The following is a 57671-nucleotide window of genomic DNA, read 5'->3' as shown; positions in this document are numbered from 1 at the left end:
CGCGCGGCGTTTGGGCGTGCCCATCATGCTGGGTTCGGCCACACCGTCGCTCGAATCACTGCGCAATGTTTCCTTGGGACGCTATCACCTGCTGACCCTGCCGGAACGGGCGGGTGGAGCGGCCATGCCGGATATCCTTCTACTGGACGTGCGACAGCAACGGATGCGCGGCGGGTTGTCGGATGAGCTGGCTGCTGCCATCGAAACGCATCTGCTCGCGGGCGGACAGGTGATGCTATACCTCAACCGGCGAGGTTATGCCTCGAATCTGTTGTGTCATGCCTGTGGCTGGGTGGCCGAGTGCCCGCATTGCGATTCGTTCATGACCTGGCACCGGGGAGCAAACCGACTGCGTTGTCATCACTGCGGATTCGAGCGTCAGCCGCCATCGGTTTGCCCGAGTTGTTCCACGCAGCTCTCACCACGCGGCCTGGGTACGGAACAGCTCGAAGATGTGTTGACGGGGCTATTTCCCGGATTCGGTATCGAACGGCTCGATCGGGATGCCCTAAGCCGGGTGGGAGAATTGGATCGTCGGCTGGCACGCATTCAATCCGGCGAGGCGCGCTTGATCGTCGGTACGCAAATTCTGGTCAAAGGGCATGATTTTCCCCACGTTTCGCTGGTTGCCGTTGTGGATGCGGATCAGGCATTGTTCGCCAATGATTTTCGTGGTGCCGAGCGGTTTGCGCAGCAACTGATTCAGGTGGCGGGGCGGGCAGGGCGGGCCAGCCGCGCCGGAACGGTTCTGGTGCAGACGCATCAGCCAGAACACGTCGGCCTGAATCGACTGATCCATGCCGGTTACGCCAGCTTTGCGCAAACTCTGCTTGCGGAGCGGGCCGAAGCCGGATTGCCGCCCGTGCGTGCGGCGGCACTGATCCGAGCGGATGCCCGGGATGTCGATGCCCCAAGGGATCTTTTGACCCACATGGCCGACTGGTTGCATGAACACCTTGCCGATCCTGCCGATAGCCCATTGGATGTATGGGGGCCGGTACCTGCGCCTCTGGCGCGACGCGCGGGCCGTTATCGTTACCAATTACTAATTCTGGCGGACGATCGCCCAAGGCTGCACGCGGCACTGGGTCAACTCGAATCCTGGCAGGGCAGTCGCCGCACAAAAGGAATTCGCTGGTCGATTGATGTTGATCCGGTGGATATGGCTTAATATCCTGTCATTACAGCAACCACTAAACCGAAGGACAATTGCATGAAAAAGATCGAAGCCATCATTAAACCCTTCCGTCTCGATGACGTGCGCACCGCACTGATGGAGCTGGGTATCAATGGCATGACAGCAACGGAAGTCAAGGGTTTCGGCCGGCAGAAAGGCCATACAGAGCTCTATCGTGGTGCTGAGTATGTGGTCGATTTCCTGCCGAAAATCAAACTGGAAATCGTGGTTGCCGATGGCTTGGTCGATGCCGTTCTGGACGCCATCATCAAGGCGGCGCATTCCGGCAAGATCGGTGATGGCAAGATTTTCGTGTTCCCGGTCGAGCGCGCCGTGCGGATTCGTACGGGTGAAGAGAACGAGGATGCGCTTTAATTCAGCCGCTTGCGCAGCAGGTTGTCTCTGGCAGAGCATCTGTTAATTGGTGAGGGCAAACAGAGCCCTCGTTTGAAACAGGAAAAGCCTGAGGACATCCATGTCGGACGACTCAGGCTTTTCTGTTTTCGGTCTTCTTTGCTCGACTCTTACGGGCGATCGATCCGGTAATCGCCGAGATCGATTTGTGTCGCTCGGCCCAGCATCACATCGGTAATGAGTTCGGCCACGGCAGGCGCCATCGCCAGCCCGTTGCGGTAGAACCCCGTGCTGACGAACAAACCCGCGATCTCTGGATGCGCGCCGATGTAGGGGATTTCGTCGCGGGTGCCGGGACGCAGGCCGGACCATTGCTGTGCAATCGGGGCGTGGGCCAGATTCGGCCAGAGCTCAACTGCCTTGCGGTGCAGGCGGGTCATGGCTTCATCCGTCGTATGCTTGTCGAAACCGACGTGCTCGACCGTGGAGCCAACAACCACAGAACCATCCTTGCGTGGAATCAGGTAAATGCCTTCATCCATCAAAATGGTGGGAAGCCCCGTGTGCATTGCGGCATCGAAACGGATCATCTGCCCGCGAACAGGGAAGATATCGGCCGGGCTCAAGCCGGGGATCAGCGGGTCGGGCACCAACTGCCCGGACCAGGCGCCCGCCGTGATCAGCACATGCGCGGCGAACAGATCACCATGTTGAGTGCGAACACCGATGGCCTGAGCGCCTTCCAGAATCAAACCATGCACCGGTGTGTGCGCACGGATATCCACCCCTGCTGCACGAACGGATTCCACCAGCGCCCGCATCAGCCGCGGGTTACGGACGGTTTCGATGTCCGGCAGCCAGAGGGCGTGTTCCTGAGACAGGTGCGGAAAGTGCTGGCTCGCATCCTGCCACTGGTGCCGGATGCCGTAACGCGTTGCCCAATTCGAAGCGTCGGTTTGTTCAGCAGGTGTTGATCCCGCATCGAGAATTAACATGCCGCTGGTGAAGAGCTCAGGATCGGTATGGCCGTCTGCGCACAATTCGTCCGTGAAACCACGGTACTGTGCCATACCCGCAGCGGCCAGGCGCATGACCGGTTCCGGATAACGCCAACCGTAGAGCGGGCATAAAATGCCGCCGCCAGCCCAGGAGGCCTCGCGACCGATTTCTTCCCGCTCAAGCACGGTGACGCGCCAACCGGCCTTGGCCAGGCGCAATGCGCTGGATAACCCGGCGACTCCACTTCCGACAATAATGCAATCAGTCTGAGACAAAACGTGACTCTGATGTTTGGTTGAGAAGAAGAATAATAGACCGAAGCAGTCGCCCTTAGCGACTCGGTGCATGACTTTGTGGTCGTTCTCCGAATCTCAAAAAGACAAAAGGCCCATACGGGCCCTGAAAAGTTCTGGAGCGGGTGAAGGGAATCGAACCCTCGCTATCTGCTTGGGAAGCAGAAGTTCTACCATTGAACTACACCCGCGAAGGGCTAGGGAGCCTCTGCACGAATCGATAGTGCCTCTGGCTTGCGGGTTTGTTCGCAATCAAGGCGCCGACTCGAAGATGGGCTCATTGCCCATCGAGAGGCGGCAACGCCGAGTGCGGACAAACCCGCAAGCCCCGTCCGGGCGGGCCGCCAAGGGCCCATCTGCAGCGTTGCGGCGCTTGAGAATGGCTACGGCCATTCCCTGCGCACCACGCCTTGCATCTGGGCCCTTGGAGGTCCCGCAGAGACGCTATCGATTCGTGCAGAGGCTCCCTAGCATTATCCTCGCTTGAGGCCGTTAATGGCAAGCCCTCTTCAAGCCCCTTCAAATGTTGAACCCATCGGGTCAGACACTGATGCCAAAGAAATGACCGATCAATGAGGTGGCTGCCATGGCCAGCGCGCCCCAAATCAACACACGGGAGGCACCGCGGACGATGGACGCACCGCCGGTCCAGGCGGCGAGGCTGCCAAGAATAACGAGTGCGAGCAGGGTGATGGCGATGACGCCGCCGAACAGCCATGCTTGCGGGAGTAACAAGGCTGACACCAGCGGCATGCCGGCACCGATCGAGAACGCGGCAGCCGATGAGAGCGCCGCTTGCAGTGGACGAGCGCGGGAAATTTCATGCAAGCCCAGTTCGTCGCGGGCGTGGGCGCCCAAAGCATCCTTTTCCATCAGTTCCTTGGCGACCTGGTCAGCCAGTGCGGGCGAAAGGCCGCGATCCGTGTAAATGGCCGCCAGTTCCTGAAGTTCATATTCGTAATTGCGCTCAAGTTCTTGAGCTTCCTGTGCGAGATCGGCTTGCTCCGTATCTTTTTGTGATTGCACGGACACATACTCACCCGCCGCCATCGACATGGCGCCCGCCACCAATCCGGCCAAACCCGCCAGGACAATGGTGTGGTTGTCGGCATTCGAGGCGATGAAGCCGAGCATCAAGCTCGATACCGAGACGATACCGTCGTTCGCGCCCATCACGGACGCACGCAGCCAGGAATTGCGATTGATGCGATGGTGTTCTGCGTTCAAATCAAACGTTTTTTTAGCGGTCATGGTGTGGGCCTTTTTTGTCGGTCGTCATTTCGACCCGAATTAAAGCACGGAACGGCCCCCTCGGGTGAACCGATGAGCGAGGTTGGGGGTGGTTTGTTCGGCAAGTCTTGCATTGATCCGGAACTTCCCTTGCCAAAACCCTATACTGATAGGCTATTTTTCGTCTTGATCGCCGGTTTGTGAGAGTTGAATCATGCGCTATGCCCTCGATGCGCCAAATGAGTCTTTATGCAGCGAGCTTGCCGAACGCACGGCGGGAAACACGCAGGTTCTTGCCGCCTGTCGCTTGGCAGGTTCCGTATGGGATGGTGTGGTCACGCGCGCCCGTGGGCCACGTGCGGCTTTGGATCTGCTCGAAATCGGTGCGGATATTGAAACCGTTCAGTCCTGCGTTCTGGCAGATCCTCGTTTGCAGGGCAAGATGGATCAAGAGCAATTGCGGCGGGACTATGGTGAGGTGGTGGCCGGGCAGGTGGCGCAAATGCAGCGCCTGTTGCAGTTGGGCGAGCAGTATCGGCGCGACCAGCAGGCCGACTGGTACGAGAATCTGCGTCGGTTATTGCTGAGCGCCATCAGCGACGTGCGCGTCATGCTGATTCAGCTCGTGCATCGGCTGGAGCGGTTGCGTGGGCTCGTATTCGAACCGGATCAGGCCAAACGTCGGGCCATCGCGGCTGAAACGCTGGATGTGTACGCGCCCATCGCACACCGCTTGGGGTTGGGCCAGATCAAGTGGGAGCTCGAAGACCTCGCCTTCCGTCATCTGGAACCGGACATCTACAAGCGCATTGCGCACCTGCTCGATGAGCGGCGCACCGAGCGGGAAGCCTATTTGCAGCGCGTGCGCACCGCGCTGGAATCGGCATTGGCGGAGGCGGGCATCAAGGCGCGGGTGTATGGCCGCCCAAAACACATCTACAGCATCTGGGGCAAGATGCAGCGCAAGAAACTCAGCTTCGATGGCCTGTTTGACGTGCGCGCCCTGCGGGTCGAAGTCGAAACGCTGCAGGATTGCTACGCAGCCCTGAGTGTCGCGCACAACCTGTTTACGCCCATCGAGGCGGAATATGACGATTACATCGCTCGCCCGAAGGAAAACGGCTATCAGTCCTTGCACACGGCCGTGCACGCGCTGGAGGACAAGGTGGTCGAAATTCAGATTCGTACCCGTGCCATGCACGAACAGGCAGAACTGGGCGTGGCCGCGCACTGGCGATACAAGGAAGGCGGCGGGCAACAGGAAGACCCCTTTGCCGCCGAATTGAACCGCCTGCGGCAGGCGTTGGCGGCGGGTGGTACGGCGCAGCCACGTGTGGAAGAAGTGTACGTCTTCACACCGCAAGGCGACATCATCGCCCTGCCGCTGGGTTCGACCGTACTCGATTATGCCTACCGTGTGCATACCCTTGTCGGGCATCGTTGTCGCGGGGCGAAAATCAACGGCCAGATCGTGCCGATCAAAACCGTGTTGAATCAGGCCGATCAGGTGGAAATTCTCACCCAGCCGACCCCCGGCCCCAGCCGTGAATGGGGCAATGCGCAGGCCGGATTTCTGCATTCGGCCAGTGCGCGGGCGAAGGTCCGCAACTGGTTCCACCGTTTGGATCAGACGGCGGCCCGGGAGGCGGGCGCGGCGCATTGCGATCGTTTGTTTCGTCGCCTGGGGTTGAATCGGCAGGCACAATCCAAACTGGTGACCGCACTCAAGCTCAAGAGTCTGGATGCGTTGTTTGAAGCCGTCGGTAATCACAAACTCGATGCCAATAGCTTGCTCAATGCGGCCCGTGAGGTCATTAAATTGCCGGAGCAAGAGCCAGCACCGGCGCAGCGGTTAAAAAACGCCTCCGTTTCGGGCGCGGCCCTGTCGCCGGACGAAGCAGTGCTGTCGCTCGATGGCATGAAGGCGCAGCCAGCGGGCTGTTGTAATCCACGTCCCGGCGATCCGGTACTGGCATTCATCACCCGGGGGCAAGGACTCAAACTGCATAAGCGCGACTGCACGAATATTCGCCATCTGCAGGCCGAGTTTCCGGAACGGATTCTGGCCGTCGAGTGGCCAAGTCAGCCAACCGGCTGGGCGCAGGTTCTGAAGCTCGATTTCCTGCTGGAAGATGTGGCCCGATTCTGGGCGGACCTCGGGCCGGTGCTGGCACCGTTCAAGGCGCGCGTGGTCGAGAGTCGCAGTCGATTGGAACGAAACAGTGGCCTGACGGATATGGCCGTGACCTTGGAGTTACCCGCCGCCGGTGATACCGCCGGGCTGATCAAACGCTTGCAGGGATTACCCGCAGTTGAATCGGTTCATCGGCTATGAGCCCCAAGAAATTAATCCTGGGAGATTAATTCCGGGAGAATAAACGTAAGCGATAAATCTTATTGAAAGACGTTACGATTAGCCAAGCCATTTTAATGGGCATAAAGACTAAACTATTATCTTTGTGAACATCACGTTTGAAACGCCTTGTTTTTGATAAAAACTCCTGGAGATACACCGATGCCAATCAATTCATTCCGTCCCGTCGTGCTTTCTGTGTTCGCTGCCCTTGCTCTTTCCCCGTTAGCGGTTCAGGCGGACATGTCCGAATCTGAACAGGCAGCCTTGCAAAAATCTCAAGCAGCCATCAAGGAATACGCCACCACGCTCAAAGCCGCCTTGCAAACGGCCATGAAGGCGGGCGGGCCAATGGCTGCCATCCCCGTTTGTCATACCCAAGCCCCGCAAATTGCAGCGCAGGTGGGTAAAAAATACGATCTTGAAATTCATCGCACCTCACTCAAGCCGCGCGCCATAGCGCCCCAGCCTTGGGAAAAAACCGTGCTGGAACAATTTGAGGCTGAAAAGAAAGCAGGCAAGCCCATCGGAAAAATCGTCTGGCATCAAACGGTTGAAGTCGATGGGCAAAATGAACTTCGTTTGATGAAAGCGATTCCAACCGGTGAGGTGTGCCTGACCTGCCACGGCACCAACGTAGCTCCCGCTGTATTGAGCAAGATCAAATCGCTCTACCCGAAGGATGAAGCGACCGGTTACAAGCTGGGCGATATTCGAGGCGCATTCTCGGTCACTGCATCGCTCAACTGATTGCGTTCTTTTATGGCTAACGCAAACCCAGCCTAGGCTGGGTTTTTTTCATCCGCCTTGCTGTGCTGAAAGGTTTTGTACGCGGAAATCAGCAGAATCACCGCCAACCCGATAATCAGCCAGTTGGTCGCAACTAAACCGATGGCAAGCCCGCCGAGCACCGCGCCCACGAACGAGCCAGCCGTCATGCTGAAAAACAGGGGTTTTTCGCGCCCGAGCACGCCAAAGCTGCCTGATTGCGAATAGCGTGCAAAGCCGACCAGCATCGTGGGCAGCGAAATGGCCAGAGACAGGCTACCCGCCAGTTTGATGTCGATGCCGTATAAAATCGTGATGGTGGGGATTAAAAGCTCGCCCCCGGCGACGCCGAGCACCGCCGCGACGATACCGATCACCAGCCCCGCTACCAAACCCACCACCCAGCGCAGTGGCCCATCGTCGATGAGTGCGCCGCCCAGCCAATGCAGGTTGAAGACATGCTCGGTGATCATCACAAACGCCAACCCGACGAGCAGGAAAAAAACCAGCCGGTCAAGTGTGGTTGCTTTGACGCGCATGGCAACCCCGGCGGCAAACCAGGCACCGATCAGCGAACCGGCCAACAGGTTGACGGCAATAGGCCACTGGGCGAACAGAGAAGACCATTCGATGCCGCTGCTGCGCGCCAGCAAAGCGGTTGCCACCACCACAAGACTCATGGCCTTGTTGAAAATAATCGCTTCAAGCGTGGGTAGTTTGAACAGGCCTTTGAGTACGGGAAGGCGAAATTCCGCGCCACCCAGGCCAATCAAGCCACCAATGCCACCGATCACGCCACCGGCAAAAAAACCTTGGGTGGCTCGTCGCTTTGCACCTGTTTTCATGGTTTTCTCCACATGCGTTTATTGATCGAGCAAGGCCGCGGTTTTCACCAAGGCGAATACCGACTGATCAGCCGATAAATTCAAAACATTCACCGATCGGCGGCTGAGTTCGGCGATCAGGGTTTGTCCATCGTTCAGTGTCAGAAAAACAACTTGGCGGTGGGTTTGAGGATCGGCCTCGATGCGCTCGATTCGGGCTGGAATCTGATTGAGCATACTCAAGCCCTCGGGCCGATGCCGCGCAATGGCGACATCCCGCGCGAGTACCCGTAGGCGTGCTTTGGCACCGGGTGTATGCGGGCTGCTGTGCTCCGCGCGGTTGAGCCAGAAGGTAAAGGCCGGCTCGGCTTCGGGCTGTTGGCGCGATTCGAAGGCAATCAGGCCGTCGGGGTCGATTTCACCCAATTGACCATGCACGACGGACACGGGGCCTTCTTCTGTGAACAAGGGGGAGTCGATGCGGCTGGTGGCTTCAGCGAGGGATTCCACCGAAGTGATTCGACCATCGGCCATGAATACGACGCGATTGGCCAAACGCTCGACTTCGACGGGGGCGTGGGTGATGTACAGCGTCGGGATTTGGTAGTCGGCGATCACCGATTCGATAAGCAGCAACAGCTCGCTTTTGGCCCGCCAGTCCAGTGCAGAGAGCGGTTCATCCATCATCAGAAGCCGTGGGCGGGTCAGCAGGGCGCGGGCGATGGCGACGCGCTGACGCTCACCACCGGAAAGATTATCCACCGGGCGATTGAGCAAGTGTCGAATGCCCACGCGCTCGATTATTTCCTCTGTCGAGGGGCCATGCTGGCGCTGTTTGGGTATGCGTTTGATGGCATAGTCGAGATTGCCCTGTACATTTTTATTGGGCAGCAGGGCCGCCGTTTGAAATACAAAGCCAATATCGCGTTGTTCGACTGGCAATGCTTTTTTGCCGGATTGCCAGATCTCATCGTTGAACTTGAATTCACCACGCGCGTGCTTATCCAGCCCCGACATTGCGCGCAGCAGGGTGGATTTGCCCGATCCGGAACGGCCGAACAATACAGTGACGCCCGATGAATCAAAGGCAAATTCGCCCGAGTTGAGTTCAAAATTGCCCAGTTTGAGTTGTAAATTTCCTTGAAACATCAGTTATACCGCCTTGACCTGTAAACGGCGGTTCAGGCCGTACACAAACATAAGTACCAGCAACGAGAAAATGACCATCAGGATCGACAGCACGTGCGCTTCGGTGTATTCGAGCGATTCCACATGATCGAAAATCGCAATCGAAACGGTGCGTGTCATGCCTTCAATATTGCCGCCGACCATCAGCACGACACCGAATTCGCCGACCGTATGCGCGAATGTCAGAACCACGCCGACCAGAAAACCCTGCCGCGCCAACGGGACGATCACGGTGAAAAACCGGTCGAAGAACGAAGCGCGCATGGTGCGGGCCGCATCGACAATCTGCGTCGGCAGCGCTTCAAAGGCTGCCATGATCGGCTGCACGGTAAAGGGCAACGAATACACGACCGAACCGATCACGAGGCCGGTTTTGTTAAACGTCAGTTGACCGGTAATTCCGAAAAACTTGAGAAACTGGGCGATCGAACCGTCCGGATTGAGCGCGACGATCAGATAAAAGCCCAATACGGTGGGTGGCAGCACGAGGGGCAGCGCAACCAGTGCTTCCAGAAAAATTCTTGCGCGCGAATGCATATTGGCCAGCCACCAGGCAATCGGTGTGCCGATTAAAAGCAGCACGATGGCGGTGATTGTGGCTACTTCGAGCGTCAATAAGATCGGATCAATATCCAGTGGGTAACCCATAATTTGCATCGGTTATTGTCTCCAATACGTGCATCAATTTGCAGTCACATGATCAGGACCGGCTGATGATGTTGGCTCACTCAAAAAAACACCCGAACTGCACAGGCACTCGGGCAAGCGGGGGGATAAACGTATCTGTGCTAGTTTGCTTGTTTGGCTTCTGAAGAATGGCGTTTCAGATTCATTCCATGGCGCCTTTTATAATTCAGCCCGTACGGTTTAAAGCGCCGTTGGGCCGAGCAGTTTTACTTAGCGAAAAACCGTTATTCCGGCATGGCGTAACCATAGCTCTCGATGATTTTCTTAGCCGCCGGCGCATACGGGACAACCGATCAATCGGGTACATGGGAGTAACCATAGCTCTCGATGATTTTCTTAGCCGCCGGGCTATTCATGTAATCGAGAAATTCTTTGGCTGTTTTGGCGTGCTTGCTGCTCGTGATCAGGACAGCACCTTGATTGATGGGCGCGTAGTCTTTCTGCGGTACCAGCCAGTATTCGCCTTTGTTGTGTGCGGGGCTTTGCGGGTCCATGATTTGAGATAAAGCGACAAATCCGAGTTGCGCATTGCCGGTCATCACGAACTGGAAAGTCGCGGTGATGCTTTCACCTGTGACCAATTTCTGCTCACTTTTAAGTTTGTCGTACATGCCCATTTTTTTGAGGACTGTTTCAGCTGCTGCACCATAGGGTGCCGCCTTGGGGTTGGCGACCGCAATGTGGTTGAATTCGGCTGCCTTGATGATCTGGTCATGCTGTTTGGCGACTGGCAGACTGGTGCTGTACAAGGCCAGCTTACCCTGAGCGTACACTCGATAATCACTGGCTTTGCCTGCTTTGACAAGCCGTTCTGGCGCCTTGGTATCAGCGGAGAAGAATGCGTCGAACGGCGCGCCGTTGTTGATCTGGGAGTACAAACCACCGGTCGGGCCAAACGAGAACCGAACCTTGTTGCCGGTTTCTTTTGTCCATTGCGCACCGATTTGCTCGGCTGCCTTGGTGAAATTGGCAGCCACGGCCACCGTGATGGTGTCGGCCTGCGCGCTGGTGATGCCGGCGCCCAGTGCCAGCGTGGTTGCCATGGTGGCAATGGCGGCTTTGTTCCATGCAAACTTCAAGGACGTGTTAAACATATTTTTCATATCACTTCTCCGATGGGTATCTTGGTACATATCGATGGTCAAAAAAAAGCGATGGGGCGTGCCTCATCGCTTGCGGGTTTGAATCTCTATCAGTTGTCCACGCCGATAATCACGTGGCTGGCCTTGATGATCGCACAGGCTTTATCACCCGCCTTGAGGCCCAGTGAGTGGGCGCTGCCTTCGGTAATCATTGCGGTAACCAGATTGCCCCCGGCCAGCTTGATGACCACTTCGGCATTCACCGAGCCATCAGTCACGCGCTCGACTACACCGCACAGTTGGTTGCGTGCCGATGTGCTCATGGGTTCGGGCGATACGATAATGAAGCTGGCCTTGACCATGGCGAAGGCCGGTTTGCCGACGGCAAGCTCCATGTTCTCTACGCTGCCGTTGGTGATAATGGCGGTGATCTCATCGTTGCCTTGAAGGCCAAGCACCACCTCTGAATTTACGGCGCCTTTGGTCAGTGATTTGACGGTGCCGGAAAAGGTGTTGCGCGCGCTTGTTTTCATCAAAATACTCCGTAAGTCATGGGTTAAATGTTCGATTTGGTGGCGTTCAAACAGCGTGGTCAGTTCCTGCTGCATCGCTTCTAGCTTGCTGAAGGCAGTAATCAGTTCCTCGCCGTATTCCGACAAAACCGCGCCGCCGCCCCCCGCACCACCGTGCTGCGAAACGACCACCGGTTTTGCCGCGCGGTTGTTGATGGCGTCGATTGCATCCCAAGCCGCTTTGTACGTCATGCCGATGGCCTTGGCCGCGCCGCTGATCGATCCGGTTTGGTGTACGGCTTCCAGCAGCTTCATGCGGCGGTTGGAAATTTCCTGATCACCAAATTTCAGGGCGAGTGGCAGAACAAATTCACCAAAATCACGTTCACTATATATCGACATATTGGATCACTCAATAGGAAGTTTGGAAAATACCTGATGTCTATCCGGACAGGCACTGCATGGGTGAGGGGGTGTTACCAAGGTGCTAATCGAGTTTCAGCAATTGCTCGAACAGTGCGTCGGTCTTGATCTCTTCGCCGCTCAATGCCATGGCCAGTAGTTCGGCTCCGATAATGGGCAAGGCCAGCACCACATCGGGATGTACGCGTTTGATCTTGTTAAGATTGTGCGCATCACTGACGGCAACCACGGTCTTGAGTTTTTCATTGACTTCGCGTGCAGCCAGGATGATGAACGCATTCTCGGAATCGTCTTCGGTCAGCGCAATGATGGCGCGGGCAGTATCGGCTTGGGCCTTCAACAGGATATCGCTGTCGGAGCCGTCACCGATGATGAAATCATTCGGTATATCCGAACCCGGCGTGGGTGGGGCTGGCAGGATGCGGGTCACTTCAAGGCCGCGCTTTTCCAGCGAATCCGCCGCATTTCGGGCGAATGGCCCGTTGCCGACCACGATAATATGATCCTTGCGTTGCATTTTCTTGCTCCCGGGTTGGACGAGTTTCATGATTTGCTGATTCATCATCGGCCCCAGAATCGCGGTCAGCGATGTGGCGAAGACCAATAATCCCAGAATAATCAGGCTGATAGTGAACATCCGCGCTTCGGTGGTTTGCGCGATGATGTCGCCATAACCGACGGTGGACATGGTGACGATGGTGAAATAGAGCGCGGTCGGGAAATCGCTAATAGCTGGTTTGAACTGGGCGCCGAGCACATAGGAACCAATGACACCGAAACCCAGCGTGAGCAGCACTCCGGTGATCGAGAACAGGGTGCCGGTGGTGAGGCTGGCGCGCTGGAAATGCTGGCGATTGAGCAGCAACAGAAGCAGTACGGCCGCATGGAACAGAATCAGGCTCGCCGGTTGCGAGGCCAATGGCGTGAGTTCCAGCAACAGGCTGGCGATGCTCATCAGCACGGTCACCATCCAGGCCAACCGAGAACGAACCAGCAATCCGATCGACATGATGACCAGCAACACGCCGATCACATCATGGGGGATACCACGAATCGCCAGCGAGCTGAACCCGCCGCTGAACTGTTCGATGGTTTGCTGGGGTAGAGCCAGAAATTCTTCGATCAACGACAAGGTCTGGGTGATCTGCATCAACCCGGATAAGCCGACAGCGAGGGCGATGGGGACATGCGGAAACCAGGCATCCATGCGCAAGGCGCGGGCGACCCGGTGGCGTAACGCATGGAAGAATCTGAACGGATGCCTTAAGTGCGGATTCATGGTTGCCTGTTCATCACTGCCTGTTCATGAAAAGCTGTTGCTGGTTGCATGGTTGCGATTGTTCAGGATTCTGCCAGATTAGCGTGGCTGTGGCTGAAGTGATTCGGCACAAGTCGACGAATGCCCCTCACGGCGCCCGCTTGATCTCATTGAAGTGTTCCAGGGCCCGCTGGCGGCTGCCTTGGAGATCGACGATGGGGGCGGGGTAGGTTTTGCCGAGTGTGATTCCTGCCTGATGTAATGTATTCGTGTCTGCCGTCCAGGGCGCGTACAGATAGCGATTATCCAATCGCGCCAGTTCGGGCACCCAACGGCGAATGAAGGCGCCATCCGGATCGAATTTCTCGGCCTGCAACACGGGGTTGAAGATGCGAAAATACGGTGCGGCATCGGCCCCGGTGCCGGCGGTCCATTGCCAGCCTGCGGTGTTGCTGGGTTCGTCCGCGTCGACGAGCGTGTCCATGAACCACGCCGCGCCATGCCGCCAATCGATCAACAGATTCTTGGTGAGAAACGAGGCCACGATCATCCGCGCGCGATTGTGCATCCACCCTGTATGCCAGAGGCAACGCATGGCGGCATCGACCACGGGAACACCTGTCTGGCCGCGTTGCCAGGCCCGTAGATCTTCCGGTGCATCACGCCATGCAAAGTGCAAAAACCGTTTATCCAAGGGTGAATCGACGGTTTCGGGAAAATGAAAGGCGAGATAAGCACCGAATTCGCGCCAGCCGAGTTCACGCACGAAATGCTCGACACCACGCGGTTCGAGCACGCTGCCGCGCGTATCGAGCAGGTGGCGCACAATCTGACGCGGGCTGATTTCGCCGAAATGCAGATGCGCGGAGAGTTTCGATACCCCGGTACCGATGAGCAGATTGCGAGCTTCGGCATAATCGTCGATCAGGGGCATAAAGTCTTCAAACCGTTTCCAGGCGCCGGTTTCACCGGGTTGCCATTGCGCATAGAAATCTCGATCCCAGGAGATTTCGGGCAGTAGTCCGAGTGCTTCAACGCTCAGGCCATCGAGTGTGTCGGGCACTCCGGGCAGGGCATCGGGCGCGGGCAGTGAAGGCAAATCCAGTCCGGCTGCGATCACGGCCTTCCAGTACGGTGTGAATACCTGAAAAGGTTTGCCCTGTTTGTTCATAATCTCCCAGGGCTCATGCAGGTAATTGCCATTGAAGGAGTGAACCTCGATTCCCTCGGCGCGCAAAGTGGCCTTGATCCGGCTGTCTTCCTCGCGTGCTGCCGGTTCCATGCGCCGATGCCAAACCACGCGGGTGGCGCCCGTTTCCCGAATCAGTTGCCAGAGCCCGGTCAACGGATCGCCACGTCGGATCACAAGCCGACTGCCCCGTGTTTCCAGGCTTTTGGAAAGAGCTTTGAGGCTATGATGTCGCCACCAGCGCGCGGCACCGCCTTCAGGAAGGCCATGGCCAGTTCCCATACCCGACTCAAGTGTTTCGGCGGTATGGATATAAACCGGTATGATGAGGCCTTTGTCCGTGGGTGCGCGCAGCACCGCATGGAGGGCAGGGTGGTCAGCGAGGCGCAGATCCTGACGGAACCAGACAAGTGTGGTCATATGATGGCAAACAAATACAAAAGGGCACCAATTATGGCAGCAGTCGGGCGATTTGGCGTCTGTAGCGTTGGTGCCTGAGGAAAAGACTATGAGTGTTGGAATTGTGGCGCGGACACCCTATGGCATGGCCGCATTTTTGATTGCTTTGAGCGTGGTTCTGGCAGGTTGCCAGAAAGACCAACCCAAAGTCGATGTACCTCCACCAGTGGTGCGTGTGGCGACCATTCAGCCCGGAACGCTCGGTCAGCCGGACCTCACCGGCCTGGTCGTGGCAAAAACCCAGTCGGTAGTGGGCTTCCAGGTCGGAGGGCGGATTGCCGAACGGTTGGTCGAGCGGGGTGCACGGGTCAAGGCGGGTGAAGTGTTGGCGAAGCTGGACCCTGCCGATCTTCGGGCAAAACTGGCAGCAGCCCAGGCTCAGGCACAACAGGCCGATGCGCAGGCGCGGTTCGCGCAGCAGAACTTCGACCGCATTCAATCCTTGCTGACCAGGAAACTCGCGAGCCCGCAGGATTATGATCAGGCCAAATCCGGCCTACAAACCGCTCGTGCGGCACAAACAGCCAGTCGGGCGCAACTCGATCAGGCGAAACTGGCCTTGGATTATGCCGATCTCACGGCACCTTTTGCCGGTGTGGTGGCCTCGGTGGATGCCGATCAAGGCACGGTGGTGAGCGCGGGGCAGCCGGTGGTGACGTTGGCGGCAGGGCAGGCGCGACAGGCGCTGGTGGCTGTGCCGGAACAGCGTTTGACCAGCTTGCCGCATTCAGCCCAAGCGCACATTTTCGGCCAATCGACTCCGATCGATGCCACGTTCGCTTCCGTAGACGGCGCGGTTGATCCGGCCAGTCGGACTTGGTCGGTCCGGTTCGACTTGGCGGAGAATCCTTCCGTGGTGGCCGGGTTGGGGCAAAGTGTCACCTTGTCGTTCGCCGGGCAATCCGTATCGAAGATTGTTCCGATCACGGCGATTCTCGGTCAGGGCAGTCAAGCCGCCGTGTTCGTGGTGCAGCGTGACGGCAAGGTGAAGATGCAGCCTATCACCGTAAACCGACTGGAACATGAATTCGCCGTGATTTCGACCGATCTGCCCACCGGTACCCCCATCGTCGCGCTCGGGGTCAATCGGCTCCATGACGGTGAGAAAGTACGCATGCAGCCGGGCCTGGGAACAGACACGGGCACGGTGATCGAAACGGGAGATAAGCAGTGAGCGAACAGCCCACCCGCCCGTTCTCGGGGTTTAACCTGTCGGCACTGGCGGTGCGTGAGCGCGCCGTTACCCTGTATTTCATCATCATGGTGGCCTTGGTCGGCATTTATTCGTTCGTCTCTCTGGGGCGGGCGGAAGACCCGGCGTTCACGCTCAAGGTGATGGTGGTCACGGCGCAATGGCCGGGTGCCACGGCCCGGCAAATGCAGGATCAGGTGGCCGATCCCCTCGAAAAGGCCCTGCAGGATGTGCCCTATTTTGATCGGGTGGAAACCACCGCGCGCCCCGGTCGCATCGAAATGCTGGTCAATTTCCGCGAGGATACGCCGCCTGATCAGGTACAGCAGTCGTTCTATCAGGTGCGCAAGCACTTGGGTGATGTGGCACCGACACTGCCGCAAGGTGTGCGGGGGCCGTTCTTCAACGACGATTTTTCAGATGTGTATTTCACCCTCTATGCCCTGACGGCGCCGAAATTGCCTCAACGCGAACTGGCGCGTGAAGCGGAACGTTTGCGTTCGGCCGTTTTGCAGGTGCCGGGTGTCGCCAAGGCGCATATTCTGGGTGAACAACCCGAACAGGTGTTTGTCGATTTCGACCCCCATACCCTGAACGTACTGGGTATCACCCCGGCCGAAGTCGGCCGCGCCCTGGCCGCCCAGAACACCATCGTGCCTGCCGGTTTGATCGAAACGGCTGGGCCGCGGCTCTATTTCCGGTTGGATTCAGGTTTCCGCGCGAGCGCCCCAGGTATGGTTCAGCGCATTGAAAACACTGCGCTGAATGTCCAGGGCAAGGTGATTCGCGTCGGCGACGTGGCGAAGGTGCGTCTCGGTTATGCCGATCCGCCGAGCTACATCATTCAAAGCGAAGGCCAGAATGCCATTATCGTCGGCGTGGTGATGGCGAAGAACGCCAACGGCCTGGCCCTGGGCAAGCGACTGGAGGCTTTCGAGAAATCCGAGTCCGGGTTACTGCCGTTGGGCGTCAAACTCACCAAGATCACCGATCAGGCCAATGCGATTGCACTGGCCGTCAACACGTTTCAGCTCAAGTTCTTCATCGCGTTGGGCGTCGTGATGCTGGTCGGTTTCATCGCGCTGGGTTTGCGGGCCGGTCTGGTCGTGGCATTGGCCGTGCCGCTGACGCTCAGTATCACCTTCGGTATCATGCTGATGACAGGTAAAAACCTCGATCGCATCACCTTGGGCGCCCTGATTCTCTCGCTCGGTCTGCTGGTCGATGACGCCATCATCGCCATCGAAATGATGCTGGTAAAACTCGAAGAGGGCGTCGATCGTGTCGAGGCGGCCGCAGCGGCCTGGCGCATCACGGCAGCGCCCATGCTGATCGGCACACTCATTACCGTGGTCGGGTTTGTGCCGATTGGTTTTGCCCAGTCCAATGTCGGCGAGTACGCCGGCAACATCTTCTGGATTCTCGGCATATCGTTGATCGCCTCCTGGTTGGTTGCCGTCGTCTTTACGCCTTATCTGGGTGTGCACTTCCTGCCGAAGGTTATTCCGCACCCCGAGGGCAGTACCGGCATGTATCAGGGACGGGTTTATCGTGGCCTGCGCCGAGTCGTGACCTTCTGCGTGAATTATCGCTGGATCGTCGCGGGCGTAACCTTGCTGCTGTTCGTTGCCTCTATTGCCGTGATGGGCAAGGGCGTCGCCAAGCAGTTTTTCCCCAGCTCGGATCGCCCTGAACTCTTGATCGATATCGATCTGCCCGAAGGTTCATCCATCGAAGCCACGCAGAAAGTGGCCCACCGTGTGGAAGCAGCGCTTCGTGGCGCCCCCCAGCTCGATTCGCTCTCAACCTATATCGGGCAGGGCGCACCGCGTTTCTTTTTGGCGTTGAATCCCGAACTGCCGAATCCGGCGTTCGCCAAGATCATTGCGGTGGCCCACAACGCGACCGAGCGCGATGAGCTTCAGGCCATGCTGCAAAGGAAAATCGATGCGGGCGATTTCCCTGAGGCGCGTATCAGGCCCCATCCCTTGCTTTACGGCCCGCCGGTCATCTGGCCGGTACAGTTCCGGGTTATGGGGCCGGATATCCGTGAGCTTCAGCGCATTGGCGAGCGCGTGCGCGTCGTCATGGCTGCCAATCCACACACCATCGACCCGCATCTGGCCTGGGGTGAAAAAGTACCAGTGCTCGACTTCAAGCTCGATCAGGCGCGCCTGGCCGCGTTGGGTATCACCCCCCAAGCTATCGCCGAGCAAACGCAGATGTGGCTTTCCGGCACGGCGACCACCGAATTGCGCGTCGATATTCGCAGCGTGGATCTGAACGTGCGCGGTTCCCCGGTCACCTCGCGCCAATTGGCTCAACTCGAAGCCCTGCCCATTCGCCTCGATAACGGCAAAACCGTGCCGCTCGGTCAGCTTGGGCACATCACCACCGCGTATCAATACCCCATCATGAAGCGGCGCAATCGTGATCCGTATATCAACGTGGATGCCGAAGTCAGCGGCGCCCAACCGCCGGATGTCACCGCCGCGATCTGGAAACAGCTCGAACCGATCCGTGCCGACTTGCCGCTGGGTTATCAGATACAGATTGGCGGGTCGGTTGAGGAATCTGCCAAGGCACAAGCCTCCATCGCCAAGGTCATGCCGATCATGGTGCTGCTGATGCTGACCCTGATCATGCTCATCATGCGTTCCTTCCCCGGCATGTTCATGGTGCTTTTGACCGCGCCCCTGGGCCTGATCGGTGCCGTCGCCTCTCTGGCGCTGTTCAACCAGCCGTTCGGTTTTGTCGCCTTGCTGGGTTTGATCGGTCTGGCGGGTATTCTCATGCGCAACACCCTGATTCTGGTGGGGCAAATCAACGAAAACGAGCGGCAAGGACAGGATCGCTACACCGCCGTCATTGAAGCCACCATCCGCCGCGCACGCCCCGTCATACTCACCGCTTTGGCTGCCGTACTCGCCTTCATCCCGCTCACCGAAAGCACCTTCTGGGGACCATTGGCCTACACCCTGATCGGCGGAATATTTGGTGGCACCTTCCTTACCCTGCTGTTTTTGCCCGCAATGTACGCCTTGTGGTTCCGTGTGAGAAAACCCGCGTGATCTTGCCGCGTAAATTGCATCAAATGGCTTTATTATTTGGCGCTGCTCGGTTAAGATGCGCGCCTGATTTCACACGGCATTGCTGTGGAAAATACTCGGGATGTAGCGCAGCCTGGTAGCGCACCTGCATGGGGTGTAGGTGGTCGGAGGTTCAAATCCTCTCATCCCGACCAATAAAATCAATAAATTAGCAAAACCGCCGAAAGGCGGTTTTTTGCTTATTGTGTGTTTGAGTTACACCTTGAGTGACACTTGGCCCTAGATTGGTCTTGATTTGGAAAGTCGTCACATTCTTGGTGCAATGTATCGGTTGGGTTCTTGTGGTCCCTTTTGATCAATTTTGTGATGAAGCATAGTTTCGGCTTCTACCTCTAAATATTGTGTCCAAATCACTTGCTCCACCTCTCTGGCTCGTGCGGTGCGTCTCAATGCCTCAGCCATAGCAGCAGTAATACGGTCGAAAGCCCCCCGGTTGCGATTCCTGTCAGTACGACGCCGCTGATGAACAGCATCCTGAGATGCTTCATCGAGGCTTTCACCTCTTCGGCGGCCGATTTGGCTGTTTTTGAGGTATTCCATAAAACGGTAGTGAGTTCGTGGAGGGATTTCAGATCGGCTTCCAGTTTTATGACGTTCTTTTCGGCTCGACTGTTTGCCTCGTTGATTTTGCTGGCTGACTGATCGGCTGCTACCGTCCACGCCTGTTGCATCTGCTTGATTTTCTGGCTCGATTCCTCGTTCAGTGTGATCAGAGCCTCCACTACTGGCTCCATCGCTGCTGCCAGGTTGTCCAATAGCGGCTCCAGCCGTTCGCTGAAGTCCATCCTCTGGAGTTGTAACAGGGATTGATTCAGGTGATCGATCAGTGGTTGTATCTGGGTATTCAGATTGAACTGGCTGATCTGCTGTTGGAGTTGGCCGAGAGTTTCGATGGTCTCGCGCTGTCTTTGTGTATCGTCCAAGTGTTTCAGAGTCTCGATCTTGTTCATAGATGACCTCACGTTGAAGTGTTGCCCATTTGTAGATATCGCCGAGTTGGGATGCTTTGAAATGAACGCCATCCATTTCAAAAGCGAAGCCACTCATTCGCCCTGTGGATGCCAAATTGGGGAAAACGTTGACTCCTGCCATTTCTAGCCGTTCGATGAATTGGAGAATATTCGGCTGATCTGATTTGGCCTGATCGATGAGCCGTTGCAGTTTCTGCCGTGGGGGCTCTTTGCCTATTTGAATTGCGGCATCAATCTCTGACTTGGTCGGTGTTTTAACCTCGGGCATGACAATCTTGTCTGCATGGTCGTAGGTGCGTTGTTTGGTGATGCTTAGCCGGTGATCCCTCTCCAGCTGGCTAATGATTTTTGTCGATTCAAGGTTTTCTTGTTTGCCATAGTAGATAGTGCCATCCAGCCCAATCCGTGAGGCAACGATATGTATGTGCTGACCTTCTTCAGCATCATGGAGGATGACGCAATACAAATGCTGTTGTGTGTAGCCCATCCGGGTCATGTAGTCCCGAGCGATGATTGCCCATTCCTCTGGGGTGAGCCTGTCACCTTGAGGCAGGCGCAGACTGGAATGCCATACCGGTTTTGCAATATCGGGGCGCAATTTGCGCGTGATAGCGAACTCGCTGGTGAGTGATCTTGGCGTCAAACTGGACATATTGCCGCCGATAATTCGCCCTAGATCACCTTTCCGATTGTCAAAAACATACTCTAGAACACCACGAAACCCGTGCCCTCGGCTGATTTTATTCATCCCTTTCATGGTTGCCTCCAGCCACCATTTGATGGTTTTCTTGAACATCTGAAGTGTCATCGAGAAGCAAATCCGACTCATCATCGGTATCAATTTGAGGCGAATTGGCGGGAAATCCTCCAATCAATGCCTTTCTAAAATCCCTGAATAAGCATTGGATTTCGTCCGTTTCCGGCATAAATCCAGCATTAAGATGACGAACAAGTTGATTCAGATTGGCGCTAATCGGTGCGAGTTTTGACCAGATTTCACGATTAATTTCAGGGATTACCATTGGTAATCGATTGAGCGCCGCTTCACGGGCATAGCTCGCTAACGCCATTTTTTGATGTTTTGCCCTGTCCAATAGCAGCGATTTCTCATCCGAACGCAGCCGGATTTTGAGCACATGGGTGCGCCGAAGCTCTGGACGCGGCGCAAATCCGTGTCGTTTTTTTGATTTATTCATGGCCTTTCCTTGATCTTTTTAATCACTGGGAAAGCACAATTGCCTGAACGGCGAGGCGAAATCGGGGTAATGAGCATCCTGCTGCTGTCCGCATAGGACGCCCCCCACGGCGAGTGGGCAAGGGATGGAACGACGGAACCAAACGAAGTGCAGGGACCGGAAGTTAGCCCTTGCTCCCTAACCTTAACCTATAGGTAATAACTATAGAGATTAAGGAAGAGATGAGGGTATATGCACCAGGGATACATTGGTTTAGTCATCGTTATATCGCTCACTCAGCCATGCCTCAAGCCAACCACCTGACTGGTCTGTTCAGATACTTTCAGGAGGCTGGTGTCCAGGCGTTGTGCTCACTGAGCGTTGTTGAGGCGTGAGTTCACCCATTGGAGCAAGTCCGCCTCGAACCAACCCACCGCACGGCTGCCGGTCAGGGAGACCCCCGGTGGGAAGAGACCTTGTTTGATCAGGCGGTAGATGGTGGCGCGGGATAAACCGACGAGAACGCTGACCTCATGGATGCGGTAGAAGCGATGCATTTTGTGCTGCATGGTATGTTCCTTTTGCTGATAACAAATGACCCAATAGAGGCCTTATCCACCAGTAGGAAACGGGCTAACCGTTGACAAAAAACAGTTCCACATCCATCATCGAACCACCTGAAAGTGCTAAAAACAGGGTTTCGATATGCATGCGCCAGTCTCCTTTATGGGGGGCGGATAGCCAAAGGCGATCCACGGCCTCATGTGTACCGTGTGAAAGAGGCGATCGGACGGCAATCCGGTCGCCTTTCTCATTTGGTACATTAAATACTTTATCAGATCGATACCCCTCACCCTTCCAGAAATTTTACAACGGCATTTTTGGTCGGATCGTGTGTTTCACCAGGCCTTCGATTTCGGCATCCACCAGGTAGCTAAAGTTGGACCATGACGAGTTCGAGACCGACAGGAAGAAGCACTGCCGGACGTTCGACCGGTTGATAAGCAACTTGACCTCGAAAGACCACAGCGCTGAGTCAATGTTGATCGTCCCATTGAGAGGCCTCATCCTGGCTTTTAGGTCGTTGTAAGAGCGCCTTGTCTGCTTGGTCTTGATTTTTACCCCAAAAAACCTATGTATTCGCCTGGAACAAAATGCGTTGGTCGTGTGGATTCTGGATGGGAGGGTGGAAGATACCATGAGCATGATCAGTCGTCGCAGCCGACCGCGACAGGTCGATATACGGCGGTATTGGTCGGTCATGAATCTGGCCGAGCGGTTTGAGCAGGTGGTTGCTACCACGCTGGGAGCCGTTATCGCAGCCATCATCATGATGGCGTTGTGGGAACTGGTTAGGGAGGTCTATCTCAATCTGTTCATTCAGCATGAGAAGGTGCTAAGCCATCAAGTATTCCAGTCGATGTTTGGGAGCATCATGACTTTGCTGATCGCGATGGAATTCCAGCATTCGATCATCAAGGTGATCGAGCGCCGTGAACACATCATCCAGACCAGGATCGTGGTCCTGATCGCCATGTTGGCCGTGACACGAAAGTTCATCATTCTCGACTTCACGGATGTACCACCGCTCATGATCTTTGCACTGGCTGCCGGGATTCTTGCGCTGGGGCTGGTGTTTTGGATGATTGATGATCGCGAGTGTCGACGTGCAGACCACGGAACCGCCGCATCGAATCCGGGGCATACTGCCAATTCTGGAGAGCACTACGCGGAGTCGGGCAACTGATGACACACGGGTTCTGGTCAAACACGTCATTCAGGGACTGGAACGAATCTACCAGCCAGGCCATGACTACCAAAAGGCAGGCGTCATGCTTCTGGATATTCGACCCAAGGGCCAAGGACCAAGGACAGATAACGGATCTGTTTGCGAACGTGGATCAAGGGGATTTGTTTGATCGGCCCGTACAACAGAACGACATGGAACGCATCTATGTAAAGAACAAGGCCGATAAACTGATGCGGGTCATGGATGCTATCAACGCCCGCATGGTCAAGCACACTATCAAGCTCGCCGGCGAGGGATTCAGACCGCACTGGGCCATGAAACGCAACCGGCATTCAACGGCTTATACGACCGATATTCATCAGCTTGCAACAGCGAGTGCATGCTGAGTGATCGAAGTCATGGCGTCAGTAGTGTCAGGTTGTCGATTCAAGGTAAGCGCCCGGCTGCTTCACATGTTCTGACGGGTATTGAGTAGGCTCGGAAAACCCAAATTGAAAAGCCTTTTAATCGAGGCCATCATGAAATTTTCACGGTCAGGAGGGGCAGAATGGAAGATCAAACCATGAAAGGCGCAGAGGGCGTCCCCATTCTGGCCCCACTGAATTACCTTGTCACCCCATCCAGGGGAATTGCCACCCGCCTGCGTCAACCAAGTCCGCAGGAGATTCGGGACACCCGTCTTCGGTTGGGCCTGTCACCCGATGAAGCCGGGCGACTGATTACGAATCGACCCAAGCCGGGCCAGATATGGCTGCGCTATGAACCGGGTCGCCACCCTAGGGCCATGCCACTGGCCTCGTGGGAACTGTTCCTGTTGGTCACCGGGCAGCACCCAACTCACCAAATGAGCCTGCGCAGTCGCTTTGAATCGGCCAACGCCTGGGATTTTGTAGATTTGGGACTGGATGAGATTCTGGCGGATTTTTGAGGCGCGTTCACCGCTTCATCCAGTCGCGCCAGAGTAACCAGAGGGAGGTTTGATGAAGCGCGATCAAATCTTACTGACCTGTCACTGGCTGAATCGGGTCAAAGAATCGCAGCAGTTGCGCTCGGATGTCCGCAGGAGTTGCTGTCAAATCCACAGTGGCAAATCGAATGGCGTGCCCCTGGATCAGCACTGTCTCGTCGACCATCTGGTCGATCGCGGGATGCAACAACAATCCACTCGCGTGATCTGCAAGCGCATCGCCGCACCCAACCTGGGAGTGCAGATAGGCGTAGATCTGGTACACGTATCCGCTGCGCAGGGTTTCCTCACGGTACCAACCGCTCGTCACAATCGAGGTGAACTTGGTATCGATGACGATCCGCTGCCCGGTTGAGGGGTGGTCGAGCACGACATCAGTTCGCATCGTCGGCAGGATCTTGTCGATCCCTGCCGTCCTCTGCTCGATATGCCAGCCCATCGTCCCTCCGCATAGCACCCGCCAGCCCTGCGGACTCAATACGACTTCGTAGAAGCCGCCCACCGCTCGCTCGAACAAACGGCGTACCCACGTCGCTTCTCGGTCCGGCAGAGAGAGCACATTCGCACCCGACGCCTCCGTAGGTAGTACTAGGTCGAACGCCAGCTTTGCGACTGCCACCATGAACCGGTCGTCCGCATCGTTACGGCCGAAACGATCGGTGCTCATTTGGGCGCGGGTCGGTGCGTCCCCTGATACACCCATTGCCTTCATGCCACCCGCAAGTGCGCGGCACCGATGGGCAACGTCCTTCCTCTGAACGATCCTGGAGATGGACTCCAAGGCTGCTCGGACGAAACGATTGCGTGGGGTGTCGATGGTGAGTTCGTCGAACCGGCACGCCACCAGGCCTCTATCCATCAACTGATGGCGTTCGGTTGTCAAGACGGCGATCCGGCCACGCACGCGATTGATCACTGCGTCACGAGATCGATAGCCGAGACTTAAGCGGCGACGTTGTCGCACTTCAACCGCATGGGCAAGAATCTCGGCGACGAGGTCTGGCAGATCGTCCGGGCTGTCTTCCAGACCGACCTTGCCGATACCGCGAGTGCGGAACAGGTCCGAGGCATAAAGCATCAGCAACCAAAGGTTGCGCACTGGAATCCGCCCGATGAATCCCTCCGCGCTCGCGGATGCGCTATCCACCTGTTCTGCGAATGCGCTCATCACCAACCCTGGGTCAGCCGTGCAATCGCCTTTTGTGCTTCGTCGGGCGCGTCGAACCAGTATTCATCCAGCAACGGGCCGATCTCCGTCTCCACGACCTGCTGGAACCACTTCTTCGTGTCTCCCGCCTCCAGTCGATGTGCGGGTGTCACATAGCTGTGACCAATCCGGAATTGCTTGCCAAGGCGCGCATCCGCCGCGATCTGGTCGTTCAGCTCGGCGATACGGCGTTCGATATCCGCAACCAAGCCAGGATCGACAGCACACTCCTTGACCACCCAATCCCGCCAAACCCGGCCCAGTCTTGGTTCCAGCCCAACGAAGGCAAAGCGTCGACGCAATGCCATATCGACCAGCGCAAGCGATCGGTCGGCGATATTCATAGTGCCGACCACATAGAGATTCTCGGGAATATGGACGGGACGTCGTTTGCCGTCTGCATCCGGATAGCAGAGTTCCAGCGCTTCGCTGGGTGTCCGCTTGCCGGCCTCAAGCAGCGTCAGCAACTCGCCGAAGATCTGCGCCGGGTTTCCACGGTTGATCTCCTCGATCACCACGACAAACTTCGACGAAGGCTCCTTCGATGCGGCCTTGATGGCTTCCATGAAGACACCGTCCGCCAGCGACAACTTGCCTTCGCCAGTGGGGCGCCACCCTCGAACAAAGTCTTCGTAGGACAGGTTGGGGTGGAACTGCACTGCACGGACCTTGCTGTCGTCCTTCTGTCCCATTAGCGCGAACGCGAGCCGCTTGGCTAGCCAGGTCTTGCCCGTGCCCGGAGGCCCCTGAAGGATGAGGTTCTTCTTCGTGCGGAGACGATCGAGCAAGCGGTCAATCTCGGCCCGCTCTAGGAAACAGCCGTCCTTGAGGATGTCCTCCACCGAGTAGGGAACGATTGGCGCTGCCACCTGAAAGGCTTCGCTAACTTCACCTTCAGTTTCCTGTTCTGCTCCGGTATTGGTACCGATATCGCCAGTCGGCACAGGCTCGTCAACCGGGTCTTTGTACATCCAGGACGCAAGCGACAAGTCCGGGAAACTGTGGACCGGATAGCCGTCTTCGCCGAAGCGCGAACGCAGATCATCCAGCAGCTTCAAATAGCTGCGAGCATCGCAAGGCCCCTGCTGGCCGCTGGTGGCAACATTAAGACCAAGTCGCTTGTTGATGTAGTGACGCGACTGGCTGTCAAGGGTCAAGAAATCCCAAGGGTGTGCCCAGTACAGGCCAGTTGAAAGGTTCCATGCCACGCCCCATACCTGAGTCGCGGCATCGTAGGCCTGAATGAATGTGTCTCGGCCCTCGGGTTGATCACTTTCCACCAACTTGCTGGCGGCAGCGAACACATGCCACAAGGCATCAATGTCGCCCGCGCCCCGCTTGTCGGCATAAGCAAAAAACCACGAACGCTGATTGTTCAGAACGGGAATGCCCTCGAATGAAGGCGGAACCGGAACCGTTACGCCCAGCAGTTTGGCCAACTCTCCCGCGATGGTCTTACGATTGGCATCGGTCATCGAACGGTTGAAGGTACCCATCACGGTGAATGGACAAATATCCTGCAGTGGTCCGCTGCTCTCGTCAGGAAACTTGTCCTGCAAATAGCTCAGGCCCTGAACCCGCGTAGCGATTTGATGGATGCCTGCGATGAGTGCGGATCTGTCTTCGGCGTGATCGAGAAGTTTTTCGGCGACGGCTTCGTAAAAGTCCGTCCACTGGAAACGCTGTTTTTCAGGCACCACCGTACCGAAGCGCTCGCGCCAGAAAGGTTCATTGCGGAAGCGATCCAGATCTTGCGGCTTGCCTTCAAACGTGAAGGCGATCAGGGCATCATTCATCCAGTCACCCGGTTGCACGCGCCAGATCGTCCCCCGGTGAGTATAGAAATACCATTCTCGTACAGGCTCGGCTTTGGCCCAGTCCACTTTCACCCGCTTGCCGTCGTTCGGGTTCTCAGTGATCGTGCCAACAGCCTTGATCCCCATTACTGAAACCGTGCGTCCTCGGTTATCGAAGGGCAGACCGTGCTTGCGCGTGTAGGCCGCCTTGATGGCGATTCGCTCGCCCGGCTGCATGGCTCGTACCATGTCGAGAAGCTTGTCGTCGTAGCCGTTCTCCCAAATACCCTCCTTCAGGAAACGCGGCATCTGGTCATCGGTGCCGCCATAGCTTGCACCGACGAACCAGGTGGTGCCGGAGGATAGGCTGTTCTTCTTCTCGTCCATGCGTGCTCCCTCTTAGTAATACTGCCGGATATAGCTGTATGCCTTCTCGAATAGCTCTTCATCCGCATGCAGCTTGTATTTGAAGAGAGCCTTCCGCAGCGCCTTCTTGACTTCACGCTCACCGGCCTGCGTACCTTGCCAGCCCGGGAATCGAACGAGGCGTACGATTTCGTCGATATCCGCGACCACGCGTTCGACCATGATGGGCGTCTTGGCGGTCTTCACCTCGTTGAACAGTTCGGTCAGCGCCGCCTTGCCACGATCCTCGTCCTCTTCGGGCGGGACCTCCTTCTCGGCCTGTAGCGTCTCCTTGGCGATCTCCAGTAATTGCTTCAGAAACTCGACGCTGTTGATCTGTCCAGATTCGAAGCGGTCCTTCAGGGCATCCAACCGTTCGGACAACTGCTTAAACTTTGGATTGCCCGCGTGTTCGCGAAGCCGACGCTTGAGCTTAATCTCAATCTCCTTGGCCTTCTTCGGGTCGGGGTTCGAGAGCACCGCCTCCAGCAAATCGGCGTCGAGCACCAACGTTTCAAGGTCGTCCCTCACAGCGTCGACGTGCACGTTCTGATGGATCAGCTCGATAGTCTTGGCACCCAGCGAATGCCAGATCAGCTTGCCATGTCCGCTGGAAGGTTGCACCGACTGATACACTTGTGACAACCACTTGTAGTCTTTCTCAAATGAGATCAGCACGGCGTCCGGTGATAGAGCCTCCCAGATGCGGGTCAGCACCGTGTACTCGGAGGCAAAGTTGTCCCGCACCTCGTTGTTGGGTAGGCACTCCTGCGCGGCCATTAGTCCCTCATAACCCTGCTGATTCCGGTCAATGCCAGGAAAAAACGCTAGGCACTTCTGCATGGCTTCGGGCAGCTTGTCCTTCAGCTCCTGAATGTTGCTCACCACCTGCTTGACGCTCTGGTCGTCAAATTCCAGTGCTGCCGCCACGTCATCGAAGATGCCAAGGTAGTCCACGATCAGACCGTGGGTTTTCTGCTCGGAGTAAGTGCGGTTCACCCGGCAGATGGCCTGGAGCAGCGTGTGGTCGCGCAGCGGCTTGTCCAGGTACATGGCCTGCAGAATAGGCGCGTCGAAGCCGGTCAGCAGCTTGGCCGTGACGATGATCAGCTTCAGAGGGTCGGCCGGGTCGCGGAAGCGATCGAGCAGCCGTTCTTCCTCATCGCGTGAACGGTCATAGGCCGCATACTCTGGGTGTTCCTTCTTGTCGGACGCCTGCACCGACATCACGATGTCCGTGGCCTCGGGCGGCAGCAGCTTGTCCAGTTCGGCCTTGAACAACAGGCAGGACTCACGATCGAACGTGACGATCTGCCCTTTGAAGCCGTTGGGTTCCACCTTGGTCTGAAAGTGTTCAACGATGTCTTCGCATACCTTGCGGATGCGCTCGGGCGTCTTAACCAGCACGGCCATCTTGGCGGCGGTCTTGGCGAGGTTGTCCTTGTCGAGATCTGAGAGGCCGCCGGTCAGGTCTTTGTAGGCAGCGTCCAGCGCGGCCTTGTCGATGTGCAGGTCAATTAGTCGGGGCTCGAAGTGCAGCTTCAGCGTGGCGCCGTCGCGAATCGACTCTTCGAAGCCGTAGCGGCTCATGTAGCCCTTTTCGTCCTCATCGGCACCAAAGGCGTAGAAGGTGTTGCGATCGGCGCGGTTGATCGGCGTGCCGGTAAGTCCGAACAGAAACGCATTGGGCAGGGCTTCGCGCATCTTGCGGCCTAGGTCGCCTTCCTGGGTGCGATGGGCTTCGTCTACCAGGGCAATGATGTTGCTGCGGTCGTTCAGGCTGCCTGTGGCCTCGCCGAACTTGAAGATCGTGGTGATGATGATCTTGCGCACATCCTGCGCCAGCAGCTGCTGCAGCTTCTCGCGCGTGTCGGCCTTTTCCAGATTGGGTATGTCCGCCCCGGTGAAAGTACCGGTGATCTGTGTATCGAGATCGATCCGGTCCACCACGATCAGTACCGTGGGGTTCTTCAGCCCGGCGTGCATGCGCAGTTTCTGCGCGGCAAACACCATCAGCAGCGACTTGCCCGAGCCCTGGAAGTGCCAGATCAGCCCTTTCCTGGGGTAACCGGCCAGCACGCGCTCAACGATCTTGTTGGCCGCTTCAAACTGCTGGTAGCGGCAGATGATCTTGATGCGGCGCTTCTTCTTGTCCGTAGCGAACAGGGTGAAGCTGCCCAGAATATCCAGCACCACACGCGGGCGCAACATGCTCTCGGCCGACAGCTTGAGCGATTTCAGCGGGTGGTGCTGACCATTGTCGCCATCGCCATCCAGATGCCACGGCCCCCAGTCCTTGACTGGCAGCCCGATGGAACCGTAGTGGTAGGCTTTACCCTCGGTGGCCACCGAGAACACATTGCAGACGAACAGCTCTGGCACGAACTTCTCATAGTCGTCGTGCACTTGCACCGCGCCATCCACCCAACTGATGCACTTCTTGACCGGTGTCTTGGCTTCGATCAGCACCAGCGGCAGACCGTTGACCAGCAGCACCAGATCAGCCCGGCGTTCGGTGGGGCCTGCACGGTAGGTGTACTGCTGGGTGACGATGTAGAGGTTCTGCGACAGATCATCCAGGTCGATCAACCGCACCGGCACATGCTCGTTGTTGTGGCCGAAGGGCATCGAGCGCTCGCCGCGCATCCAGGCGGTCATCTCCTCGTTGGCGCGGATCAGCCCATCCGAGCGCACCGACAGCACGATGGCGCGCAACTTGTAGAGCACTTCATCGGCTCGGTCGGGCTGAGCGGCAATTTCCGGATTTAGGCGGATCAGCGCATCGCGAAGCCAAGGTTCGACCAGTACCTCCTGAATCTGGCGCGGCACCTCAGCAGGGGCGGCGTAGCGCCAGCCGATGCCTTTGGGGCTGGGGCCGTAGCCGGCTTGCGGTTCTTGAACAGCATTGGCCGATATAGACTTGATTGGGCCGGCGAGTAGGTCGCGGACGTAGGCTTCGACGGTGTTGGCTTCATTAAACATTTAAATCTCCGTCGAAAACATTCCGAAGTGCTATCAGCTTTAATAGCCGGGCATCAGTGCGACGCTGCTTCATAGCCAAGACTGAAACTTCAATCTCATCAAATTCTGCAGCGATGTTCCTTTGTTCATCTATGCTGGGAATGTGAGCTTTCAAGCGACCAAGAATCTTTTCATTTATTCCGGGCATCACAGTTCCGTATGCCTGCCCTTGAATCCAGTTTTGAGTTACTTCAGAGCGTAGAAAATGAAAGAAATATCGCGGATCGATTTCATCACTCTTCACTCTAAATCGAATGCAGTCAGAACCAACGAGATAATCGTTGTACTCAGGGGAAACGAAAATGAGATTGCTCATATCTCCTTTGCGTCCCATAACCATATCGCCCGTTTGCATCCAATATTTTTGTAAGCGCTGCCAGTCCTCAGTACCAATAAAAGGGCCTTCACTGACGTCCAGCTTCCCGTCTTTCATGTTTACGGGATTAATAATTGGAATGCCTTCAGTCCTGTAAGCAGACGCTTTCAGAACGGTGCCAAACGGACCAGTTTGCAGAGTAAGGCGACCGTCTGAAATTAGTTCTGAACAAGGAATTGACTGCCGCCCTCTACTTTCGGAGAATTTTTCTACCGCCAACGACGCACGTAACTTATTCAAAGCGAACTCAGCTACTCTCAATTCATCAATTGCGGTTTCAAAAGCCTTCATCAATTCCAAAATTTTCTGCTGTTCGTCCATCGGCGGCAGCGAAAACTCGAAGTCCGCCAAACTCGTCCAGTTCGTGCGCGGGCTCAAGGAGCCTGCCGACGTACTTACTGCGTGATCGAAGAAAGCATCGGTCTGGCAAATGAATGGCAGCAGCTCCGGCAGCAATACCTGCGCGTCCTTGGTCTCCAACACATAGATGTCACCGGAGCACACCCCAGCGAAATCCGCCACAGCCACCTTGCGCTGATAAGCGCGACGCTTGCCGAAAAGCACCTGTCCTGGCTGAAACAGGCTGGTGAAGGTCACACCGTCAGCGACATTACCCCAACTGCGGATGCGCAAGTCACCGGGCTCGAGGTGTTCCAGACCGACGTAGCGTTCAATGCCATCGGCCAGCGGATCTTGGCTGCGGGCTTTCGAGAGGCGCACCACGTCGCCGAATTTCACGCGGCGCCAACCCGGTTTTAATGTCTTATTGTTCATTTTTCTTGTCTCATAAACGGCGCGGCATAACCGAAGTATTCATTTTGAACCGTGCGTTGCACATCCCAGCGCCTCGTATGTCCCACTGGACGCTCCCGTTGATCGGCATGCGTAAGGACCAAGCGCTTTTTGGCACGAGAAACCCCAACAAAATAGGCGCAGCGGTTTTCGTCCTGATTGCCAAAGAAGATTTCATTTTCGACAGCCATGATGATGACCGAATCAAACTCAAGGCCCTTGCTCTTATGAATGGTCAGTATCCGCACCGCTTGGTCGTCTGAAAACCGCTCAAGGGCTTTGGGCAAGTCAGGCTCCAACTTCAGCAATTCCTCGATCCTGGCCTTGGTATCACGGACAACCTCTTTCAACCGATCGTGCGACTCGTAGTCCGGTGAAAGCGACACCAGTGTTTCGATACTGACTTGTTTCAGGAATGCCCGAACAAACTCCCACCAGCCGGAGAAGGGCTCGTCGACCAGCTCGGCAATGGCTATCACTTTTCGTTGTTGCTTGATGAGCCGATCAAGGTCCTTGCGCGCGTTCGACTGAATGTCATCATCGGCAAACAGAATCAGCTGATTCATCAATCGAATCCATGCGTTGGGCTCGCGCTGACCATATAGGCAGGATAGATAATCCACGATCAAACGTGCAGCCGGCTCGACCGTGATGTCCTGCATCTGCTGCTCGTTACGGAAGGGAATGCCACGCGCCTCCAATGCCGCCATCAGATGATCAGCGTAAAGGTCGAGCTGATTACGAATCAAGACTGCTATTTCCGCAGGAGGCACCTTCTCGGTCTTTATCCAGCCTTCAATTAAGTCTGCAAGGTAGTCAGCCTCCTTGCGGCTATCTTCAAAGCGCCACGCGAATATCTCGCCCTCGTCGCCGGCAAGCTGCCCATCAGTCATGACGGATGAGGGGTCGAGCTTGCGAATGATCTCGTTCTGCAGGCGCAGCAATCGGGGCTTTGAGCGAAAGTTACGGTACATATTGAGCGGGACGGCGGCAAAGTCTGCAACGAAAGCCTGAAAGATGCCGTCCATGGCCCCCGCCCAACCCATGATCTTCTGTTTGGTGTCGCCCACGGCGGTCAAGCGAATGCTCGTACCTTGAAAGGCAAGCTTGAGCAGCTCGTACTGCTGGTTGGTACAGTCCTGAAATTCGTCGAGGAAGACATCGCTGTAGGTTTGCCGGATTGCGTTCCGCGCGACTGCAGACTGTCGCAGAATCTGGATCGCAAACGGCACCAGATCGGAAAACTCGATCAAGGTCCGTGATGGACCAGGCTTTCGATCTGCAATTTTGTACCCAACATCCAGCGCATACTCGCCCGTCAACACCGGACGGAAACGATCGATGATGCGTTTGGCAAATGCGTGGAAGGTATAGCTGTCAAACCGCGTGGCAAGCTCTGAACCACAGCGCCGTTTCACCCGCTCTTTCAGGTTGCTGCTGGCATCGACCTTGAACGAGATTGCCAAGATCCGTTTGGGATAGCGACAGGTACCCGTGCGCAGCAGGAAGTCTGCCCGCTGCGCAAGCATTTCCGTCTTTCCAGCGCCCGGACCGGCTGTGAGCGCAAGACTTTGCACCTGCTCCTTGGCCGCAATCAGGGCGTTGGGTTCAAGTGTCAGCCCATCTGCAGGCTTCCAGGCGTCGACCGCTATCACTCCGGCAACTCCGCGAGCTTGGCGATGACGGCATCGGCCAGTCTGCTCAGAGTTGCTGGCATCTCAGCCAGCAACTCTTCATCAGTCAGCTGGGCCAGTGCATCAATATGGGCTGCGGGTTTGCTCCCGAGCTTGAAGCTCTGGTGGTAGGTGTTGAATAGCTTCTGTTCGTCTTTGTTGTACTGGCTTGCGTCGTGGTGTTTTTTCCCAAGTACGGCCTTGATCGTTGAATCATCTGGCTCATCCTCTTCGACGCCGTAGGCTTCTGGAAAGGAAAGCAACATCGCGAAGTCGAGGTCCAAGGGCTCGGAAAAGTAGACTCCGCGACTCTCCAATTCACGGAAGACACTCTTCTTATCATCACCAAAATAGTAATGGGTTCGAACTGGGGCTTCCGTGGTGTTCCATTTCGGCAGGTCCCAGTCTTCAGGAAGTGCTTTCGCTGGCTCATACTTCGCAAGTTGCTTGTTGACGACTTTGATTCGTCCCCAGCCTGCGGCGTAACGAGCTACATCCAGATCGAGGAGTGTCAGATAAGGTATCTGCAATGCCGTGAGCAGGCGCCAGAAGTGATTGACATGACGTCCCCCCAAGGGAGCTATCGCAACTGCTGACTCATCAACCGGCGCTCCTTTGGCCTGAAGAATGCGAGGCAATACGATTTCTTCACTGTCTCCCTCTCCAAGTACCACAAGGCGCGAGAAATAGATTTCCGGAAAGGCTTGTACGGCCTCGCGCACAAACTTGTGAGCTTCATCAGCGGGGTCTGGCAGCTGGATATGCGTGACGCGCGATGTTCGCTCCTGGGTCAGTCGCAGATAGCGGATACGTTCCGGGGCGACGCGACGCAGCATCGACGGCGCGTGGGTCGCAATCAGTGCTTGCGCATCACCATCTCTGGTCATCTCGTTGAGCGCATTGACGATCCGCCCAAGGTAGTGCGGTGAGAGACTGTTCTCTGGCTCTTCGACCGCCACCACCGTAAACACGGGTGGTCGCAGCTTAGCTACGTCGAATGAATCGTCTTCTTCAGCTAGGACAGCGCGACCGATGGCTTGTGAGGACAGCACGAGCGACAGATATAGCATCGACTTCTGGCCGTCGCTCAATCGCGAGAAATCGACCAGATGCTCGTCATGGCCAGGTGTGAAAGACACCGACATGTGCCGTAACAAGGCTTCGATCTCAGACGCTACAAATGTGAGCTTGGGATCGGCAAAGAAGCTCCCCTTGTGCAATGCACTCCATGCTGTTTTCAAGCTTGTGCTGAACGCATTGATTGATGGATTGGCCGCCAAGCTGTCGCTGATTTGATCAGTCAAGCCCTTGATGGCACTTCGCTCTGCGTCCCAGTTCACCGCGCGCAGCATGCGTCCCAGCAATGCATTGGCACCGTAGGCAATGTGATCAGCGGGATCACGGCGTGCGGGTAGGTAGTGGACGTGAATGTGATTCCTATCCATCCGAGGAACCGTAGCCTTCACCAAGGGAGTTCCGTCAGCATTGAGGTCAGTTACATACTCAAAGCATTCTTCTATGTCCCCATCCTGTCCCATGGTGGCTGTCAGGCGAAAACGCACACGGGGTATGCCATCGACTTCGTCAAGGCGCATGTGGCCGAAATGAGGTGCTACCGTGCTGTTGTCTTCGTCGTCACTAAGTTCAGGGAACAGAAAGTCGGCTTCGATCCATAGCTGCCGCTCAACCAGCGGGGTCTCCTCATTGAATGGGACATGAAAGTCCGAGCGCAGGATTCGGCGCAGTGACGGATCAAACGCGAAGAGCCGACACAAGGCCTGCAGAGCAACTGTTTTGCCAGACCCATTGGGCCCGATGAGGTAAGTTATCTCCTCCAGCGAAACTTCGGTGGGCACCGCTCCGAAAGACTGGAAGTTCGATAGTCGGATCGTTTCAAGTTTCATTGGGTGTTCTCAGCCTTGGAAAGTCCATCCAGCGTTCCAACCAACGCGTCCATCTGCAGCCAGAACGCACGTCCCTCGGTTTGCCATTTGTCCCAAGCGGAGTGCAGTGACATCACTTCGCCATCGCTGTCCGTAGTGACGGCTGAGGAGATGCGCTTCACGTACATCGGGATTGAGAGGTTGCCCGCATTGGCACCAATGTCGGCCAGTGTCGCGACCTTGGCGAAACCAGATACGTCCACAAATCCGTTGAAAGCGCTCAGGATGCGCTGCTGGTGCTCAGGCTTGAGAAAGCTCTGGGCCCGTTCCCGCGTGACCTCGTTCACCGCATCAATGAAGATCACCTTGCCTTTACGAGCATCTGTCTTCTTGCGGTTGCAGATAACGATGGCCGACTCCATCGGGGAGTTGTAGAACAAGTTCGGACCCAAGCCGATTATAGCCTCGACCCAGTCCTGTTCGACCATCTTGGTGCGCATGGCTTGTTCCTCGTTCCGGAACAAAACGCCATGCGGCCAGAGCACCGCACAGCGGCCCTTGGCGGTAAGGCTAGTCAGAATGTGCTGCTGGAAAGCGTAATCGGCGCGGCCCTGCGGCGGCGTGCCAAGCGAGTTGCGACCCCACTTGTCATTGCTCCAAGCCTCGCGGTTCCACTGCTTGATAGAGTACGGTGGGTTGGCCAGGATCACATCAAACTGCCGCAGGCGGTCGCCTTCGATGTGCTTGGGGTCCGCCAGGGTGTCGCCGCGGATGATCTCGAAGTCCTCCACGCCGTGCAGGAACAAGTTCATGCGGGCGATGCTAGATGTGATGAGGTTGCGCTCCTGCCCATAGAGCTTGAGCGTGCGGTACTCGCCGCCAGAGCGTTTCACCTCGTCCAGCGCGGAGATCAACATGCCGCCGGTACCGCAGGTGGGGTCGTAGATTGATTCACCAGCCTGAGGTGCCAAGAGTTGGGTCATTAAGTGGACGACGGTGCGGTTGGTGTAAAACTCGGCCGCCGTGTGGCCGGAGTCGTCCGCGAACTTCTTGATCAGGTACTCGTAGGCGTTGCCGAGCTCGTCCTCGGGCACGTTGACCACCGACAGTGTCTGGGTCGAAAAATGCTCGATAAGATCCTTCAGTGTTTCGTCGGGCAAACGCTCGCGGTTGGTCCAGGGTGCGTCGCCAAAGATGCCGTCGAGCAGATCCGGGTTGGCGGTCTCAATAGCACGCATGGCCTTCTGGATGGCCGCGCCGACGTTTCTGGGTGCCTGGCGTATATCGTCCCAGTGAGCACCTTGGGGTATCTGGAAGCGGTGGTTCTCGGCAAACTGGGCATAGGAGAGGTCGCCATTGGAGTTGGCCAGCGCCGCCTGGTATTCCTCCTCCCACACATCCGACACGCGCTTGTAGAACAGCAGCGGGAAGATGAACTGCTTGTAGTCGCCGGCGTCTATCAGGCCGCGCAGCAGCACGGCGGCGCCCCACAGGTAGCTTTCAAGTTCTTGTTGGGTAATGCGTACCGTCATAGGGCTTTGACTCTTTCGGCAATGATCGAGAGTTCTTCTCTTGCGAAATCTGGCAACAAACCCCAGAAATCAGTTGAAATAAACCGGATGAGCTTATCGAGTTGTTTCGATCTGTACCCCTCTGGGAGATAGGACTCTAAGTCACCCCTTGAGAGAACAAAGATTTGTTCATTTCTCTTCGACTGTACGAACTGGTCAACCAAGTGCTGCTCCTCCTCAGCCAAATCACTTCGCAACCTCCGCCGCCGTCCTTTTATGTACTCCCAAAGAGCTTTCAGATCATCGATTGAGCCGGAAGAAATCGCTTCGTCGAGTCTCGAAGCCAACGAATCACCATCCACGCTTTTTGGGTTATCAATGACATCCCTCTTAATCTCCTGGCCGTTCAGCGTAAACAACGCCTTGATTTCAACCGAACCTATCTGGTTCAAATAGTCCTGATCGGCTATTACCACGTATGGCACCTGGCAAGCTTGGAGGATTGCCTCATAGGGTGCAAAGAACCCCTTGCCGCCAACGCTGACAATTTCGCAGGTGCACGTAGTGCCTGATGTCACGCCAAGTCGCTGAAACACTGCGTCGAAGAAGATACGATCCGAGATACCCTCAACCAACACAACCTTGTCAGCGAAGAACATTCGCTCATTGTTTTGGCTGTTGACGATCGAGAATAGGTGTTTTGGCTCCGGAAGCTCATTGTGGTTTAGTCGAACGATGGCACTTTGCTGATCGATACTATAAACACGGGATACATATTGGATTGAGGACGGTGATACGAAGACTGGAGAATGCGTTGCTAGTAGAAATTGGTTTCCAGTCTCTTCCGACAATCGTTCGAACAGTGAAAGGAGGGTCCACTGCCAACGTGGATGAAGATGTAGTTCTGGCTCATCAACAACAATTAGCGCATCGCGGACGTTAAGTGCATATATAGCGAACAAATACGTGAGGAGCTCTTTTTCGCCTGATGATGCTGCCCCCACCAGAAATCTTGACCCTTGCTTTTCGAGCTGTACATCGTATCGATTCGTTAACGGGTCAATGCACTCCAGATTCCATCCATAACCCAAGTCAGAGAGTATTGATGTAAGAGATTTAATTTCGGGATCGTTGTAAAAATCTTGCTTCGCCTTTCCCGTGTCACGTTCAAGGAGCAGTCGGTAGCGTCTCGCAATCCTACCAATTGCCAGAGTAACAATTGATCCTCCTGCGCGTGAAGACGCTGCGTCTACCCCTCTCTTGTGATCGAATTCGTTATACCCTGCCAAGGACAAAGACGACTGAAATCCGCTAGCCGCACGGTTCACCGGTAACGAGACCATTGGCATAGAGAGCTTCGCCCCCCCCATTTCCTCACGTAACCAGCTATCACCCTCATACAATGCCAAGTAGCGCTGAAAGATCCGTGCAGCTGGATCTGAATTCGGTTGCATGACATTGTTCAAGATGCGGTAGGTAAAACGCTGCCCTGACTGCAGGAGAGACGGATCCCAGTTTGCGGCGTCTCTTATGGAGAAACCCACATACTTATGCTCAGTGAGCTCCGAAATCTCTATGGCCGTATTTTGCATGGATGAGATATTCTCGATATCTCTGACAGTGACCTCGAGTTCTATTTCAACGAGTTGTTGTCGACCTTGCCCTCTACTGTGCGGTTCTAGCACCGTACTGTTCAACACGTCGTTGCCGATAAACTCATATCTATCCGGGTTCTGGGGCGTCGGTGATTTGCGAGGCGTTACTGAAGACAGCAAGTGTCGACGGAGAATTGTTGTCGCCGTATCCAGCAAGTTGGTCTTCCCCCCACCATTAGGACCAATGATGATGGAAACATTCCCATCGAGATGGAGCTCTGCTGGCTCAAGAAAGCTTCTTACGTTTTCGATTAGTATTCGCCGCAACTTCATGCCATCCATTCTCCCTCGACCATAACTTTGGCAAGACGTTCTTCGGCCTCGCGACAGCGGGTGAGCGCATCCTTGAACGCAGCGATGGCTTCCGGCAGCGGCGGGACGTCTTTCTGCAGAGGCGGCAGGACATAACGTGAGATATTGAGTGTCCAGTCCTCGGACTTGATTTCATCGATACCGACGATATGTACGGCATCCTGAACATCCTCAAATTTCTCGAACCAGCTCTGGATTTCGAGGGCATGCTCGGGGTCAAGGTAGTTTTGAGCACGACCCCGCTTAAACAGTTGGGAGGCATCCGCGATCATGACCTTGTGACGACGATCAACCGACTTCTTCTTTCGAAGTACCAGTAGGCAGGCGGCCAGGCCGGTACCGTAAAACAAATTCGGTGCCAGGCCGATGACAGCCTCGACCAGATCCATTTCCAGCAGTTTCTGCCGGATATTGCCCTCCGCACCTTTTCGGAACAAGGCGCCTTGAGGCAGAACCACGGCCATTCGGCCAGTCACATCAGCCATCGACTTGACCATGTGCTGCACCCACGCGAAGTCACCGCTGGACGAGGGCGGCAGACCGGCAAAGTTGCGGCCAAAGGGATCATTCAGCCACAGGTCTTCGCCCCACTTTTCCAGCGAGAACGGCGGGTTGGCGATCACACAGTCGAAGCTGGCTAGCCGGTCGCCCTCAAAGAAGGCAGGGTTGCGCAGCGTGTCGCCGCGTACTATCTGGAAGTCCTCGATGCCGTGGAGGAACAAGTTCATCCGCGCGATGGATGATGTGGTTAGGTTCTTCTCTTGCCCGTACAGCTTGCCCCACAGCCGCTTTACGTCGCCGTGCATTTCTTTGACGTGCTGCACGGCTGCCAGCAACATGCCACCGGTACCGCAGGCCGGGTCGTAGATGGTCTCGGCTTCCTTGGGATCGAGCATGTCGATCATCAGCCGCACCACACTGCGCGGGGTATAGAACTCTCCGGCCTTCTTGTTGGTGGCATCGGCGAACTTCTTGATCAGGTATTCGTAGGCGTCGCCAAGCAGATCCGAATTGACGTTCTTATTGCCGAACGGCAGCTTGGAGAAGTGCTCGATCAGGTCCTTGAGTAAGGCATCCGACAGCCGCTCCTTGTTCGACCACTGGGCATCGCCGAACACGCCGTACAGGGTGTCGGGGTTGGCCTTCTCGATTTCGCGCATCGCACGCTGAAGGGCCGTACCGACATTGCTTGCTTTGGTGCGAACGTCGTTCCAGTGGCAGTCTTCCGGGATCTGGAAGCGGTGTGACTCGGGAAACCAGGCAAGCTGCTCGTCGCCGGTCTCATCAACGATCTCCTGGTACTCCTCGTCCCAGACATCGCAGATGCGCTTGAAGAACAGCAGCGGGAAGATGTAGGTCTTAAAGTCAGCAGCATCCACCGGGCCGCGCAGGATGTTGGCGGATTCCCAGAGGTGACTTTCGAGTTGGCTGAGGGTAATTCGTTGGTCGCTCAAACGCATAGCCCTTCTATATCGATGCCGTCACACTGCGGCTTGTTTTCTTGTTTGGTTTTCATCGGTTACTCGAACAGCCGCTTTTGCTTGACGATGTAGCTCGCAGGCTTCTTCTGCTTTTCCAACACACCTTCGTCAACCAGACGCTGCAACCATGCCTTGGCCTGCCGGTTTGACACATCCAGCGCGGCCGCCACTTCGGCTTCTTTCATCGGCGTACTCAAGAGTTGCTGAATCGCTTTTCGTACGGCAGCGAAGAGCACTTCTGCCGGGGTCGATTCCGGCTGCGAAGGTTCCTTGGCCTCACCTATCGGCGCTACGGCCTCTGGTGTGACGGACGGGGGTTCTACCAATGCCGTAGCCGGTGGCTGCGCATCGGAAACAACGTCGACTGGTGAGGATGGCTGACTCTCGGCCTGAGGCAATGGCGCGGTGTAGGGTGGCACGGACGCCGTTGGCTTGGCGTCAGCCGACGTTGGTTCTTCGTTTGAAAACAGCGCAAAACCAATCTGTGGGGATGCTGTCGGCGTTGGCATCGCCATGTTGAACACGTCCTCGAACGAATCCACGTCTTGCGGGTTCGGCCAGGCAAGTGCGCCCTTCTTTCGCAAACCATCCAATCCGGCTGAAGACTCGCCCGTCGATCGAATGAAGACCGGAACGAACTTAAGTTTGTCGAGCTGCTCGACAGCGCCTGCCCAGGTACCACCTTTGTTGAGGTCGGAACTGACCACCAGTGAGGTGTCTGCCAATGCATAAATCAGCTTGTTCCGCTGCATGGCGTTGCCAACATTGAACCCGGCACTCGGGTCGTAGGGCGAAATCAGCACCAACTGCCCATCGAGCAGCAGGTTGCGGTGCTCGCGGTTCATGGTGGTCTTTTCCAGACTGTCCGCCAGCACACCACAAACTTTTCCACCACCCTCGAGTGCGCCACGCATAGCGGCCTGATCTATGCCCTTGGCGCCACCGGAGACAAGCGTTCTCCCTGCCCGAGCAGCGAGCCGGCCAACTGCCACTGTGTAGTCGATGAGGGCGTCGTCGACATGGCGCGATCCAACAACGGCAAGTCCGCCGGTTTCGAGCAAAGCCATGTCGCCACAGCCGTAGAGCACTGCCGGGGCGTCTTCGCGCAGGCGGGCCTTCAGGCGGCGCGGGTACTCTGCATCGGCACGGCTAACTACCCAGATGGCACGTGCCTGCCAGCGCTCGATCACTTGGCTCAGCAGGAATCCGCGCCCCAGCAATTTCTGCAGGCGGCTCGCGTCAATCACCGGTTGGCACGCACGCAGGATCTCAGCTGCATCCGGCGATAGGAGATCCGCAGGCTGACGCTGGATCTCGCGCAAATGACGCGCGAGACGTTTGTATTCACCAGGCGAGAGCAGATCCGATGACGCAGTGCCTCGTCCGGCAATGAGCGGCGCAGTCAGCAGCAGGATCGCCTGGGTGTTGGGTGAAAGGACTGGCGTCATTCGTCGTGCCCCGTCTGTGAAAGGGCCATCGGCCAAACCGCACCGCTACCGCTTTTGCGCAGCAGCCATGCAGACACCGTCAGCGTCCAGCGCGAGTCGACCATGTCATCAACCAGGAGGACCGGGCCGGGAGGAATGGGCTGGCCGTTGAGTGCGAGCGAACCATCAATGTTGCGCGCCTGTTGCGTACTGTTTGCCATCGTTTTCTGTTCGGGCCTTGCGTCTGTTTTTGCGATGACCATATGAAATGGCAGACCCAGCGCAGCAGCCAAGCGTTGCGCGAAATTCGGCACCAATTCGGGATGCCGGAGCGAAGGAACGCAGGTCACCCAGGTCGGGCCCGGTTGCGGATTCCACTCCTGAATCATCTTCACGCACGCAGCAACGAGGTCATCGGAAAAGTGGCCGTCGTGGTATTTGCCCTGTCGAACCAAGCCACCCCAACCGGCATCGCCCCAGACGCAGAGGGCCTTGCCTTGCTGCGCTTGATAGGGAATGGTGGATGCGGTGTGAATTCCGTACTGCGGCATTCCCCCCACGGGCCATTTTTTGCGAGGTTCGATGGGCAGACTTGTGCGACAAAGAAATTCCTCGGCTTCCCGAACCAGCAACTGATCTACGTCTTCTGAAAGTGGCGGCAACGACGGTGGGCTGACAGTGCTTGAATCGCCATCAAGCGCATCAATCAGAAAGCCCATGTGCTGCCCGAAAGGCAGAGAGACGTATTCCTGCATTTGCTGGAGTTCGGCACGCCTCAATTTGGTGAGCCGGTCTGCTCGCGCCCAGAATCCGTCTCCTAGCTTGGCTGCAGTAAGCTGCCACTTCGTACCTTGCTTGGCGATCGGCGCTGGAGATTCGAGAGAGAGTGCCGTGATAGTCTTCTCGATGCGGCCTTTGCTCATGTTCACGCAGGTCATGAGGTCAGGTATTGAAAGTCCTTCCGGTGCCTCATTAAGAGCTCCCAGGACATCGTCTACCTCTTGGCGAGTTGGGAACGCGCTACGGATAAACCAGTCGGTAATTCCTTCTTCTTCATCTCCGCTCAAGAGCACGCCATATGCAGATTCCAGCGCTCTTCCTGCGCGCCCTACTTGCTGGTAATAGGCGACAACTGAGCCGGGCATCTGAAAATGGATAACGAATGCCAGGTCCGGCTTGTCGTAGCCCATACCCAATGCGGTGGTCGCTACAAGTGCCTTAACCTTGTTCTCCTGCAGAGCCTGCTCTAGCTCCTCACGCCGGTCACCTGTCTTACCTGTATAGGCCTCTACAGCAAAGCCCCGGACCTTGAGCCAATCCGCCAGTTGATTGGCATCTCGGATAGTGAGTGTGTAAATGATGCCGTGCCCTGGAAGTGAACTGAGTTGCTGCGCGATCCATGCCAGACGGACAGCCTGACTGGGTAAACGCATCGTTTGCAGCGTCAGAGAACCTCGATTCAGGTCACCACGCAGCACATTCATATTGGGGCCGAGCACAGCCACAAGGTCCTCCATAACCCGATCGTTTGCTGTTGCCGTTGTGGCCAGCAGGCGCAGATTGGCTGGAAGCGTTCTGGCGATACGTTCCAGCAGTCGGTAGTGAGGACGGAAGTCGTGCCCCCAATCGGAAATGCAATGGGCCTCATCGATAACCATCAGCGAAATCTGGCCTGCGATACCAGCCAGAACCTCTGTGTTAAACCAGTCGTTACCCAGTTTTTCTGGTGCTATCAGCAGAATGTCCACTTCGTTTCGACGGAGCTTGGCTTCAACCGATTTCCATTCATCCTGGTTATCGGAGTTGATGGTGGCGGCGCGAACCCCCATCCGCTCTGCCGCTGCGATCTGGTTTCGCATCAGCGCCAGCAGCGGCGAGATCAATAATGCAGGGCCGGCTCCAGTTTCCCGCAGCAACTTGGTCGCGATGAAGTAGACAAAGCTCTTACCCCACCCAGTCTTCTGCACGACCAGCAAGCGGCCTTTGCCGTCGACGATGTGACGAATGGCATCTTCTTGGCCGTCGCGGAAAGTGGCATCGGCGCGTCCGGAGCCGATGCGGAGAAGCTCCAGCGCGCGTTTTGGGTCGTAGGCCACGTTATTGCTCTCCCTTGTTTTGGTCGGGCGAGCGGTACCCCGGTGCCAACACAGCGTTTTTGACGCCGTACAGCGCCAGGTGATCTTTCATCCAGAGCCTGAATTCATAACCGCGCAGACTGTGGTCCGGAGAGCAGTCCACACTCCACTGTCGCAAGATGTATCCGGCGGTGGCAGCACGCAGCTTTATCCGCAGTGCACCGCGAACCATGCCGTAATCCATCTCCGTAATTTCAGAGCGGGGCTGGTCCGGGTGCGGCACTATCTCCAACTCCACGATCCGGGTCCATTGGATGTCCTGATCACTGCGCTCATGGGGCTGCACATCTGCATCCCTCATAAGGACCGGGCGCTTGATACGGGTGATGACGAAATCCCGAAACTCTTGGGACTTCCGGTCGAAGGCGCGGACGTGCCAACGGAGACCGTTGTCGATCAGCGCGAACGGGACGATCTCCCGCTGCGTGCGGCCACTGGAGATGGAGTGGTACTCGATGCCGAGCGGACATTCCTGGTGGATTGCCCGGGTCACGCTCGCCAGCACATCCAGATCAGGATGCGTGAGCCGTGACGGACTCTCGCTGGCCACCCAAGCCTTGAGCCGCATCGGCTCACCATCGCCAAAGCCCTGGGTCAGCCACGACAGCACCCGCTCCGGTGGGAAGTCGAAGACTGGTCGAAAGTCCGGACCTATGACGTAGGTCTTGGCCTTGGAGTCGTAGTCAATGTTGCCGGGGGCCAACTCCTTGTACAGCGCCAGATCCCTGGATGCGGCAGCGGATTGGATGCCAAACCGCGTGACCAAGTCCTGACGGCGTATCTCCCCGATGAATCTCACGCGCAACTCCACGAACGCTAGGCGGTCGCGCTGTGGCTGGGTGAGTTCTGCAAGCTGCTCGTTCGACATCCTGTGGGTGCTCATTCGGGTTAGCGAAGGTTGGTGCGGGCTACTGCGGAAAGTTTATCGTGTGCTCTAGAATGAGTCCATTAAACTATAATCGTGCGGTGATACGGTGCAAAACGATAACCACCTTTGGTCAGTAAGCAACCAGATTCAGGATAGGGGGAGAAAAGCCATAATGGCTTAAATTGCAGAACAAGTCATTCAAGGTGCCGCTGCTCAGATGGGGCGCTTCTTAGACGCGTACCTTAATTCCAGTGTTGAAGTTGTAGAAAAAACTGAAAACCTCTCGGGCAAGCAGGTAAAGTGTGAGACACGAGATTCGATACAGGAATATGTCCCGATGCTGCTCTACAAACCGTTTCATAAGTGGCTGAGGTCAATACCGGTAGGTTTTGCTAAATAGGTGCTCATCTTTGGGGGTTGGATTATCTGACAGCCTCCAGAATATTGATTATTTTCCGCGCTTTTCCAGTGATGATTTCTTCCAATCGTTCACCCAGTCGATGCCATGCTTCGCGCCGCTCAGTTCTGTATTCGTGTCGCTGATATACCCGTTTCATGCGATTGGGTTCTTCATGGTTTAGGCACCGCTCAATGATTTCAGAAAGGATGCCAAGCTCGGCCATGATGGTCGCGCCAGTGCGCCGGAGATCATGGGGTCTCCAAGTTCCCCCGCTTAGTACCAATGTGCCTGTCGCTTTGCTGCGGTGGCTCAGCGGTGTGTCTCGTTGTCGGTCACGTACCTGACGAGTGATGGATTTTAAACAGACATGTTTATCTGCAAATTTTGGCGAGGGCATGACCCACCCGCTCCAACCGCTCAGTTCACGCAAGATCATAAACTGTTGACGAGCAAAGTCGGACAGGTAGACAAGGTGCGCTTGATTGTTTTTAGCTGAACTGGCTGGAATGATCCACTCACCGGACTGCAGATCAATGTGTGCCCATCGCGCCTGAATCACTTCACCCACCCTGCACATGGTTGAGAGCATAATCCAGATAATCGCCTCAACTTGGGGCTCTAAATTTGCTGAAGGCAGTTTGTCACGTAACTCGATGATTTCGGCATTGGTTAAATAACGGTCTCGGTCACTTTCCGAGCCTCCTACACGATCTTTGCTGATTCCATGTAAGGGATTCACGGCAATCCATTCGCGCTCAACCGCCCAACGAAAAAATTGCTTCATATCGCTGAACGTTCGATTCGCCATGCGCCGCGCGCCACGATTGATCACTGTGTCGAGTGCGTCGAGGATGTCGCCCCGTGTAATTGTCAACAAATCACGATTCCCTAGCGTAGTTAATATGTCCTTGCGAATGGCGCGCATGGGTTCGGCTCCCTTATCCTTGCGCTTGGATAATTCCAATTCCGCCCAACGATTAATCGCTGAGGAAAGTGTGCGCCGATTATCCATTTCTCGCTGTTGGGTTAAATCTTGAGCTTGGCGTTTTTCTTCTTCTTTCTGTCGTGATTCAGCATCGACTTTTGCCTGCTCGACAGGATCAATTCCCGAGCGCAATAGTCGGCGCATATCTTCCGCCTTTTCACGGGCATCCTTCAGTGATAGGGCAGGGTAGTCCCCGATGCTGGGCACTCGACGTTTCCCGTTCAGTTGATAACGCAGATACCAAACTTTGTTTCCATTTGCTTTGACTCGCAATTCTAAGCCCTTGCCATCCGACAGGGTGGTGAATGCTCCTTTGCAAGTGTGCTTTGCGTTTTCGATCTGTTTTACGTTCAGCATGGTCACCCCTTGATCATGATTTGTCTCATAGCATGAGTTACACTTTGAGTTACACTTGGCGTGCGACAGAGAGATTCTAAGTGAGACCTTGTGATATTACAAACGCTTTAATTACAAAGTGTTATAAAATCAAAGAGACGCTATTGGATTGTATGAAATCACCAATCCCCTGTATGGGGTGTAGGTGGTAGGAGGTTCAAATCCTCTCATCCCGACCAATTAAATCTAAAATTTTCATTAACCGCCGAAAGGCGGTTTTTTGTTTTTTAGCTTTCGCGTACCCAGTCGCGTACCCATTTGCCTTTTCTTAGGAAACATTCGCCCAACCGGCAGAAATTGCTGTTTCATTCACGCTATTGAGTGGGTGAGGACAGGTTTTCCAGCCCTTGGGCTATCATGCAAGCTGTTTTCGCCACACAAAACCCATAAGCCATGTTTGAACAAGCCTTTCGCAATATCGACAACGTGCTCTGGAAAGAAGCCGGTTGTACTACCGAGCTCGATTACACCGAGCAAACCTCGTGGTTATTGTTCCTGAAATATCTCGATAGCCTTGAACGGGATAAGGCGATTGAAGCCCAGCTTGAAGGCAAAACCTACACCCCGATACTGGATGAAGCTTACCGATGGGATGCCTGGGCCGCGCCGAAAGATGCCAACGGCGTGGTTGACCACAATGCCGCGATGACGGGCGATGACCTGCGTGATTTTGTGGATCGCAAACTGTTCCCCTACCTGCAAGGCTTCAAGCAACGCGCGGCGGGGCCGAATACCCTCGAATACAAAATCGGCGAGATCTTCGGCGAAATCAAAAACAAGATTCACAGCGGCTACAACCTGCGGGAAATCATCGACCATATCGACGAACTGCGCTTCGGCTCACAAATCGAAAAGCACGAACTCTCACACCTCTACGAAGCCAAAATCAAAAACATGGGCAATGCCGGGCGCAACGGCGGCGAATATTACACCCCGCGCCCGTTGATCCGCGCCATGGTGCGCGTGGTCGCCCCGCAAATCGGCGAGCGCATTTACGATGGCGCCGTGGGCAGTGCAGGCTTTTTGTGTGAAGCCTTCGACTACCTCAAAAGCCAGCCGAACCTCACGACTGCCGACATCAAAACCCTGCAAGAGCGCACTTTTTACGGCAAGGAAAAGAAATCGCTGGCCTATGTGATTGCCATCATGAACATGATCCTGCATGGCATCGAAGCGCCGAACATCGTGCACACCAACACCCTGGCCGAAAACCTCGCCGACGTGCAGGACAAAGACCGCTTCGATGTCATCCTCGCCAACCCGCCCTTTGGCGGCAAAGAGCGCAAGGAAGTGCAACAAAACTTCCCCATCCGTACCGGCGAAACCGCCTTTTTGTTCCTGCAACACTTTATCAAGCTGCTCAAGGCTGGTGGCCGCGCGGCGGTGGTGATTAAAAACACCTTTTTGAGCAACACCGACAACGCCTCGGTTTCCTTGCGCAAACTGCTGCTCGAATCCTGCAACCTGCACACCGTGCTCGATATGCCCGGCGGCACGTTTTTGGGCGCAGGCGTTAAAACCGTGGTGCTGTTTTTCGAGAAAGGCGCGCCGACCCGCAAAGTTTGGTACTACCAGCTCGACCCCGGCCGCAACATGGGTAAAACCAACCCGCTCAACGATGCCGATTTGGCTGAATTTATCGAACTGCAAAAAACCTTTGCCGATTCGCCCAAGAGCTGGCGCGTGGATGCCACGACTCTCGACAACGCCTCGTATGATCTTTCGGTCAAGAACCCGAATGGCCATGAAGAAATTATCCACCGCAGCCCGCAGGACATCATGGACGAAATTGCCGCGCTGGATGCGGAAAGTGCGGAAGTGCTGGCGAAGATTCGGGCGTTGTTATGAAGGCTGGGTGGCACACGAGGTCTTTCGAGGACTGTATTGAAAAGGTCACCTATACGACCAAAATTCAGCGCAAGGAATTTTTGGATGCAGGGGCATTCCCGGTGGTGTCGCAAGAGGACGCCTTCATCAACGGCTATTGGGACGGCGCGGATGATGTGTTCCGGGTTGAAACTCCGCTAGTAATCTTTGGGGATCACACCAAGGTTCTAAAGTACATCGACTTTGACTTTGTCCTTGGCGCGGACGGCGTCAAGTTGTTGCTGCCGAGAGAATTTCTGGTTCCAAAGTTCTTCTATTACCAGTTGCAGACTGCCAAACTTGATTCACTTGGGTATGCGCGGCATTACAAGCTGCTCAAAGAATTGGAGATTAAGTATCCCGGCAAAGCCGAACAACGCCGCATTGTCGCCATCCTCGACGAAGCCTTCGACGGCATCGCCAAAGCCCGCGCCAATGCCGAACTGAACCGCCAGAACGCCCGCGCCTTGTTTGAAAGCCACCTGCAATCCGTGTTCACGCAGCGGGGTGAGGGGTGGGTCGAGGCAAGCATCGGGGATATTTGCACACTGAGAAGCGGAACGTCGCTCTGCGTGTCACTTGAAAAGTCAGAGGGTGAAATACCCTATGTAAAAGTGTCCGACATGACGTATACCGGGAACGATACCGAAATCGTTGCTTCGTCACGATATTTGAATATGGCCGACATAGGCAAGAATGCAGTTTTCCCAACGGGCACGACTATATTCCCGAAACGGGGCGGAGCAATTCTGACAAACAAGAAGAGATTGACTGCTCTGCCTATCTGCGCAGACTTAAACATCATGGGAGTCATACCGCCAAGCAACATGCACCCAGGTTTGCTTTATTTCTATTTCTTGAATATTGATATGCGGCTGATTGGAAGCGGCTCATCAATTCCACAAATCAATAACTACGACATTGCTCCGCTTAAGATTTCATTCCCTGAATCTCAAGAAAATCAGAAAAAAATTGTCCGGCAGCTAGAAGGCTTGGCGGGCAAAACCCAACGCCTCGAATCCCTCTACCAACAAAAACTCGCTGCCCTCGACGAGCTGAAAAAATCCCTGCTGCACCAAGCTTTCAGTGGACAATTATAGGGGCGGACATGGTCAATTCAGACGAAGAGCAGCGAATTGAAAATGAGGCCATTGCTTATGCCAAGCAGCATCGTGCGGAGATTGCAAAAAAACTGACCGATCTTGATTTACATCCCCCCGAGGCCAATCCCGTATCGGTGTTTATGGCTGGTTCGCCGGGGGCGGGCAAAACAGAAACATCACAAGCACTACTTAGCGCCTTCGAAGCCAATGATGGTTTCAAGATTCTACGCATTGATCCCGATGAACTGCGCCACGAGTTTCCCGCCTACACCGGCGGTAATGCTTGGTTATTTCAGAAAGCGGTGGCTCGCGTGGTGGATCGTATTCTTGATGAGGCGTTCAAAAAAGAGCAGAGCTTCCTTCTGGATGGCACGCTATCGAGCTTCAAGGTGGCGGATAAAAACATTCAGAGGGCCTTGGGTAAACTTCGTCTCGTACAGATTCTGTATGTGTATCAAGATCCCGCCCAAGCATGGGTGTTTGTGCAGGCACGAGAAGCGATGGAAGGCCGACGCATTTTGCCAGAGACTTTTATTGAGCAGTATTTTTCTTCCCGGCAAGTGGTTAATCATCTCAAACAAATTTATGGTAAAAAAATTCGAGTTGACCTATTGTTCAAGAACATTGATGGATCGACGCGCGTCTACAAAGACAATGTGGATAACGTTGACAACCATATTCCCGAAAAATACGATGTTTCCTCCCTTGAGCGCCTTTTAGGCATCTCCAAGTGCTAGATAAGAGCTGAATACTATGCTGAGTTTCCTGAAAAAATCGCACCCGGTAGAGTCAACGCCATTTTCGGACTTTATTCGTAATGCTTCTTCCGAGCAGAAGAAGCGTGTTTATGCCGGTGTGCTCAAAGAAGCCACCGAACGCCAGCAACAGGTTATCAAAGAAGCTGCCCACCGCAAGGTTCAGGCGCAAGCTGATCAAAGCAAACCCCCTCTGGGCGTGATCTAACGCCCCGCTAACACCGAATCTGCATGCAAGGAGGCTGATCCGGTGAACGAAGCCGAAACCCGCGCCGAACATATAGACCCTGCCTTGGCTGCTGCCGGATGGGGTGTAGTGGCCGGTTCGCGCGTTCGGCGGGAATATCCGATTACCTTGGGGCGCATCGAAGGCGCGGGTAAACGCGGCAAGGCGTTGACGGCCGATTATGTGCTGGAATACCGCAATACCAAGTTAGCCGTGGTCGAGGCCAAGGCGTGGAATAAACCACTGACCGAGGGCGTGGGCCAAGCCAAGGATTACTCCGGCAAACTTGCCATCCGTTTTGCGTATTCGACCAATGGTCAGGGCATTTATGGCGTCGATATGAAATCCGGTGCCGAAGCCGAGCTCGCAAATTTTCCATCCCCTGATGAGTTATGGGCGCGGACTTTTGCCACCCAAAATGCTTGGCGTGATCGCTTCGCGGCGGTGCCGTTCGAGGATCGGGGCGGCTATTTCCAAAGCCGGTATTATCAAGACATCGCCATCGAGCGCGTGCTGTCGGCCATCGCCAATCATCAATCGCGCATTTTGCTCACCTTGGCAACCGGCACAGGCAAAACCTTTATTGCCTTTCAACTGGCATGGAAGCTGTTTCATAGCCGTTGGAATCTGCGTGATTGGCAGCGTGAAGCGGAGCCGAGCCGCCGCCCACGCATTCTGTTCCTGGCTGATCGCAACATTCTCGCCAATCAGGCGTTCAATGCCTTTTCGGCTTTTCCGGAAGATGCGTTGGTGCGGATTGACCCTGCCGATATTCGCAAGCAGGGAAGGGTGCCGAAAAACGGCAGTCTGTTTTTCACGATTTTCCAGACATTCATGAGCGGGCAGGATGCCGAAGGAAAGCCTGCACCATACTTTGGCGATTACCCGCCGGATTTTTTCGATTGCATCATTATCGACGAGTGCCATCGCGGTGGCGCGAATGATGAAAGCAACTGGCGCGGCATTCTGGAATATTTCGCGCCTGCCGTGCAGCTTGGCCTGACCGCTACGCCCAAGCGAAAGGACAACGTGGATACCTACAAATACTTCGGTGAGCCGGTGTTTGTGTATTCATTGAAGGACGGCATCAACGATGGCTTTTTGACCCCATTTCGGGTGAAGCAGATCGCCACCACGCTCGATGAGTACGTGTACACGCCCGATGACACGCTGGTGGAAGGCGAGATTGAAGCGGGCAAGCGCTACGAAGAGGCCGACTTCAACAAGATCATTGAGATCAAGGAACGCGAGAAAAAGCGGGTTGAGATCTTCATGGCGCAAATCGACCAGCGTGAAAAAACCATCGTGTTCTGTGCCACCCAGGAACACGCCCTGGCCGTGCGTGACCTGATCAACCAGATCAAAACCAGCAGCGACCCCGATTACTGCCAACGCGTGACCGCCAATGATGGCGCTTTGGGTGAGCAATATCTGCGTGATTTTCAGGACAACGAGAAATCCATTCCGACGATCCTGACGACATCGCAAAAGCTCTCGACAGGTGTGGATGCCCGCAATGTGCGCAATATCGTGCTGATGCGCCCCGTCAACTCAATGATCGAGTTCAAACAGATTATCGGGCGCGGTACGCGGCTGTATGACGGCAAGGATTACTTCACCATTTATGATTTCGTCAAAGCGCACCATCACTTCAATGACCCCGAATGGGACGGCGAGCCGCTGGAACCGGAACCGACCGAACCCCGCCCACCCAAACCACCGGGCGAACCAACCCCGCCCGATGGCGTGCGTGAACCCGGTTCGTCTTACGAGCGCAAACCAAAGGTGAAGGTACAGCTTTCGGACGGCAAAGCCCGCACCATCCAGCACATGATGAGCACGAGCTTCTGGCACCCGGATGGCACGCCGATGTCGGCCCAGCAGTTCATGGAATCGCTGTTTGGTCGCCTGCCGGAGTTTTTCAAGGACGAAGACGAATTACGCGCCCTGTGGAGCGATCCCGAAACCCGCAAACGCTTGCTCGATGGTTTGGCCGAAAGAGGCTTCGGTACGGATCAACTGCGGGAAATGCAACAGATTATCGATGCACAAAAGAGTGATCTGTTCGATGTGCTGGCTTATGTGGCCTACGCGCAAACACCGCTGAGCCGCGAAGAACGCGCGGATCGGGCCATGGCGCTCATCAGCAGCCACTTCAACAGCAAGCAGCAAGTGTTTCTGGATTTCGTGCTCTCGCATTACGTCAGCGTCGGGGTGGAGGAATTGGACAAAACCAAACTCACCCCGCTACTGCGTCTGAAATACCACGACTCCATCAACGATGCCATCGCCGACCTCGGCAAGCCGGATGAAATCGGCCAGATGTTCAGTGGGTTTCAGAAGTTTTTGTATCAGCCGGTGCAAGCGGTACTCTGATTCCAGATCCTCCGGGTGATGTGTTGGCAGTAGATATACGTGCCTTGCCGGAGCAGCGTGATTTCACTGATCATGCGGCGTCGCGTGCTCGTTTACGCGGAGCTGGCGTCAGCCCGTGACGGTTTTTCGAGGTGCCCACTAATCGTCATTGAATAATCAGTACAAGCCAATTAAGCTTAGGCGGCAATTTGTTCGCATGCGAATGAATAGTGACAACCCCCTCTGCTTGGTATAGGTAATTTAAAGATGAAATCCAAAGCCGCCGTCGCTTGGAAGGCCAATTCCCCCCTTTCCATCGAGATGATTGATGTCGAAGGCCCCAAAGAAGGCGAGGTGCTGCTCAAAGTCATTGCCTCTGGTGTTTGCCATACCGATGCTTTTACCCTCTCAGGGGATGATCCGGAAGGCGTGTTCCCGGTTGTACTCGGTCACGAGGGCGGTTGCGAGGTTGTAGAATGCGGCCCCGGAGTAACGGGTCTGAAGCCTGGCGATCACGTGATCCCTCTTTACATCCCTGAATGCGGGGTGTGCGAATACTGTCACTCCACCAAGACGAATCTGTGCCAATCGATCGCCTCGACTGTCTGGACCGGTTTTATGCCAGACAAGACGCGACGCTTTTCAATGAACGGCAAACCCATTTATCACTACATGGGCTGCTCCACATTTTCCGAATACACCGTGGTACCAGAAATCGCCCTGGCCAAGATCAACAAAGCCGCACCACTCGACAAAGTTTGCCTACTGGGCTGTGGTGTCACCACCGGTATCGGTGCCGTGCTCAACACCGCTAAAGTCGAGCCGGGTTCGACCGTAGCGGTATTTGGCTTGGGCGGCATTGGTCTGTCCTGTATCCAGGGCGCTGTCATGGCCAAAGCCAAACGAATTATTGCCGTAGACATCAACCCGTCGAAATGGGCTATGGCCAAAGCGCTTGGTGCCACCGATTTCATCAATCCCAAGGAACTTAGCGGCACGGTTACCGAAGCCATCGTCGAAATGACCAAGGGTGGCGTGGATTACTCATTCGAGTGCATCGGCAATGTTCACGTGATGCGCGAAGCGCTGGAATGCACCCATATGGGCTGGGGCGTTTCCACGGTCATTGGCGTCGCCGGTGCCGGTCAGGAGATTCATACCCGCCCGTTTCAATTAGTCACGGGCCGAACATGGAAAGGCAGCGCCTTCGGTGGTGTCAAAGGTCGAACCGAGCTGCCCGGCTACGTGGAACGCTACATGAGTGGCGAAATCGAGCTGGATTCGATGGTGACACACACCATGCCGCTTGAGGACATCAACCGGGCCTTTGATTTGATGCATAGTGGCGAAAGCATTCGCTCCGTAATCATTTTTTGATGGGTGAGTACGGTATGAAACTAATTGAACGGATCAAGGAATCGGGCGGCTGGTTAAATCGCTACCAGCATGAATCGGTGGTCTGTCAATGCACCATGACCTTTTCTGTCTATCTGCCCCCTGCTGCAGCCACAGAAAAAGTGCCAACCGTGTATTGGCTATCCGGGCTCACCTGTACCGATGATAACGCGCGCACCAAGGCCGGCGCCCAACGCTACGCTGCCGAACTTGGCATAGCCTTGGTATTTCCCGACACCAGTCCTCGAGGTGAAGATGTCCCCGATAAACCGGATCGATACGATCTTGGAAAAGGCGCCGGGTTTTACGTCAACGCTACTCAGGCTCCTTGGTCAACGCATTATCAGATGTATGACTATGTCACCGCGGAACTGCCTGCACTGGTCGAAGCCAACTTTCCCCTTTTACCGGGCATCAAGTCCATCAGCGGACACTCGATGGGCGGCCATGGCGCGCTTATCTGCGCATTGAAAGAAAAAGGCGCTTATCGCTCTGTTTCAGCCTTTGCCCCGATTTGCCACCCAAGCATCGCGCCCTGGGGCGAGGGCTGCTTTGGCGCCTATCTCGGCGATGACCGCCAAACGTGGACAGCCTATGATGCAACCGAACTCGTCAAGTCTGGAAGCACACTCATACCCCTTTTGATTGACCAGGGTACGGATGATGAATTTCTGGCAGAGCAACTCTTTCCTCAAGACTTGCAGACCGCCTATGCAGCGCGCGGCGGCAACATCACCCTGCGTATGCAGCCAGGGTACGACCACAGCTATCATTTCATCGCCAGCTTCATTGGTGAACATTTGGCCTATCACGCGAAAGCCTTGAAGGCATGAGATGCTGTGCTGGGTATCCTCTTTTCTTGCCCTTCGGCCAGCCGTGACTGAAGCCCGCCATGGCGGGTGCGGCCCTCAAGGCAATCGCTTAAGCGATTGAAATGACGTAAGTCCGTTGCGGCCGGATGCATCCCTGTATCCAGCTCTTGGGAAAACGCATGGTGTTCCATCGTTGCGCCCTGCAACGATGTTGATTTCCCGAGGTTTCATTCAAACCGCCCTGATTAAATATATCCGGGCCCTGTCAAAATAAATCTCTCTGCGGATTAAGTTTTCAAGTTCGCGACCGATAATTACGCAAAAATAGCGTAATTTAATTCCGATCATCAGGATGTCACATGAAGAATAACCAGCCCGTTACCCAGCGTAATATCGACTTTCCAGAAGATACCTATCTGGTTACCACCACCGATATGAAAGGGGTGATCACCTACGCCAACCATGATTTCGTGAAAATTTCGGGCTTCAGTGCAGCCGAGTTGGTGGGCGCCAGTCACAACATTGTGCGCCACCCCGATATGCCGGTAGCTGCGTTCAAGGATCTGTGGGATACGATCAAAGCAGGAAAGTCATGGAATCACCTGGTCAAGAACAGGGCGAAGAATGGTGACTATTATTGGGTCAAAGCCTATGTCACGCCGATTTTCGATGGTGAGCGGATTATCGGCTATCAGTCGGTGCGTACCAAACCGACGGCGGAGGAAATCAAGGCTGCCGAGGTGCTGTATGCCAAGATGAATCGCGATCAGAGCGTCAAGGTGCCCAGGACACGTCGGCGCCTGCAGGATTGGCCGATCCGCCGCACGATGTTCTGGGTGGTGATTGTGTTCACGCTGATTCAAGTCGGTGCATTGATCGCTCGTTTGAAGGGCTTTCACCCTGCCTGGTTCGAATGGAGCATCGGCATCTTTGATATCGTTTTGCCTGTGGCTTGGTACAGCTTGATTGTCGCCATTTTAAAACCCGTCGAAAAAATCAATGCCACTCTGCATGAATTGACAACAGGCAATCTGCGCTCGCACATCGATTCAACGGGCAGCAATGAGATTGGTCAGATCAGTGAAGCCACCAGAGCGCTACAAGCGCGGCTGCTTACCCTGATTGGCCTTTTCATGGAAACGGGTGACAAGCTTTCCGTAGTGGCCAGCAACCTGTCGGACAGCAGCAGCCAGTCCGTGCATGGCCTCACCAAGCAATCGGAACAGACCGACATGGTGGCCTCTGCCATGAATGAAATGACGGCCACCGTGCAGGACGTGGCGCGCAATGCGGCCAACACGGCTGAAGCGGTCAGTCAGGCGCATCAGGAGGCCGACGAGGGCCAGAGCCAGATCAACCGCACGCACCAGGCCATCACCGCCCTGGCCGGTCAACTGGATAACGCGGCCCGATCCATTGAGGCACTCAAGGAACAAGGCACCGCGATTGAAAATGTCGTGAAACTCATCAGCGGTATTGCCGATCAAACCAACCTGTTGGCATTGAATGCCGCTATTGAAGCCGCCCGGGCCGGTGAGCATGGGCGTGGCTTTGCGGTGGTCGCCGACGAAGTGCGCGCATTGGCTGCGAAAACGCAGGCATCCACCATCGATATCCGCGACATGATCGAGAAGCTGCGTGGCGGGATTGAATCCACCGTTCATGTGGTCCATGCCGGACATCAGCAGATGGATTCCGTCAAAGAGCAGGCAGCCGCCACGGAGATGGCCCTCGGACAGATTGCCGGCGCAATTACCCAGATTGGAGACATGTCCACCCAGATCGCCACCGCCACGGAAGAGCAAAGCATGGTCGCGGAGGAAATGAACCGCAATATTCATACGATCAGCCGCCAGACCGAGCAGGCAACGGCCTTGAGTCATGAAAATGCAAGTCTGGGTGTGCAGACTGCCGAAATCTCTGTGCAATTGGCAGCATTGCTCCAATCCTTTCACATCCAAAAAGGTGTGAATTTAACTGCGATGAAAGCAGCTCATCTTGCCTGGAAATCAAAGATTCGCTCCTATTTGGATGGCAATGAATCGATCATCAGTGGTGCTGCGGCAACCGACGCACATCAATGCAACCTGGGCAAGTGGTATTACGCTGATGGGCTGGCAAAGTTCGGCCAAATCCCCGCCATGACCGCACTGGAAAAACCGCATAACGATCTGCACGCCACCATCAAGCGCATTATTGAACTCAAACGTGCCAGCAAGCACGCCGAGGCAGAAGCGTTGTTGCCCCAGCTCGATCGCTTGTCCGATGAAGTGGTTCGTTTATTAGAGCAGTTGGAATCACAGGCTTGACCCGAAACGTGTCTGAGCAGACTGATCCAATGCCATAGGCTGGCTGTGAGTGTCTGGATTCTGTTTTCGTCATTGCAAAACAGCACCGCTCCAAGCGCCCTGTGAGCGCTTGCCGCCCCCTAAGGAACCTCTGATTGAATCCCTCGTGAGCCGAGTTGCTGATCCAAAAGCCGCAAAACGAGGCAGAGGCCGCAGGTCGTAGTTTACGCTACGATGCCAAGGCCGATAACGAAGTGTTGCGGCTTTTGGGCGGCAACCCGCATGGGACGGGCTTTTGAGGGCGATTTTACGCGGAGCTGGCGTAAGCCCGCTGTGTTGCGCCGCTCACGAATGGAATAACCATTCGTTTCGCGCCGCGCCTTGCGACTCATCCCTCAAAAGTCCGTCTCGGCCACGAAGGATTCAATCAGAGGTTCCCTAAGGAACCTCTGATTGAATCCCCCCAAATCAGATAAACTAGCGTGAAACCATCGTGTTAGGTGCCGGATCGATGAAACAGACAAGTTTTGCCTCGCTGAGCTTTGCGTCGAAGAAGAAAAAGACGCGCAAGGAGTTGTTTCTTGAGC

Annotated in this window: 44 protein-coding genes and 2 tRNA genes (1 of these 46 running past the window's edge); 20 read left to right on the top strand and 26 right to left on the bottom strand. The window is 55.6% G+C overall.

Features of this window, described 5'->3' with window-relative positions; genetic code table 11:
• Nucleotides 1-1171 carry the 3' portion of a primosomal protein N' gene (locus PHD44_RS03580; RefSeq protein WP_300188126.1) on the top strand. Its footprint begins 1079 nt before the window's first position, so 1171 of the gene's 2250 nt are visible here — the last part of the coding sequence; its start codon lies off the left edge, out of view; its stop codon occupies nt 1169-1171.
• 42 nt (nt 1172-1213) lie between these two features.
• Nucleotides 1214-1552 carry a P-II family nitrogen regulator gene (locus PHD44_RS03575; protein WP_300188125.1) on the top strand — a complete coding sequence of 113 codons (339 nt, stop codon included), beginning with the start codon at nt 1214-1216 and terminating at the stop codon, nt 1550-1552.
• Between the two features lie 149 nt (nt 1553-1701).
• Here PHD44_RS03575 and thiO read toward each other — a convergent pair whose 3' ends face one another.
• The 3 genes from thiO to PHD44_RS03560 form a co-directional block, all read right to left on the bottom strand.
• A complete protein-coding gene (gene thiO / locus PHD44_RS03570) occupies nt 1702-2805 on the bottom strand; it encodes a glycine oxidase ThiO (RefSeq protein ID WP_300188123.1) in 1104 nt (367 codons plus the stop codon).
• 135 nt (nt 2806-2940) lie between these two features.
• Nucleotides 2941-3014: transfer RNA gene (locus tag PHD44_RS03565), tRNA-Gly, on the bottom strand.
• A 349-nt stretch (nt 3015-3363) separates the two neighbouring features.
• On the bottom strand, nt 3364-4074 hold the full coding sequence (locus PHD44_RS03560) for a VIT family protein (RefSeq protein WP_300188121.1): 711 nt from the start codon (nt 4072-4074) through the stop codon (nt 3364-3366).
• 193 nt (nt 4075-4267) lie between these two features.
• Here PHD44_RS03560 and PHD44_RS03555 point away from each other — a divergent pair, with 193 nt between their 5' ends.
• Both PHD44_RS03555 and PHD44_RS03550 read left to right on the top strand, forming a co-directional pair.
• Complete coding sequence (locus PHD44_RS03555; protein WP_300188120.1) at nt 4268-6388, top strand: HD domain-containing protein; 2121 nt, start codon at nt 4268-4270, stop codon at nt 6386-6388.
• Nucleotides 6389-6568: 180 nt separating this feature from the next.
• Nucleotides 6569-7156 carry a DUF3365 domain-containing protein gene (locus tag PHD44_RS03550; RefSeq protein ID WP_300188118.1) on the top strand — a complete coding sequence of 196 codons (588 nt, stop codon included), beginning with the start codon at nt 6569-6571 and terminating at the stop codon, nt 7154-7156.
• Between the two features lie 32 nt (nt 7157-7188).
• Here PHD44_RS03550 and PHD44_RS03545 read toward each other — a convergent pair whose 3' ends face one another.
• The 7 genes from PHD44_RS03545 to PHD44_RS03515 form a co-directional block, all read right to left on the bottom strand.
• Nucleotides 7189-8019, bottom strand: a complete 831-nt coding sequence (locus PHD44_RS03545; protein ID WP_300188116.1) for a sulfite exporter TauE/SafE family protein — start codon at nt 8017-8019, stop codon at nt 7189-7191.
• Nucleotides 8020-8037: 18 nt separating this feature from the next.
• Entirely contained in the window at nt 8038-9147 is a 1110-nt protein-coding gene (gene modC / locus PHD44_RS03540; protein ID WP_300188114.1) for a molybdenum ABC transporter ATP-binding protein, read from the bottom strand.
• Between the two features lie 3 nt (nt 9148-9150).
• On the bottom strand, nt 9151-9843 hold the full coding sequence (gene modB / locus PHD44_RS03535) for a molybdate ABC transporter permease subunit (protein WP_300188112.1): 693 nt from the start codon (nt 9841-9843) through the stop codon (nt 9151-9153).
• 323 nt (nt 9844-10166) lie between these two features.
• Nucleotides 10167-10976 carry a molybdate ABC transporter substrate-binding protein gene (modA, locus tag PHD44_RS03530; RefSeq protein ID WP_300188110.1) on the bottom strand — a complete coding sequence of 270 codons (810 nt, stop codon included), beginning with the start codon at nt 10974-10976 and terminating at the stop codon, nt 10167-10169.
• A gap of 89 nt (nt 10977-11065) precedes the next feature.
• Nucleotides 11066-11869: a TOBE domain-containing protein gene (locus tag PHD44_RS03525; protein ID WP_300188109.1), complete on the bottom strand. Its 804-nt coding sequence runs from the start codon at nt 11867-11869 to the stop codon at nt 11066-11068.
• Nucleotides 11870-11954: 85 nt separating this feature from the next.
• Entirely contained in the window at nt 11955-13169 is a 1215-nt protein-coding gene (locus PHD44_RS03520; protein WP_300188107.1) for an NAD-binding protein, read from the bottom strand.
• Nucleotides 13170-13296: 127 nt separating this feature from the next.
• The gene (locus tag PHD44_RS03515; RefSeq protein ID WP_300188105.1) at nt 13297-14757 is read right to left on the bottom strand and encodes a deoxyribodipyrimidine photo-lyase; all 1461 of its coding nucleotides are present in this window, start codon (nt 14755-14757) and stop codon (nt 13297-13299) included.
• An 88-nt stretch (nt 14758-14845) separates the two neighbouring features.
• Here PHD44_RS03515 and PHD44_RS03510 point away from each other — a divergent pair, with 88 nt between their 5' ends.
• From PHD44_RS03510 to PHD44_RS03500, 3 genes are all read left to right on the top strand, one after another.
• The gene (locus tag PHD44_RS03510) at nt 14846-15970 is read left to right on the top strand and encodes an efflux RND transporter periplasmic adaptor subunit (protein ID WP_300188103.1); all 1125 of its coding nucleotides are present in this window, start codon (nt 14846-14848) and stop codon (nt 15968-15970) included.
• On the top strand, nt 15967-19059 hold the full coding sequence (locus PHD44_RS03505) for an efflux RND transporter permease subunit (RefSeq protein ID WP_300188101.1): 3093 nt from the start codon (nt 15967-15969) through the stop codon (nt 19057-19059). Before PHD44_RS03510 ends, PHD44_RS03505 begins: the two co-directional genes overlap by 4 nt.
• Before the next feature lie 96 nt (nt 19060-19155).
• A tRNA-Pro gene (locus tag PHD44_RS03500) sits at nt 19156-19232 on the top strand.
• Nucleotides 19233-19344: 112 nt separating this feature from the next.
• On the opposite strand, the gene PHD44_RS03495 is transcribed toward PHD44_RS03500, so the two are convergent.
• The 3 genes from PHD44_RS03495 to PHD44_RS03485 form a co-directional block, all read right to left on the bottom strand.
• Complete coding sequence (locus PHD44_RS03495; RefSeq protein WP_300188099.1) at nt 19345-20865, bottom strand: relaxase/mobilization nuclease domain-containing protein; 1521 nt, start codon at nt 20863-20865, stop codon at nt 19345-19347.
• The gene (locus PHD44_RS03490) at nt 20810-21265 is read right to left on the bottom strand and encodes a hypothetical protein (RefSeq protein ID WP_300188097.1); all 456 of its coding nucleotides are present in this window, start codon (nt 21263-21265) and stop codon (nt 20810-20812) included. The genes PHD44_RS03495 and PHD44_RS03490 overlap by 56 nt, the downstream gene beginning before the upstream one ends.
• A 350-nt stretch (nt 21266-21615) precedes the next feature.
• Entirely contained in the window at nt 21616-21813 is a 198-nt protein-coding gene (locus PHD44_RS03485) for an AlpA family transcriptional regulator (RefSeq protein WP_300188095.1), read from the bottom strand.
• A gap of 635 nt (nt 21814-22448) precedes the next feature.
• Between PHD44_RS03485 and PHD44_RS03480 the strand changes: the two genes are divergently transcribed.
• From PHD44_RS03480 to PHD44_RS03470, 4 genes are all read left to right on the top strand, one after another.
• The gene (locus PHD44_RS03480) at nt 22449-22991 is read left to right on the top strand and encodes a phosphate-starvation-inducible PsiE family protein (protein WP_300188127.1); all 543 of its coding nucleotides are present in this window, start codon (nt 22449-22451) and stop codon (nt 22989-22991) included.
• Nucleotides 22894-23163 carry a hypothetical protein gene (locus tag PHD44_RS12715; protein ID WP_367182002.1) on the top strand — a complete coding sequence of 90 codons (270 nt, stop codon included), beginning with the start codon at nt 22894-22896 and terminating at the stop codon, nt 23161-23163. Before PHD44_RS03480 ends, PHD44_RS12715 begins: the two co-directional genes overlap by 98 nt.
• Entirely contained in the window at nt 23054-23380 is a 327-nt protein-coding gene (locus PHD44_RS03475; protein ID WP_367182001.1) for a DUF4113 domain-containing protein, read from the top strand. The genes PHD44_RS12715 and PHD44_RS03475 overlap by 110 nt, the downstream gene beginning before the upstream one ends.
• A gap of 161 nt (nt 23381-23541) precedes the next feature.
• Nucleotides 23542-23922, top strand: coding sequence for a hypothetical protein (locus PHD44_RS03470; protein WP_300188091.1), 381 nt, complete (start codon nt 23542-23544; stop codon nt 23920-23922).
• A gap of 70 nt (nt 23923-23992) precedes the next feature.
• On the opposite strand, the gene mcrC is transcribed toward PHD44_RS03470, so the two are convergent.
• From mcrC to PHD44_RS03405, 13 genes are all read right to left on the bottom strand, one after another.
• Nucleotides 23993-25129 (bottom strand): 5-methylcytosine-specific restriction endonuclease system specificity protein McrC, encoded by a 1137-nt coding sequence (mcrC, locus tag PHD44_RS03465; RefSeq protein WP_300188089.1) that lies wholly within the window; start codon nt 25127-25129, stop codon nt 23993-23995.
• Nucleotides 25129-27351: an AAA family ATPase gene (locus tag PHD44_RS03460; RefSeq protein WP_300188087.1), complete on the bottom strand. Its 2223-nt coding sequence runs from the start codon at nt 27349-27351 to the stop codon at nt 25129-25131. Before PHD44_RS03460 ends, mcrC begins: the two co-directional genes overlap by 1 nt.
• A gap of 12 nt (nt 27352-27363) precedes the next feature.
• On the bottom strand, nt 27364-30351 hold the full coding sequence (locus PHD44_RS03455) for an HsdR family type I site-specific deoxyribonuclease (protein ID WP_300188085.1): 2988 nt from the start codon (nt 30349-30351) through the stop codon (nt 27364-27366).
• Nucleotides 30344-31540, bottom strand: a complete 1197-nt coding sequence (locus PHD44_RS03450) for a restriction endonuclease subunit S (RefSeq protein ID WP_300188083.1) — start codon at nt 31538-31540, stop codon at nt 30344-30346. Before PHD44_RS03450 ends, PHD44_RS03455 begins: the two co-directional genes overlap by 8 nt.
• Nucleotides 31537-33213 (bottom strand): ATP-dependent helicase, encoded by a 1677-nt coding sequence (locus PHD44_RS03445; protein ID WP_300188081.1) that lies wholly within the window; start codon nt 33211-33213, stop codon nt 31537-31539. Before PHD44_RS03445 ends, PHD44_RS03450 begins: the two co-directional genes overlap by 4 nt.
• Complete coding sequence (locus PHD44_RS03440) at nt 33210-35135, bottom strand: AAA family ATPase (RefSeq protein WP_300188079.1); 1926 nt, start codon at nt 35133-35135, stop codon at nt 33210-33212. The genes PHD44_RS03445 and PHD44_RS03440 overlap by 4 nt, the downstream gene beginning before the upstream one ends.
• Nucleotides 35132-36646, bottom strand: coding sequence for a class I SAM-dependent DNA methyltransferase (locus PHD44_RS03435; RefSeq protein WP_300188077.1), 1515 nt, complete (start codon nt 36644-36646; stop codon nt 35132-35134). The genes PHD44_RS03440 and PHD44_RS03435 overlap by 4 nt, the downstream gene beginning before the upstream one ends.
• On the bottom strand, nt 36643-38562 hold the full coding sequence (locus PHD44_RS03430; RefSeq protein WP_300188075.1) for an AAA family ATPase: 1920 nt from the start codon (nt 38560-38562) through the stop codon (nt 36643-36645). Before PHD44_RS03430 ends, PHD44_RS03435 begins: the two co-directional genes overlap by 4 nt.
• Nucleotides 38550-40046 (bottom strand): class I SAM-dependent DNA methyltransferase, encoded by a 1497-nt coding sequence (locus tag PHD44_RS03425; RefSeq protein ID WP_300188073.1) that lies wholly within the window; start codon nt 40044-40046, stop codon nt 38550-38552. The genes PHD44_RS03430 and PHD44_RS03425 overlap by 13 nt, the downstream gene beginning before the upstream one ends.
• Nucleotides 40047-40111: 65 nt before the next feature.
• Entirely contained in the window at nt 40112-41521 is a 1410-nt protein-coding gene (locus PHD44_RS03420; RefSeq protein WP_300188071.1) for a DNA-processing protein DprA, read from the bottom strand.
• Nucleotides 41518-43596, bottom strand: a complete 2079-nt coding sequence (locus tag PHD44_RS03415; RefSeq protein ID WP_300188069.1) for a RecQ family ATP-dependent DNA helicase — start codon at nt 43594-43596, stop codon at nt 41518-41520. Before PHD44_RS03415 ends, PHD44_RS03420 begins: the two co-directional genes overlap by 4 nt.
• Before the next feature lies 1 nt (nt 43597).
• Nucleotides 43598-44503, bottom strand: coding sequence for a YafY family protein (locus tag PHD44_RS03410; RefSeq protein WP_300188067.1), 906 nt, complete (start codon nt 44501-44503; stop codon nt 43598-43600).
• Between the two features lie 422 nt (nt 44504-44925).
• Nucleotides 44926-46245: a site-specific integrase gene (locus PHD44_RS03405; RefSeq protein WP_300188066.1), complete on the bottom strand. Its 1320-nt coding sequence runs from the start codon at nt 46243-46245 to the stop codon at nt 44926-44928.
• 432 nt (nt 46246-46677) lie between these two features.
• Here PHD44_RS03405 and PHD44_RS03400 point away from each other — a divergent pair, with 432 nt between their 5' ends.
• The 9 genes from PHD44_RS03400 (at nt 46678) to PHD44_RS03360 (ending at nt 57383) form a co-directional block, all read left to right on the top strand.
• Nucleotides 46678-48132, top strand: coding sequence for an N-6 DNA methylase (locus tag PHD44_RS03400; protein ID WP_300188064.1), 1455 nt, complete (start codon nt 46678-46680; stop codon nt 48130-48132).
• Nucleotides 48129-49250 carry a restriction endonuclease subunit S gene (locus PHD44_RS03395; protein WP_300188062.1) on the top strand — a complete coding sequence of 374 codons (1122 nt, stop codon included), beginning with the start codon at nt 48129-48131 and terminating at the stop codon, nt 49248-49250. The genes PHD44_RS03400 and PHD44_RS03395 overlap by 4 nt, the downstream gene beginning before the upstream one ends.
• Nucleotides 49251-49258: 8 nt before the next feature.
• Nucleotides 49259-49990 carry a zeta toxin family protein gene (locus PHD44_RS03390; RefSeq protein WP_300188061.1) on the top strand — a complete coding sequence of 244 codons (732 nt, stop codon included), beginning with the start codon at nt 49259-49261 and terminating at the stop codon, nt 49988-49990.
• Nucleotides 49991-50006: 16 nt separating this feature from the next.
• The gene (locus PHD44_RS03385) at nt 50007-50216 is read left to right on the top strand and encodes a hypothetical protein (RefSeq protein ID WP_290682236.1); all 210 of its coding nucleotides are present in this window, start codon (nt 50007-50009) and stop codon (nt 50214-50216) included.
• 42 nt (nt 50217-50258) lie between these two features.
• Nucleotides 50259-52610 carry an EcoAI/FtnUII family type I restriction enzme subunit R gene (gene hsdR, locus PHD44_RS03380; protein ID WP_300188059.1) on the top strand — a complete coding sequence of 784 codons (2352 nt, stop codon included), beginning with the start codon at nt 50259-50261 and terminating at the stop codon, nt 52608-52610.
• 246 nt (nt 52611-52856) lie between these two features.
• The gene (locus PHD44_RS03375; RefSeq protein WP_300188057.1) at nt 52857-53966 is read left to right on the top strand and encodes an S-(hydroxymethyl)glutathione dehydrogenase/class III alcohol dehydrogenase; all 1110 of its coding nucleotides are present in this window, start codon (nt 52857-52859) and stop codon (nt 53964-53966) included.
• 14 nt (nt 53967-53980) lie between these two features.
• Nucleotides 53981-54817, top strand: a complete 837-nt coding sequence (gene fghA / locus PHD44_RS03370; RefSeq protein ID WP_300188055.1) for an S-formylglutathione hydrolase — start codon at nt 53981-53983, stop codon at nt 54815-54817.
• A 338-nt stretch (nt 54818-55155) separates the two neighbouring features.
• Nucleotides 55156-57105, top strand: coding sequence for a methyl-accepting chemotaxis protein (locus PHD44_RS03365; protein ID WP_300188053.1), 1950 nt, complete (start codon nt 55156-55158; stop codon nt 57103-57105).
• 155 nt (nt 57106-57260) lie between these two features.
• Nucleotides 57261-57383, top strand: a complete 123-nt coding sequence (locus PHD44_RS03360; RefSeq protein WP_300186763.1) for a hypothetical protein — start codon at nt 57261-57263, stop codon at nt 57381-57383.
• Nucleotides 57384-57671: the final 288 nt, after the last annotated feature.

The sequence above is a fragment of the Halothiobacillus sp. genome, assembly GCF_028710545.1.
GTDB lineage: Bacteria > Pseudomonadota > Gammaproteobacteria > Halothiobacillales > Halothiobacillaceae > Halothiobacillus.
This window is presented reverse-complemented; position numbering and strand designations above follow the sequence as displayed.

Excerpts from the sequence above, each read along its gene's own strand:
- PHD44_RS03575 (WP_300188125.1), top strand. The coding sequence starts at position 1,214 with ATGAAAAAGATCGAAGCCATCATTAAACCCTTCCGTCTCGATGACGTG.
- PHD44_RS03560 (WP_300188121.1), bottom strand. The coding sequence starts at position 4,074 with ATGACCGCTAAAAAAACGTTTGATTTGAACGCAGAACACCATCGCATC.
- PHD44_RS03555 (WP_300188120.1), top strand. The coding sequence starts at position 4,268 with ATGCGCTATGCCCTCGATGCGCCAAATGAGTCTTTATGCAGCGAGCTT.
- PHD44_RS03550 (WP_300188118.1), top strand. The coding sequence starts at position 6,569 with ATGCCAATCAATTCATTCCGTCCCGTCGTGCTTTCTGTGTTCGCTGCC.
- PHD44_RS03545 (WP_300188116.1), bottom strand. The coding sequence starts at position 8,019 with ATGAAAACAGGTGCAAAGCGACGAGCCACCCAAGGTTTTTTTGCCGGT.
- modC (WP_300188114.1), bottom strand. The coding sequence starts at position 9,147 with ATGTTTCAAGGAAATTTACAACTCAAACTGGGCAATTTTGAACTCAAC.
- modB (WP_300188112.1), bottom strand. The coding sequence starts at position 9,843 with ATGCAAATTATGGGTTACCCACTGGATATTGATCCGATCTTATTGACG.
- modA (WP_300188110.1), bottom strand. The coding sequence starts at position 10,976 with ATGAAAAATATGTTTAACACGTCCTTGAAGTTTGCATGGAACAAAGCC.
- PHD44_RS03525 (WP_300188109.1), bottom strand. The coding sequence starts at position 11,869 with ATGTCGATATATAGTGAACGTGATTTTGGTGAATTTGTTCTGCCACTC.
- PHD44_RS03520 (WP_300188107.1), bottom strand. The coding sequence starts at position 13,169 with ATGAATCCGCACTTAAGGCATCCGTTCAGATTCTTCCATGCGTTACGC.
- PHD44_RS03515 (WP_300188105.1), bottom strand. The coding sequence starts at position 14,757 with ATGACCACACTTGTCTGGTTCCGTCAGGATCTGCGCCTCGCTGACCAC.
- PHD44_RS03510 (WP_300188103.1), top strand. The coding sequence starts at position 14,846 with ATGAGTGTTGGAATTGTGGCGCGGACACCCTATGGCATGGCCGCATTT.
- PHD44_RS03495 (WP_300188099.1), bottom strand. The coding sequence starts at position 20,865 with ATGTTCAAGAAAACCATCAAATGGTGGCTGGAGGCAACCATGAAAGGG.
- PHD44_RS03490 (WP_300188097.1), bottom strand. The coding sequence starts at position 21,265 with ATGAATAAATCAAAAAAACGACACGGATTTGCGCCGCGTCCAGAGCTT.
- PHD44_RS03485 (WP_300188095.1), bottom strand. The coding sequence starts at position 21,813 with ATGCAGCACAAAATGCATCGCTTCTACCGCATCCATGAGGTCAGCGTT.
- PHD44_RS03480 (WP_300188127.1), top strand. The coding sequence starts at position 22,449 with ATGATCAGTCGTCGCAGCCGACCGCGACAGGTCGATATACGGCGGTAT.
- PHD44_RS12715 (WP_367182002.1), top strand. The coding sequence starts at position 22,894 with ATGATCGCGAGTGTCGACGTGCAGACCACGGAACCGCCGCATCGAATC.
- PHD44_RS03475 (WP_367182001.1), top strand. The coding sequence starts at position 23,054 with ATGACTACCAAAAGGCAGGCGTCATGCTTCTGGATATTCGACCCAAGG.
- PHD44_RS03470 (WP_300188091.1), top strand. The coding sequence starts at position 23,542 with ATGGAAGATCAAACCATGAAAGGCGCAGAGGGCGTCCCCATTCTGGCC.
- mcrC (WP_300188089.1), bottom strand. The coding sequence starts at position 25,129 with ATGAGCGCATTCGCAGAACAGGTGGATAGCGCATCCGCGAGCGCGGAG.
- PHD44_RS03460 (WP_300188087.1), bottom strand. The coding sequence starts at position 27,351 with ATGGACGAGAAGAAGAACAGCCTATCCTCCGGCACCACCTGGTTCGTC.
- PHD44_RS03455 (WP_300188085.1), bottom strand. The coding sequence starts at position 30,351 with ATGTTTAATGAAGCCAACACCGTCGAAGCCTACGTCCGCGACCTACTC.
- PHD44_RS03450 (WP_300188083.1), bottom strand. The coding sequence starts at position 31,540 with ATGAACAATAAGACATTAAAACCGGGTTGGCGCCGCGTGAAATTCGGC.
- PHD44_RS03440 (WP_300188079.1), bottom strand. The coding sequence starts at position 35,135 with ATGAAACTTGAAACGATCCGACTATCGAACTTCCAGTCTTTCGGAGCG.
- PHD44_RS03435 (WP_300188077.1), bottom strand. The coding sequence starts at position 36,646 with ATGACGGTACGCATTACCCAACAAGAACTTGAAAGCTACCTGTGGGGC.
- PHD44_RS03430 (WP_300188075.1), bottom strand. The coding sequence starts at position 38,562 with ATGGATGGCATGAAGTTGCGGCGAATACTAATCGAAAACGTAAGAAGC.
- PHD44_RS03420 (WP_300188071.1), bottom strand. The coding sequence starts at position 41,521 with ATGACGCCAGTCCTTTCACCCAACACCCAGGCGATCCTGCTGCTGACT.
- PHD44_RS03410 (WP_300188067.1), bottom strand. The coding sequence starts at position 44,503 with ATGTCGAACGAGCAGCTTGCAGAACTCACCCAGCCACAGCGCGACCGC.
- PHD44_RS03405 (WP_300188066.1), bottom strand. The coding sequence starts at position 46,245 with ATGCTGAACGTAAAACAGATCGAAAACGCAAAGCACACTTGCAAAGGA.
- PHD44_RS03400 (WP_300188064.1), top strand. The coding sequence starts at position 46,678 with ATGTTTGAACAAGCCTTTCGCAATATCGACAACGTGCTCTGGAAAGAA.
- PHD44_RS03395 (WP_300188062.1), top strand. The coding sequence starts at position 48,129 with ATGAAGGCTGGGTGGCACACGAGGTCTTTCGAGGACTGTATTGAAAAG.
- PHD44_RS03390 (WP_300188061.1), top strand. The coding sequence starts at position 49,259 with ATGGTCAATTCAGACGAAGAGCAGCGAATTGAAAATGAGGCCATTGCT.
- PHD44_RS03385 (WP_290682236.1), top strand. The coding sequence starts at position 50,007 with ATGCTGAGTTTCCTGAAAAAATCGCACCCGGTAGAGTCAACGCCATTT.
- PHD44_RS03375 (WP_300188057.1), top strand. The coding sequence starts at position 52,857 with ATGAAATCCAAAGCCGCCGTCGCTTGGAAGGCCAATTCCCCCCTTTCC.
- fghA (WP_300188055.1), top strand. The coding sequence starts at position 53,981 with ATGAAACTAATTGAACGGATCAAGGAATCGGGCGGCTGGTTAAATCGC.
- PHD44_RS03365 (WP_300188053.1), top strand. The coding sequence starts at position 55,156 with ATGAAGAATAACCAGCCCGTTACCCAGCGTAATATCGACTTTCCAGAA.